49 protein-coding genes are annotated in these 56,684 nt (G+C 62.3%); 30 read left to right on the top strand and 19 right to left on the bottom strand.

All coding sequences use genetic code 11. The features are described 5' to 3' along the window. Window positions 1–438: 438 nt before the first annotated feature. On the bottom strand, window positions 439–1,113 hold the full coding sequence (locus tag IP79_RS05685) for an FkbM family methyltransferase (RefSeq protein WP_197273748.1): 675 nt from the start codon (window positions 1,111–1,113) through the stop codon (window positions 439–441). Between the two features lie 793 nt (window positions 1,114–1,906). Between IP79_RS05685 and IP79_RS05680 the strand changes: the two genes are divergently transcribed. Further along, window positions 1,907–2,692: a transglutaminase-like domain-containing protein gene (locus IP79_RS05680; protein WP_054118317.1), complete on the top strand. Its 786-nt coding sequence runs from the start codon at window positions 1,907–1,909 to the stop codon at window positions 2,690–2,692. Between the two features lie 48 nt (window positions 2,693–2,740). Continuing rightward, window positions 2,741–5,671 carry a DUF2339 domain-containing protein gene (locus tag IP79_RS05675; RefSeq protein ID WP_054118316.1) on the top strand — a complete coding sequence of 977 codons (2,931 nt, stop codon included), beginning with the start codon at window positions 2,741–2,743 and terminating at the stop codon, window positions 5,669–5,671. Between the two features lie 27 nt (window positions 5,672–5,698). On the opposite strand, the gene IP79_RS05670 is transcribed toward IP79_RS05675, so the two are convergent. The 6 genes from IP79_RS05670 to IP79_RS05645 form a co-directional block, all read right to left on the bottom strand. Next, window positions 5,699–6,334, bottom strand: coding sequence for an isochorismatase family protein (locus IP79_RS05670; protein WP_054118315.1), 636 nt, complete (start codon window positions 6,332–6,334; stop codon window positions 5,699–5,701). Further along, window positions 6,334–7,515: a CaiB/BaiF CoA transferase family protein gene (locus tag IP79_RS05665; RefSeq protein WP_054118314.1), complete on the bottom strand. Its 1,182-nt coding sequence runs from the start codon at window positions 7,513–7,515 to the stop codon at window positions 6,334–6,336. The genes IP79_RS05670 and IP79_RS05665 overlap by 1 nt, the downstream gene beginning before the upstream one ends. Beyond that, window positions 7,512–9,401: a hydantoinase B/oxoprolinase family protein gene (locus IP79_RS05660; protein ID WP_054118313.1), complete on the bottom strand. Its 1,890-nt coding sequence runs from the start codon at window positions 9,399–9,401 to the stop codon at window positions 7,512–7,514. Before IP79_RS05660 ends, IP79_RS05665 begins: the two co-directional genes overlap by 4 nt. 4 nt (window positions 9,402–9,405) lie before the next feature. Further along, window positions 9,406–11,463 (bottom strand): hydantoinase/oxoprolinase family protein, encoded by a 2,058-nt coding sequence (locus IP79_RS05655; RefSeq protein WP_054118312.1) that lies wholly within the window; start codon window positions 11,461–11,463, stop codon window positions 9,406–9,408. A 23-nt stretch (window positions 11,464–11,486) separates the two neighbouring features. Further along, entirely contained in the window at window positions 11,487–12,395 is a 909-nt protein-coding gene (locus IP79_RS05650; RefSeq protein ID WP_054118311.1) for a hydroxymethylglutaryl-CoA lyase, read from the bottom strand. Window positions 12,396–12,522: 127 nt separating this feature from the next. Continuing rightward, window positions 12,523–13,194: a GntR family transcriptional regulator gene (locus tag IP79_RS05645; protein WP_054118310.1), complete on the bottom strand. Its 672-nt coding sequence runs from the start codon at window positions 13,192–13,194 to the stop codon at window positions 12,523–12,525. Between the two features lie 387 nt (window positions 13,195–13,581). On the opposite strand from IP79_RS05645, the gene IP79_RS05640 reads away from it, so the two are divergent. Continuing rightward, complete coding sequence (locus IP79_RS05640) at window positions 13,582–16,116, top strand: TonB-dependent receptor (protein WP_054118309.1); 2,535 nt, start codon at window positions 13,582–13,584, stop codon at window positions 16,114–16,116. Window positions 16,117–16,209: 93 nt separating this feature from the next. On the opposite strand, the gene IP79_RS05635 is transcribed toward IP79_RS05640, so the two are convergent. Further along, a complete protein-coding gene (locus IP79_RS05635; protein ID WP_054118308.1) occupies window positions 16,210–17,169 on the bottom strand; it encodes a hypothetical protein in 960 nt (319 codons plus the stop codon). Window positions 17,170–17,336: 167 nt separating this feature from the next. Here IP79_RS05635 and IP79_RS05630 point away from each other — a divergent pair, with 167 nt between their 5' ends. The 12 genes from IP79_RS05630 to IP79_RS05575 all read left to right on the top strand — a co-directional run bounded on the left by IP79_RS05630 (window position 17,337) and on the right by IP79_RS05575 (window position 31,668). Then, window positions 17,337–18,422, top strand: coding sequence for a putative urea ABC transporter substrate-binding protein (locus IP79_RS05630; RefSeq protein ID WP_054118307.1), 1,086 nt, complete (start codon window positions 17,337–17,339; stop codon window positions 18,420–18,422). A 4-nt stretch (window positions 18,423–18,426) separates the two neighbouring features. Then, complete coding sequence (locus IP79_RS05625; RefSeq protein WP_054118306.1) at window positions 18,427–19,242, top strand: ABC transporter permease; 816 nt, start codon at window positions 18,427–18,429, stop codon at window positions 19,240–19,242. A gap of 5 nt (window positions 19,243–19,247) precedes the next feature. Further along, window positions 19,248–20,024 (top strand): ABC transporter ATP-binding protein, encoded by a 777-nt coding sequence (locus IP79_RS05620; protein WP_082337038.1) that lies wholly within the window; start codon window positions 19,248–19,250, stop codon window positions 20,022–20,024. Window positions 20,025–20,027: 3 nt separating this feature from the next. Then, the gene (locus tag IP79_RS05615) at window positions 20,028–20,501 is read left to right on the top strand and encodes a CopG family ribbon-helix-helix protein (RefSeq protein WP_054118304.1); all 474 of its coding nucleotides are present in this window, start codon (window positions 20,028–20,030) and stop codon (window positions 20,499–20,501) included. Next, window positions 20,498–21,316 (top strand): urea amidolyase associated protein UAAP1, encoded by an 819-nt coding sequence (locus tag IP79_RS05610; protein WP_054118303.1) that lies wholly within the window; start codon window positions 20,498–20,500, stop codon window positions 21,314–21,316. The genes IP79_RS05615 and IP79_RS05610 overlap by 4 nt, the downstream gene beginning before the upstream one ends. Before the next feature lie 23 nt (window positions 21,317–21,339). Next, window positions 21,340–21,975 carry an urea amidolyase associated protein UAAP2 gene (locus tag IP79_RS05605; protein WP_054118302.1) on the top strand — a complete coding sequence of 212 codons (636 nt, stop codon included), beginning with the start codon at window positions 21,340–21,342 and terminating at the stop codon, window positions 21,973–21,975. Further along, window positions 21,972–25,553, top strand: coding sequence for an urea carboxylase (gene uca, locus IP79_RS05600; protein WP_054118301.1), 3,582 nt, complete (start codon window positions 21,972–21,974; stop codon window positions 25,551–25,553). The genes IP79_RS05605 and uca overlap by 4 nt, the downstream gene beginning before the upstream one ends. Continuing rightward, window positions 25,553–27,316 (top strand): allophanate hydrolase, encoded by a 1,764-nt coding sequence (gene atzF / locus IP79_RS05595; protein WP_054118300.1) that lies wholly within the window; start codon window positions 25,553–25,555, stop codon window positions 27,314–27,316. Before uca ends, atzF begins: the two co-directional genes overlap by 1 nt. Window positions 27,317–27,356: 40 nt before the next feature. Further along, window positions 27,357–28,862 (top strand): hybrid sensor histidine kinase/response regulator, encoded by a 1,506-nt coding sequence (locus tag IP79_RS05590; RefSeq protein ID WP_054118299.1) that lies wholly within the window; start codon window positions 27,357–27,359, stop codon window positions 28,860–28,862. 16 nt (window positions 28,863–28,878) lie between these two features. Then, on the top strand, window positions 28,879–29,763 hold the full coding sequence (locus tag IP79_RS05585; RefSeq protein ID WP_324608174.1) for a response regulator: 885 nt from the start codon (window positions 28,879–28,881) through the stop codon (window positions 29,761–29,763). A gap of 190 nt (window positions 29,764–29,953) precedes the next feature. Next, window positions 29,954–30,961: a sterol desaturase family protein gene (locus IP79_RS05580; RefSeq protein ID WP_054118321.1), complete on the top strand. Its 1,008-nt coding sequence runs from the start codon at window positions 29,954–29,956 to the stop codon at window positions 30,959–30,961. Window positions 30,962–31,047: 86 nt separating this feature from the next. Then, complete coding sequence (locus IP79_RS05575) at window positions 31,048–31,668, top strand: hypothetical protein (RefSeq protein ID WP_082337037.1); 621 nt, start codon at window positions 31,048–31,050, stop codon at window positions 31,666–31,668. Here the strand turns inward: IP79_RS05575 and IP79_RS05570 are convergent. Both IP79_RS05570 and IP79_RS05565 read right to left on the bottom strand, forming a co-directional pair. After that, complete coding sequence (locus tag IP79_RS05570; protein WP_054118296.1) at window positions 31,665–32,012, bottom strand: ArsR/SmtB family transcription factor; 348 nt, start codon at window positions 32,010–32,012, stop codon at window positions 31,665–31,667. The two genes, IP79_RS05575 and IP79_RS05570, sit on opposite strands and share 4 nt — an antisense overlap. Next, window positions 32,012–32,662 carry a peroxiredoxin gene (locus IP79_RS05565; protein ID WP_054118295.1) on the bottom strand — a complete coding sequence of 217 codons (651 nt, stop codon included), beginning with the start codon at window positions 32,660–32,662 and terminating at the stop codon, window positions 32,012–32,014. The genes IP79_RS05570 and IP79_RS05565 overlap by 1 nt, the downstream gene beginning before the upstream one ends. Window positions 32,663–32,735: 73 nt before the next feature. Between IP79_RS05565 and IP79_RS05560 the strand changes: the two genes are divergently transcribed. The 11 genes from IP79_RS05560 to IP79_RS05515 all read left to right on the top strand — a co-directional run bounded on the left by IP79_RS05560 (window position 32,736) and on the right by IP79_RS05515 (window position 42,258). Further along, window positions 32,736–33,668, top strand: coding sequence for an MBL fold metallo-hydrolase (locus tag IP79_RS05560; RefSeq protein WP_054118294.1), 933 nt, complete (start codon window positions 32,736–32,738; stop codon window positions 33,666–33,668). Continuing rightward, complete coding sequence (locus tag IP79_RS05555) at window positions 33,665–34,114, top strand: YeeE/YedE family protein (RefSeq protein WP_054118293.1); 450 nt, start codon at window positions 33,665–33,667, stop codon at window positions 34,112–34,114. The genes IP79_RS05560 and IP79_RS05555 overlap by 4 nt, the downstream gene beginning before the upstream one ends. Continuing rightward, window positions 34,111–34,530 carry a DUF6691 family protein gene (locus IP79_RS05550; protein WP_054118292.1) on the top strand — a complete coding sequence of 140 codons (420 nt, stop codon included), beginning with the start codon at window positions 34,111–34,113 and terminating at the stop codon, window positions 34,528–34,530. The genes IP79_RS05555 and IP79_RS05550 overlap by 4 nt, the downstream gene beginning before the upstream one ends. Next, complete coding sequence (locus IP79_RS15645; RefSeq protein ID WP_054118291.1) at window positions 34,530–34,949, top strand: TIGR01244 family sulfur transferase; 420 nt, start codon at window positions 34,530–34,532, stop codon at window positions 34,947–34,949. The genes IP79_RS05550 and IP79_RS15645 overlap by 1 nt, the downstream gene beginning before the upstream one ends. 22 nt (window positions 34,950–34,971) lie before the next feature. Then, window positions 34,972–36,198 (top strand): NAD(P)/FAD-dependent oxidoreductase, encoded by a 1,227-nt coding sequence (locus tag IP79_RS05540; RefSeq protein ID WP_054118290.1) that lies wholly within the window; start codon window positions 34,972–34,974, stop codon window positions 36,196–36,198. A 9-nt stretch (window positions 36,199–36,207) separates the two neighbouring features. Continuing rightward, complete coding sequence (locus IP79_RS05535; RefSeq protein WP_054118289.1) at window positions 36,208–37,965, top strand: SulP family inorganic anion transporter; 1,758 nt, start codon at window positions 36,208–36,210, stop codon at window positions 37,963–37,965. Window positions 37,966–38,100: 135 nt separating this feature from the next. Further along, the gene (locus IP79_RS05530) at window positions 38,101–39,555 is read left to right on the top strand and encodes a cytochrome ubiquinol oxidase subunit I (RefSeq protein ID WP_054118288.1); all 1,455 of its coding nucleotides are present in this window, start codon (window positions 38,101–38,103) and stop codon (window positions 39,553–39,555) included. Further along, a complete protein-coding gene (cydB, locus tag IP79_RS05525) occupies window positions 39,555–40,550 on the top strand; it encodes a cytochrome d ubiquinol oxidase subunit II (RefSeq protein ID WP_054118287.1) in 996 nt (331 codons plus the stop codon). Before IP79_RS05530 ends, cydB begins: the two co-directional genes overlap by 1 nt. Further along, a complete protein-coding gene (locus IP79_RS15190) occupies window positions 40,550–40,684 on the top strand; it encodes a DUF2474 family protein (RefSeq protein ID WP_082337035.1) in 135 nt (44 codons plus the stop codon). The genes cydB and IP79_RS15190 overlap by 1 nt, the downstream gene beginning before the upstream one ends. Next, the gene (locus tag IP79_RS05520) at window positions 40,681–41,025 is read left to right on the top strand and encodes a thiol-disulfide oxidoreductase DCC family protein (protein ID WP_082337034.1); all 345 of its coding nucleotides are present in this window, start codon (window positions 40,681–40,683) and stop codon (window positions 41,023–41,025) included. The genes IP79_RS15190 and IP79_RS05520 overlap by 4 nt, the downstream gene beginning before the upstream one ends. Before the next feature lie 66 nt (window positions 41,026–41,091). Continuing rightward, the gene (locus tag IP79_RS05515) at window positions 41,092–42,258 is read left to right on the top strand and encodes an alpha-hydroxy-acid oxidizing protein (protein WP_054118285.1); all 1,167 of its coding nucleotides are present in this window, start codon (window positions 41,092–41,094) and stop codon (window positions 42,256–42,258) included. 275 nt (window positions 42,259–42,533) lie between these two features. On the opposite strand, the gene IP79_RS05510 is transcribed toward IP79_RS05515, so the two are convergent. Continuing rightward, window positions 42,534–43,997 carry an NAD-dependent succinate-semialdehyde dehydrogenase gene (locus tag IP79_RS05510; protein ID WP_054118284.1) on the bottom strand — a complete coding sequence of 488 codons (1,464 nt, stop codon included), beginning with the start codon at window positions 43,995–43,997 and terminating at the stop codon, window positions 42,534–42,536. 96 nt (window positions 43,998–44,093) lie between these two features. Here IP79_RS05510 and ald point away from each other — a divergent pair, with 96 nt between their 5' ends. Beyond that, complete coding sequence (gene ald / locus IP79_RS05505) at window positions 44,094–45,182, top strand: alanine dehydrogenase (protein WP_054118283.1); 1,089 nt, start codon at window positions 44,094–44,096, stop codon at window positions 45,180–45,182. A 231-nt stretch (window positions 45,183–45,413) separates the two neighbouring features. On the opposite strand, the gene IP79_RS05500 is transcribed toward ald, so the two are convergent. The 8 genes from IP79_RS05500 to tsaD all read right to left on the bottom strand — a co-directional run bounded on the left by IP79_RS05500 (window position 45,414) and on the right by tsaD (window position 53,961). Then, entirely contained in the window at window positions 45,414–46,424 is a 1,011-nt protein-coding gene (locus IP79_RS05500; RefSeq protein ID WP_054118282.1) for a fumarylacetoacetate hydrolase family protein, read from the bottom strand. 176 nt (window positions 46,425–46,600) lie between these two features. Further along, the gene (maiA, locus tag IP79_RS05495) at window positions 46,601–47,239 is read right to left on the bottom strand and encodes a maleylacetoacetate isomerase (RefSeq protein WP_054118281.1); all 639 of its coding nucleotides are present in this window, start codon (window positions 47,237–47,239) and stop codon (window positions 46,601–46,603) included. A 59-nt stretch (window positions 47,240–47,298) separates the two neighbouring features. Then, the gene (locus IP79_RS05490) at window positions 47,299–47,655 is read right to left on the bottom strand and encodes a response regulator (protein WP_054118280.1); all 357 of its coding nucleotides are present in this window, start codon (window positions 47,653–47,655) and stop codon (window positions 47,299–47,301) included. Window positions 47,656–47,720: 65 nt separating this feature from the next. Then, window positions 47,721–48,380: a helix-hairpin-helix domain-containing protein gene (locus IP79_RS05485; RefSeq protein WP_054118279.1), complete on the bottom strand. Its 660-nt coding sequence runs from the start codon at window positions 48,378–48,380 to the stop codon at window positions 47,721–47,723. 94 nt (window positions 48,381–48,474) lie between these two features. Further along, complete coding sequence (locus IP79_RS05480; RefSeq protein WP_054118278.1) at window positions 48,475–50,127, bottom strand: vWA domain-containing protein; 1,653 nt, start codon at window positions 50,125–50,127, stop codon at window positions 48,475–48,477. 68 nt (window positions 50,128–50,195) lie between these two features. Continuing rightward, the gene (locus tag IP79_RS05475) at window positions 50,196–51,650 is read right to left on the bottom strand and encodes a lipopolysaccharide biosynthesis protein (RefSeq protein ID WP_197273750.1); all 1,455 of its coding nucleotides are present in this window, start codon (window positions 51,648–51,650) and stop codon (window positions 50,196–50,198) included. 113 nt (window positions 51,651–51,763) lie between these two features. Next, a complete protein-coding gene (locus IP79_RS05470; protein ID WP_054118277.1) occupies window positions 51,764–52,783 on the bottom strand; it encodes an NAD(P)H-dependent glycerol-3-phosphate dehydrogenase in 1,020 nt (339 codons plus the stop codon). Next, a complete protein-coding gene (gene tsaD, locus IP79_RS05465) occupies window positions 52,780–53,961 on the bottom strand; it encodes a tRNA (adenosine(37)-N6)-threonylcarbamoyltransferase complex transferase subunit TsaD (RefSeq protein WP_054118276.1) in 1,182 nt (393 codons plus the stop codon). The genes IP79_RS05470 and tsaD overlap by 4 nt, the downstream gene beginning before the upstream one ends. Before the next feature lie 44 nt (window positions 53,962–54,005). Here tsaD and hemC point away from each other — a divergent pair, with 44 nt between their 5' ends. From hemC to IP79_RS05450, 3 genes are read left to right on the top strand one after another with little or no spacing between them, the layout of a single operon-like run. Further along, the gene (hemC, locus tag IP79_RS05460) at window positions 54,006–54,947 is read left to right on the top strand and encodes a hydroxymethylbilane synthase (protein ID WP_082337032.1); all 942 of its coding nucleotides are present in this window, start codon (window positions 54,006–54,008) and stop codon (window positions 54,945–54,947) included. A gap of 2 nt (window positions 54,948–54,949) precedes the next feature. Continuing rightward, window positions 54,950–55,621, top strand: coding sequence for a uroporphyrinogen-III synthase (locus IP79_RS05455; protein WP_054118275.1), 672 nt, complete (start codon window positions 54,950–54,952; stop codon window positions 55,619–55,621). 33 nt (window positions 55,622–55,654) lie between these two features. Further along, the gene (locus IP79_RS05450) at window positions 55,655–56,572 is read left to right on the top strand and encodes a hypothetical protein (protein WP_054118274.1); all 918 of its coding nucleotides are present in this window, start codon (window positions 55,655–55,657) and stop codon (window positions 56,570–56,572) included. The last annotated feature ends 112 nt before the right edge of the window (window positions 56,573–56,684 follow it).

Below are 56,684 nucleotides of genomic sequence, written 5' to 3'. Positions count from 1 at the left end.
CCTGATAGTCGCGCCACTTCCCCTTGAAGTTCATGTCCTTGAGCACAGCGGTTCGATAGCAGGTGCACTTTCACTCGACCATATGGTTCATTGAAGCTGAGATGGCAGGAATAACAGGTCAGCAAGGCGATCTCAGAACGACGGCTTAGGTGCCGAAAACTGAAGGGCAGGAACTTTATGAAAGGGGGGCAAAGGGACGCCGTCGTCGGTCTTTCCATCGGCGGCGCAGGGGGCGGAATGGCTCTGGGAGCCTCGAAATTGGTGAAAAACCTGAGCCTTTAACCGATCAAATCTCGGGGTAAATTAGAGGGTAAGCTCCGGAATGGTATAATAAAACACATTATAATTCATTGCTCTATAAGATTTATTCGAATCCCACCCTCTCCGCCAATCACCTAATCCTGAAAGCCCTTCCGCCTTCAGCACTGAGAACGGGTGTTACGCCAGTTCGCAAATAACGTCGTTACCTGAGCGAACTACCTTGTAACCCAGGGCTTGAAGCTCCCCAAGTGTCGATTGAGAGATATCTTTCGAGATCTGATAGTCTTCGTACTGCACCACTCGGGGCTTGAAGTTACCGCTGCTGAAGGCGCTCCGAATTATCTCCACATCGTAGCCTTCACAATCGGTAAGCAGGAAATTTGCGTCCGAATACTGCCTTATCACATCTTTGGCAGGCACCGTTTGGACTTGAATCGTGCGAATGTGGCTTTCAATTTTGCTGAACTTGCCTTCGTCGTAGCCAATACCACCCAACGCATTCCTGTCCCGAGAAAAAGAACCGATCCCCTTAGATGATCCGGGCAATCCAAATTTTTCAATGTCAGCATGCGAAACGTAGCTAAACTCGCGCTGGCCAGGTGCAGTAGCGTCATCGACTGCTAAATTGTGACATTTGACATATGGAAATTGGCGCATATTCGCCATCAACAGGTCGAAGTACTCTGGGATTGGTTCGAAAATCTGACCCCACTCGAATTCAAATGTCCGAGCGACATGATGTGGATAAAGTGGGTCCGCGTGTATACCATCATTTCCGCCGATCTGGATGTATCGAATTGGCTCTCTGTTTGGGAAAGCGCGCTTCAGGACGTCGCTTAGAACACTATTCATGGCCATAATTCATCCAATCATACTTTTATCATCAAACCGACAAAATCTTCCTCGACGGGCGATCAGGCTGGGAGTGTCACGATCGGGTCCGTATGTCGTCTGCCTTGCTGGTCTCGCGTTGACAAGCGTGAGCAGCGCTTGAGATCGCAAAAGAATTTGAGATAAACTAACGGTAGGTTTGACGGTTAGTGCCGCGGCTAGAAAGTATCCATCCACCCGCCGATCGTCCATCCGAGTCAACCTTCACGTAGTGAAAAGGCTTGGGTCTTAGTTGAGCTAAAAAAGGAAATACCAATCTATCTATGCGGGCCATCGGCAGTGCTGAATTTGGCACTTTAGAGGCAACTCGGTTTACCGAGGATCCATAAAATAGACGAATAATTATACCGCCAACGTCAGTGGTCGGCGGAAAACCAAATCAATTGCAATTTTTTCATTGATCCGCGCATTGATCCGATACGCTACCGATGCAGAGCATTTTGCAAAATTGAACGGGCCAGATAACAAGCGATGGGCATTTTTGGTGCTGGATGTTTCCGTCGGAGCGCTGGCTGATCTTGGCCGGTATGAGCCTTTCGGGGTCTATGAGCCATAACTTGCCAGTGGGGTGGGGTTAATTGTGAGCAAGCCCCTTTATTCTGAATAAATTTATCAAAAATAACAATCTCATATCCCGTCGGTAGGGCGGAAAACTGATCCTCTATCGACACCACTGATGGCTTGGGGCTACTGTCCGGCAAGGATAGTCGCCCGCATCGCAACATGGGCCACTTGCGTGAATGGAACGGGAATTGTGAACCTTCTTATAAGCACGCAGCTTGATTACTGGTTCGAACAACCTTGCGACGTTCTGCTTCAGGTGGAAGCGGCCGCGATTCCGGGCCAGACCATCGAACATGCCGATATCACGGTCACGCCGTGCGAACATTTCGCCCGCGTCCCGGCGCAAGATGGTGTGGGCGAGCGCATCTGGCTGCGTACGCAGGGCCAGATGCTGGTGAGCTACGAAGCAACCGTCAGCATCAAAAGGGCCGATGGCGATTGCGCCGGGCTGCCAGCAGTCCCGCTCCATCTTTTGCCGGGAGAGGCGGTGCCCTATCTGCTGCCTTCGCGCTATTGCCAATCCAACCAGTTCACCGATTTTGCCGAGGCGGAGTTTGGCGTGCTGGATGGCGGGGCCAAGATCGCGGCAATGCGCGACTGGATTGCCGGGCACCTGTCCTATGTGCCCGGTTCCAGCAATGCGGATACGACGGCGATCGATACGTTCCATGATGGCAAGGGTATCTGCCGCGATTACGCCCATCTGATGATCACCCTGGCCCGCGCTGCCGACATTCCGGCCCGGATCGCCAGTGTTTATGCACCGCGCGTGACTCCGCCTGATTTCCACGCCGTGGCCGAGGTGTTCCTTGGCGGGAATTGGCATATCGTCGATGCAACCGGAATGGCAACGGGCGCAGACACCGCCTTGATCGGCATCGGCCGCGACATTGGCGACGTTGCCTTTCTTACCGCCTTCGGGCCGTTGGAGATGAAAGGCCAAACCGTCAGCGTGAAAACGATGCAGCCCCAATGATTTGGTGATTGCCAAGTGCCTGCCGCTTGGCGATGAAGGTGCGGGGTCATGGACTTTTTCTTCATCCTTTTGTTCGGCGGGTTGATCGCGGCCCTGTGGCTGCGGGCTGACAAGCTTGAGCGCCGCGTCGCCTATCTGGTGCGCCAGCTTGATGCGCTCGCACACTCGCCTTCCGCGCGCCGGGAGGAGCCTGTTGCGCCGGCGGACAGCATCCGAAATGACGCGCATTCGCAGCAGCAGCCCATTGTCGAGCCTCCGATCGAACCTGCACCCGAACCGCTTGCCGACCCAGTCAGCGCCGAGCCGGAGCCAGCATCCGAACCCGCTATTGCCTATGCGACCGCGCCGGAAGAACAGCAGGCCGCCGCACCGAAGCGCGGGTTCTCGTTCGATTTCGAGGATATCTTTGGACGCCGCCTGCCGATTTGGGGCGGCGGGTTTGCACTGGCGATTGCGGGCATCTTCCTCGTGCGTTTCTCGATTGAAGCAGGCTTGCTGACCCCGATGGTGCGGGTGGCGCTGAGTTTTGTGTTCGGCCTCGCACTGCTGGCCGGAGCCGAAACGGCCCACCGCTTTGATGATCGTTTGCGCGATCCGCGCGTGCGGCAGGCACTGGCGGGGGCGGGGCTCGCGACGCTTTATGGCGCGTTCTATCTGGCGGGCACGGCTTACGGATTGATCGGGGCGGGCGCGGCGTTTGTCGGGCTGGCGGCGGTTACCGCAGGGGCCATCGCCTTGTCCTTGCGCTTCGGCCTGCCGAGTGCGGTAATCGGACTGGTCGGCGGGTTTGCCGCGCCGTTACTGGTTGATAGCGACAGCGCCAATGTGCCGCTGCTGTCCTTCTATCTGGCGCTGATCACTGGCGGGCTGGCTTGGAGCGGGCAGGCGCAGGCGCGCCCCTGGCTCGGCTATGCCGCGCTGGCGGCAGGGCTGGGTTGGGGCGTGCTGATGATGGTTGCGGGAGTTTCCAGCAGCTCGGATTTCGCCGCGCTGGGGGTTTACCTGATCGTGCTGGGAACGGTCTTGCCGGCGTTTCTCCATGCGAAGGGCGGGCCAAGCCTGCTGCATCTGATCGCAGGCGGGCTGGCGACGCTGCAGATGGCGGTGCTGGTCACCAATGCCGGGTTCGCGCCGCTGACATGGGGGCTGTATCTGCTGATCGCCGCCGCGCTTTCGGCGCTGGGCTGGCGGTTCGAGGCGTTGCGGCTGGGCACGCTGGTAGCGGCAGGGCTGGGGCTGTGGCTGCTGGTGATCTGGCCCGATCCGGATGCGCAGTTCTTTGCGCTGGTGGCTGCGGCGCAGGTCGTGATCTTTGCCGGGTTGCCGCTCGTCTACCAATGGCTTGCAAGGGCCAAGCTGATCGATCTGGCGCAGCTGGGTGCGGTCAGCCTGATCATGGGGATCATCATCTACACCCGCTTTGGCAGCTGGAGCGCGGATACGAGCGAGCCGTTGCTGGCAGCGGCAATCGCCGGGCTGGCACTGCTGCCGGGCGCGGGTTTTGCGTTGCTGTGGTGGCGCGGGGAAGAGGCCCAGACCCGTGAGGCACTGGTTGTGCTTGCCCCTGCGGCGTTGCTTGGATTTGCCGGACTTTTGCTGGTCACGCCTGCATGGCTTGCCCCGATGATGGCGCTGGCGGCAAGCGCGCCGATCCTGTGGTGTTATGCCCGGCGCGATGCGTTGGCGCTGCACTCTGCGGCATGGGCGGGGGCGGCTGTCACCGCGATTGCATTGATTGTAACGCCCGGCTTTGTGCCGGAAGTGACGCAGCTGGGCGATCTGCCGCAGGCTGCTGACACCGTTCGTGCCGGAATACGCTGGCTGGCGGCGGCGCTGCCGTTTGCCGCCATGGCCTTGATCGCACGTCCGGTTGCAGCGCGAAGCGTGGCAGAGGCTTTCGCCGTGCTGCTGACTTATGGCGTGATCGCGCAATTACTGCCCAGTGCGCCCCTGGCGTGGATTTCTGCGGCGGGCACCATTGCTCTGTTCATATTCCTGCCAGCGAGGCTAGCCGCATGGCTAAGCGCTTTGGCCATCACTGCGGCTTGGGCGATGGCTCCGGTGGCGGGCTGGGCAAGTGCGGGTGCGATGGCGCTGATTGGCGATCCGTTTATGGCGAGCAGCGCGGTTGCGCCTGCCGACCTGGCATTGCGCGTGCTGCCACTGTCGGCTGCACTGGCGGTTCTGCTGTGGAAGGGGCAAGGCCGCGCCATAGATTTCCGCACGGCAGTGCTGACCGGGCTCGGGCTGATCGGCGGGGTGATGCCGCACAGCCTGTTCAAGCAGGCCTTCGCGATCACCTCGCTGTTCCAGTTCGAACATTACGGCATGGGCGAAAGGACCATCTGGCAGGCGCTGCTTGTGCTCGCGGCCTACGGGGCGGGGAAGAAGCTGCCTGCGGGGCTAAGGCGTCCGGTCAGCCTTGGCCTGCTCGCCGCGGCTCTGGCGCATTTCGTATGGTTCACGCTGGCGCTGCACAATCCGCTGCTGGGCGTGCAGCATGTCGGGCCGACACCTGTCGCCAACTGGCTGACGCTGGCGTATTTGACTGCCATTGCCGCCATCTGGCTGGCACGGTTGCAATGGGGCGATGTGCCCGCAGCGGTGCAGCACGTGATCGATGCTGCGGTGATGCTGCTGGTCGCGCTGCTCGCCTATTCGCTGCTGCGGCAGGCGTTTGCCGGATCGGTGCTGCCGTCACGCGCGGTGGGGCAGACCGAAAGCCTGCTGACATCGCTGCTGGGCATCGTGCTGGCGCTGGGCTTCCTGTGGTGGGGATCGTGGCGCGGGCAGCGCAGCTGGCGGATCGGATCGCTGGTGCTGATGCTGATCGCGGTGATCAAGGTGTTCCTTATCGATGCGGCGGGCCTTGAAGGCCTGCTGCGGATCGCGAGCTTCATGGCGCTCGGCTTCAGCCTGATCGGGATCGGCTGGGTTTATTCGCGGCAATTGTCACAGCGCGGAGCGGCGGCCGGGTAGCGGCTGTAAGGCGCGCTGCCCGACTGGTCAGGCAGCCGCTGCCGCGATCACGTCAAGCGCCTCGATTTCGCTAATGACCTCGGCATATTTGGCCTGAAGATCGAACAGGTTGGCTTCGTGCGGGCCTTCGTGGCGGTCCGCGCAGGCATCACGCACCACCAGCGGGATGAAGCCGTATTGCATCGCATCGAGCGCGCTCGCCCGCACGCAGCCGGAGGTCGAATAGCCACCGATCAGCAGCGTATCGATGCCTTGTGTTTTCAGCCCCTCGGCCAGCTCTGTGCCGAAGAAGGCGGAAGGGTATTGCTTGGTGAACACCCGATCACCCGGCATTGGGGCAAGATCATCAGGGAAGGCACCAAGCGGTGATCCTTCGATAAAGGCCTTCAGCACCGGGGCCTTGCGATAGAACACTCCGCCGTTCGAACCATCCGGGCGGTAGCTGACATTGGTGAACACCACCGGCACCCCGGCCGCGCGCGCCGCATCGGCAAGCCGGCGGTTGCTGTCCTTGGCCGCCGCTGCTGTTTCCATATAGAGCGCCGAGCCTTCAGTCAGATAGGCCGCCACCACATCGACAATCAGCAACGCCGGCCGTGTTCCCGGCCGCAGCCGCCCCTCGTACACACCGGCATAATTGTCGGATGCCGAGGGGCCAGCCATCAGATGATCCCGCTTTCGGTGAGCCGTGCCAACTCGCCCGCGTCCATGCCGAGCCTTTCGGCGAAGACCTCGGCATTGTCCTGCCCCGGCGCGGCAGGCGCAGGGCGGCGGATCGTGCTGGGAGTTTTCGACAGCTTGGGGAAGGCGTTCTGCATCTTGATCTTCCCCCGGTTCTGGGTTTCGACCTCGATGATAGCCTCGCGCGCCTGAAAATGCGGATCGGCCATCATGTCGGGCGCGCGATACACACGGCCTGCGGGGATCGAATATTCGGTCATCAGCGCATCGACCTCGTCAACTGTCAGCGTTCCGGTCCATTCGTTGACCAGCGCGTCAAGTTCGTCCTGATGGATTCCGCGCGCGATATGGGTGGCATAACGTTCATCCTGCGCCAATTCGGGCCGGCCCATCGCCTGACACAATCGCGTGAAGATCGCATCGCCGTTGCCGCCGATCATGTAGCTGCCATCCTTGCAGCTATAGACGTTCGACGGCGCGATGCCTTTGAGCACCGAGCCGGAGCGTTCGCGGATCACGCCGTTGCGGTCATATTCGGGGACGAGGCCCTCCATCACCTGCAACACGGATTCGTAAAGAGCAGAATCGACGACCTGCCCTTCGCCGGTCTTCTCGCGGTGATGCAGCGCGGCAAGCACGCCCATGCAGCCATAGGTGGCACACAGCGTATCGCCGATCGAAATGCCCATGCGGGATGGCGGACGATCAGGCTCGCCCACGATATAGCGCCAGCCGCCCATTGCCTCGCCGATCCCGCCAAAGCCAGCGCGGTCGCTATACGGCCCATCCTGCCCATAACCGGACATGCGGGCGATGATCAGACCGGGGTTTATCGCGTGAAGTTCAGCCGGACTTAGGCCCCAGCGTTCCAGCGTGCCGGGCTTGAAGTTTTCGATCAGCACGTCGGCCTGGGCGATCAGGCGCTTGGCCAGCGCCTGACCTTCGGGCACGCGCAGGTTGCAGGTGACCGACCGCTTGTTGCGGGCGATCACTTCCCACTGCACTTTCTCGTCACCCTGACCCCAGTTGCGCATCGGATCGCCCGCGCCCGGCGGCTCGATCTTGACCACGTCTGCGCCCATGTCGCCGAGCAACTGGCCGCAGAAGGGGCCCGCCAGAAGCTGGCCCATTTCCACGACTTTTATGCCTGCAAGCGCGCTCATTCTGCGGCCTCCCTGAGGCTCGTCCAGACAGGCTGGACGGGGGCGGGCAGGCCGGTTTCGGCTTCGCAGTTCGCCCGCAGTGCATCAATGCCGGGGCCGTAATCAAACAATGGCAGTTCGCCGCGGCTGGCAGTCATTTCGCTGCGCAGTGCGGTGGTTGCGGCGGTGACCACCGCGCCTTCGCCATCCGCGATGACACCGTAGGCGCGCGCGCCTTCAGGGGTGACGAGACCTTGCCGGATTTCGAGACTGACCAGTTCAGGATCGCGTGCCAGCGGATCTCCCCAGCCGCCGCCGCCCCAGGTAATGAAGTGCAGCAAGTCGCCCGCCTTCACTGCGACGCTCTCGACCTTGTTGCCGACGATTTCTTGCGTCCCATCGGCGCGTTCGAGCACCTTCTTCGCCCGCGCGCCGGGATGCCCGCCATTCACGCCCCACGGGGGCACGAACCAGCGGTCGTCATGGATCGCAATCTCGCCATCGGCGAGGAAGCGGTAGGTCATGTGGATGCCATTGCCGCCGCGATGCAGCCCCGCGCCGCCGCTATCGGGCGCGGTTGAATAGCGCTCGATGCGAAGGGGGAAGTAGCGTTCGAGGAATTCGTTGGGGACGTTGGTGAAGCCCGGCCACAGCGAATGCCCGTCCGGCCCGTCACCCATCGGGCGGCCCGGAATCCCGCCGAAGCCGATCTGGAACAGCTGGAACCAGTCGCGGGTGCCATCCTCGCGGCTGTCCCAGCCTGAATAGAACAGGTGCGGCGAGGAGGAGAAGCCCGCGGCGTTGAGGAACTCCGGCGTCTTCTGCCCGAGCAATCCGCCGAGAATGTCGAAGATGCGCCCCAGCGCATGGGTGCGGCCCGACAGGGCGGCAGGGAAACGCGGCTTCAGTAGCGATCCTTCGGGGATGCGCACCTCGATCAGATCGTAGAACCCGTCATTGAACAGGATCTGCGGATCGAAGACCATGATCATGTAGATGCCGAAGAACATCTTGAACATGTTTTCATTGAGGAAGAAGTTGATCGAAGCGGCGGATTGCGGATCGGTGCCTTCGAAATCGAGGATCACCTTGTCCCCATCGCGCCACATGGTGCAGCGGATCTTGTAGGGGCCGTATCCCTTGCCGTCGTCGCAGATGTAATCTTCAAAGCTGACGGGCTCCTCGGCCACCGCCATCGCCAGCAGCGACTTCATTGCCCGGTGGTTACGCGCCAGCAGTTCCTGCGTGGCCGAGACATAGACGTCATCGCCAAACCGTTCTGCCATCTCCACCACACGGCGTGCGGCGACGCGGCAGCTGGCAATGAGTGCGTTGAGATCGGCCTGACACCAATCGGGCTTGCGGGTCTGGTGCATCACCAGCTTCATCAGGTCTTCGTTGTATTCGCCTTTTTTCCAGATCTTCACGGGCGGAATGCGCACGCCTTCTTCGAAGATCGACGACGCGCCGATCGGCATGGAGCCGGGCACAGAACCACCGATATCGCTCTGGTGGCCGAACATCGCAGTGAAGGCGATCAAGCGCCCATCCTTGAAAACCGGCAGCATCACCAGCCAGTCATTCGAGTGGCTGATCGCGCCCGCGCAGGAATAGGGATCGCTGAGGAAGATCATGTCTCCATCCTCAAGCGTGCCGTCATAGCTGATCAGGAAGCCGTCGATGAAGCTGCCGAACTGGCCGACGATCATCTTGCCGGCGGGATCGGCGATCAGCGGAAAGGCATCGCCCTGTTCACGGATGCCGGGTGACATGGCGGTGCGCACCAGCGTTGCGTCCATTTCGATGCGCGCGTTGCGCAGCGCGTTTTCGATAATGTCGAGGGTCACCGGGTCGATGGCGACCTTGGCAAAGGGGGTGGTGTTGGGTTCGATGATGCGGGCTGGCATGGTCTTAACCCTTCGCTTTCAGAGTGATGAGGATGTTGCCCACAGCATCCACGGCGGCGCGGCAATCATGTTCGACCAACGTGGTCGAATCCATTTCTGTGATGACCGCCGGGCCTTCGATCACGTCGCCCTGCCGCAGCTTGGCGCGGTCGTAGATCACGGCGGCGCGCTCGGCCCCGTCGATCCATACCGTGTGGTCGCGGATTTTGGCGGCTGACGGGTCGCCGTCGCCCTTGGGCAGCTGCGCGGCGGGCAGGGCGGGGGCCTGCCCCTGTGCCACGGCGCGCAGGTTCACGATTTCGTGGGGGGTATCCATGTTGAAGGTGAACAGCCTGAGGTGTTCTTCATCAAAGCGGGCGAGGATGCCTTCGATCCCGTCCTGCTCCAGCACCGCCTGCGTGATTGTCAGCGGCACTTCAAAGGCTTGGCCAGCATAGCGCACGTCAATTTCGAACAGCGAGGTTATCTGGTCCTCGGGGATGCCATCGGCCAGCAATTCGCTGCGGGTCTGCTGTGCCATGTCATCCAGAACCGCGACCAGATCGGCGATTGCCGTATCCTTGGCGAGGCGCGAGAAGCTGCGCGCCGTTTCCGTCCGCATCCGGGTGGTGGCATCGCCCAGCGCGCACAGCACGCCGGGGGAAACGGGCGAGATTGCGGGCCAGCTGCCCATCAACCGTGCGACGGCATTTACGTGCAGCGGCCCCGCGCCGCCAAAGCCCATCAGCGCAAATTCGCGCGGGTCATAGCCCTGCTGCACCGAGATCATGCGCAGCGCGCCGAACATGTTTTCATTGACGATATCGATGATCCCGCGCGCCGCTTCCATCAGGCTGATGCCAAGCGCATCGGCAATGGTCTGCACCGCCGCCTTCGCGCCTTCACGGTCCAGCTTGAAACTGCCGCCGAGCAGGTCTTCGGGCAGATAGCCCAGCACCACGTTCGCGTCCGTGACGGTAGGCAGCGTGCCGCCCTTGTTATAGGCGACCGGCCCCGGCACCGCGCCCGCGCTTTCCGGGCCGACGCGCAGCGCGCCGGTCAATTGCGGCACGTGGGCAATCGACCCGCCGCCCGCGCCCACGGTCTTCACGTCGAGCGCCGAAGCGCGCACCGACAGGTGCCCCACTTCGGTCGTGCGCTGACGGCGCGGCTCAAGCCCCTGGATCAGCGCCACGTCGGTAGACGTGCCGCCTACGTCCAGCGTCAGGATATTCTCGAAGCCCGCATTCTTCGCCACCCACAGCGCGCCGGTCACCCCGCCTGCGGGGCCGGACATCAGGATGTTGACGGGGTGTTCCTCGGCCTTCTGGCTGCTCATCAAGCCGCCGTCAGACCGCAGCAGCGACAAGCGGCCCTTGAAGCCTTCGGTCGCCAACCGGTCGCGCAGGTTGGAGACGTATTTCGACACCACCGGGCGCACCGCCGCGTTCGCCACAGTCGAGAGAGTGCGTTCATACTCCTGCATTTCGGGCAGGACTTCGTGGGACAGCGAGACGGGTATGCCGGGCAGTTCCTCGGCCGCGATTTCCCCGATCCGCGCTTCATGCGCGCCGTTCAGGTAAGCGTTCATCAGGCTGACGGTCAGCGCCTCGATCCCGTCACCCTTAAGCTTGCGCAGCGCGGCGCGCACCGCGTCTTCATCCAATGGCGCGACCTCGCGCCCTTGGGCGTCCATCCGGCCCGGCACTTCGACCGTGTGTTCCAGCCGCGCCAATGGCTGCGGCTTGGGCCATACGATCCACGCCGCAAGTCCGCCGGGTACGAAGCTGCGCGCGATCTGCATGATGTCGCGGTAACCCTGCGTGGTGACAAGGCCGACCTTCGCGCCTTTGCCCTCCAGCACGGCATTGGTCGCCACGGTGGTGCCGTGCAGAAAATAGGTGATGTCTTCGGCGGTGATCCCGGCCTGCGCCATGATCGCCTTTACGCCCGTCAGGATGCCTTCGGAGGAATCATGCGGGGTCGAAGGCGTCTTGTGCCGCCAGAATCCGCCGCTCGCCTCGTCAAACAGCAGCAGGTCGGTGAAAGTCCCGCCTACATCTACACCCAACCTGTACGTCATGCCGTGTCCTTGCTGTTGTGCTGTTATGCTGCGCGGGCGACCGCCGAAGGCAATTCGCGCCCCAGATGTCCCGCAAACCATTTGTTCGCGGCGATGGCCGCGTCCAGATCAATGCCCGTTGCCACACCAGACCGCACCATCATGTAGACGAGGTCTTCAGTGGCGATATTGCCCGTTGCACGCGGGGCAAAAGGGCACCCGCCCAGCCCGCCGAGCGAGGCGTCGAATACCCTGACACCCGCCTGATAGGCCGCCCATGCATTGGCGATGCCGGTGCCGCGGGTGTTGTGGAAATGGGCGCGCATCGGGATCGCAGGCCCAAGCAATGCGCCGAGCCTGCCGAACAATTCGCCCGCTTCGAAAGGCGTGCCGACCCCGATGGTATCGGCGAGCGCAATTTCCTCCGGCGCTTCGGCAGCAATTTCCGCGGCGATGGAGAGCACGGTTTCGTGCTTCACCTCGCCTTCGAATGGGCAACCGAAGGCTGCGCTGATGGTGACCTGCGCACGCATCCCTTCGGCCTTGGCAAAGCGCAGCATGGCGCGGGTTTCGGCGATGCCTTCCGCGATGGTCTGGCCTTGGTTCTTCTGGCCGAAGGTGTCGCTGGCCACCACCACGCATCCGACCTGATCGACCCCGCGCGCTCCTCCATCACGGGTGGCGAGCGCGCGCATCACGCCGCGCTTGTTCAGCACCAGGCCGATATAGGTGCAGTCTGCGCGGTCGGGCAGGCCAGCGATCACAGCTTCGGCATCGGCCATCTGCGGCACGCGGGCGGGGTGGACGAAGCTCGCCACCTCCAGCCGCCGTGCGCCATATCCGATCATGCGGTCGATCATGGCCAGTTTCACATCGGTGGCGATGATATCAGGCTCGTTCTGCAGCCCGTCACGCGGACCGACCTCGACCAGTTCGATGCTCTCGAAACCCATGGTGACTCGCCTGCTCCCGATTTGGAACCCAAGGGTGAATTACCCAATTTGTATACAATTGCAATCGGCCTGCGACAACCCGATCGCGGCCCGATCGCGGCAGAGCCGGTATCGGCCTGCAATGCCGCTATGGCTCCCCGATGCTATCGGCCGTGTTGGCGGCGCCAACGGTTTTGACGAAGGTGTGGAAGGCGCGGCGCAGGTGGCTGCCCATGACTGCACGCGCCCAATCGGCATCGCGGGCAGCAAAGGCGGCGACCAGTTCGTCATGATCGCGGGCTGACTGGCGCAGGTCTTCCGGCGAATAGGTGCGTGCCGTACGCAGCACCACGGGCGCCTCCACCAGTTTTGCCAGCATCTGCGCGAGACGCGGCGACTGGGCGGCATCGATGATCACTTCATGGAATGCGCGATTGGCTTCCAGAAAGCGCGCGACATCGGGAACGGGCTGCTCGATCGCCGCTTTCAACGCCAGATTGACAGCTTCCAGCTTGTCCATCTGCGCGCCGGAAAGGCGGCGTGCGGCGCGTTCTGCTGCATGGCATTCAAGCATCTGGCGCAGCGCGAACATTTCCTCGATATCGTCACGGCTCCAATCGGCCACGAACATTCGTTTGGTATCGCTGCGCACCAGCAGCAGTTCATCCTCCAGCCGCCGCACTGCCTCGCGCACGGGGGTGCGACTGACGCCGGTGATCTGGGTCAACTGGTCTTCTGTCAGCTGTTCGCCCGCCTTGGCCTCGCCGCTCAACAAGAAGGCGCGGATTGCGGAGTAGGCCTGTTCCGAAGCGCGGCTCATACCGATGCCATCTGGGTAAGGTGTGAAAACCGGGGGATGATCATACCCTTCCGTGATTGCGGCATGACAACCCGTGTCACAACCCCTGCGGCGACAAAAACACACATCCCGCACCGCAATCGTCACATTTGTGCAAAATGCTTGACGGGAGTTATTTGTATACAATAGTCACTACCCAACAGGCAACAGGGGTGTGCCGTGCAGCGTATCAAGGGCTTCATACCGATCGCGATGGATCAGGCAGCGGTGGCAAGCTGCGCGCCCTGTTCTGCGTCCGGCCAGCCGGGCCTCCAACCATTCCACGTTTCGACAGATCACGTTTCGATAGGCGGGGCCAATCGCCGCGTCTGATCCCTCCCTAACATTCCTTTACAGGAGAGCCGTCCCATGAATGTCCGTTTGGTTCTTGCCTCTGGCGCGGCTCTTGGTGCCATTGCCTTCACCGCGCCCGCGATTGCGCAGGATTCGGTCGCCACCGGCCAGGTTGCGGAGGAAGATAACGCAATCATCGTCACCGCCCGTCGCCAGTCGGAAAGCCTCGCAGATGTGCCTGCCGCCGTCACGGTGTTCAGCGCTGAAACCCTCGCCAAAACGGGCGTGCAGCGCGCTGACGATTTCATCCAGCTGACGCCGGGCGTCACCATTGTCACCGGCACGGCAGAGGCGGGCGATACCCAGATCAACATCCGCGGGATCAATGGCGCACGCGACGCGGAAAGCTCGGTCGCGCTGGTAGTTGACGGGATCCTGAAAACCAACACCGCGCAGCTGAACCAGAACCAGGGCACGCTGCGGCAGGTGGAAATCCTCAAAGGCCCGCAGGGCGCGCTCTATGGCCGCAACGCTGCGGCAGGCGCGATCGTGCTGCAAACGCTGAAGCCGGGCGATGTGCTGGAAGGCGGGGTGCTGGTGCGCGCCGCGCAGGACAATACCTATCTCGCCAACGCCTATATCGCGACCCCGATCGGCGATTCTGCCGGGCTGGTGCTGTCGGGCAATTATTCCACCACCGACGGGTTTTTTCGCAACACCTTCCTCGGCAATTCCAAGACAGTCGATGATCAGGAAGTCTGGGGGATCGACGGGCGCTTCGTCGCCGAACTCGGGCCGAACACCGAACTGGATGTAAAGGCGCGCTATGCCGATCTCAGCGGGGCTTCGATCAACTTCAACGCCAGCTTCCACCTGCCCAATTTCGCCGCAGTCGATCCGGCTTTCTTCGAGGATGTGAACACCCGGCAGTTCGGTTATTATTCGAACATCCGCCCCACCAATGACCAGACCACTTTCGAAGCATCAGCCAAGGTCGAACATGATTTCGAAGGCGCAACGCTGACAGCGTGGGTGCTTTATACCGATGTCGACCAGTCGCTGACCGCTGACGGCACCTCGGCCGATTTTGCGCGCTTCACCTTCCCCGGTGCGACCCCGGCTTCGGTCGCGGCATCCAATGCGTGCTTCGGAACCACGGCCGCATTGACCGGCTTCCCGCTCAACGCCCCCACCTTCATCGGCAACAACCCAATCCCATTCATTTTCGATCCGGTGAACGGTTCGACCTTCGGCGCCTATAGCCCGACGACCTGCGACGGCACCCAGCTTCAGGTGCGCCAGCAGGAAGACATCAGCGGCGAAATCCGGCTTGCCTCCAACGGCGATGATGCGGTGAACTGGCAGCTTGGCGCCTATTACCTGCATATCGAACGCGAAGTCGGGATCAGCCTTGGCGCCGATCTTGGCCAGGGTGTCAGCCGCCAGCTTTACAATGCGCCGGGATCAAGCAACCCGACGACCCAGCTTTACCATGATGCCTTCACCACCGATGTCTATGCGCTGTTCGCATCGGTTGATGCCGATCTGTCAGACCGCTTCAACGTCAGCGTGGCAGGCCGGTACGATATCGAGGATCGTCAGGTCGAAAGCCTGGTGCCGGCCGTGTTCGATCCGATCACCGGCGGCCCGATCAACCCCGGCCAGCAGGTGGTGGCGGGCGCAGTGCAGCCGATCGCGCCGCAATCGCAAACCTTCAAGCAGTTCCAGCCCAAGATTTCGCTGCGGTATGAACTGACCGACGATATAAACCTTTACGGCAACTGGGGCATCGGCTTCAAATCGGGCGGCTTCAACAATCAGGGATCGGCCGCGATTGTCGAAACCGGGCTGAACCAGTTCATCGGCAGCACCGTGCTGATCGATGACCAGTACCGTAAGGAAGTGTCCAGCGCCTTCGAAGCGGGGATCAAGGGCACATTGCTGGATGGCGCAGTGACGTTCGATCTGGCGGGATATTACACCAAGATCGACGATATGCAGTTCTTCGAATTCTTCGTCGGCGGGTTCGGCCTGCTGCGCGTGGTTTCGAACATCGACGAGGTCGAGGTTTACGGCGCGGAGCTCAACCTGACTGCCGAGTTGATGCAGGGCTGGACGGTGTTCGGTTCGGCCAACGTCACCGAAAGCGAGATCCTCGCCAACGCCTCGCGCCCGGTGACGGTGGGCAACAAATCGCCCTATACCGCCGATTACACGCTGAACTTCGGCACCCAGCTTGATCTGCCGGTGTCGAACAGCATCGATTTCGTCACCCGCGCCGATTACCGCATCACCGGGCCGACATGGTTCCACTCCTTGCAGGACGATCCCAATCCCACGCTGTTCAGCGGCCTGCTGCCCGGTTCGGCGCTGGCGCTTCCGGCCTTTGTGGGCGATGCCGATTATACCGTGGCGCAGCGCGATGCCTTTGGCGTGATGGATCTGCGCATCGGGTTTGAAGGCGAACAGTGGTCGATCACGGCCTATGCCGAAAACCTGTTCAACGAAAAGTACCTCAACGAAGTGATTACCGCGGTCGAATTCGGCGGATCATTCATCTCGCCCGGCGCACGCCAGCGCTTCGGGGTGGAACTGGGGTACAAGTTCTAAAACCATAAGAGCCCTTCGGGGGACGCCAACGAAAACAAGTTGAAGCGCGCGGGGTTTTGCGACCCGCCCCGCGCGCTTCTTTTTTTGCGGCGGTCAGGGGGCAGGGGCGCTCCACCACGATAATGTCTGGTTGTCATGGGCTGAAGTCCACACGCCTTTGGGCGTCCAGCGCAAAGCGCCGCTGCCGACAGCATCACCCATCCGCGCCCTGATTTCGAGGCTGGCGGGATCGATCACCACCAGCGCCTGATCATCGGTGGTGCGCAGCCACACCATGCCGCCGCCGGTATCGATATCGCCCCATTTCAGATTGTCGCCCACCTTGGTGCGGCCCGCGACTGTCAGCGCCGCCGGATCAACCTTGGCCACGGTGCCATCGCCCTGTTCCTGCACCCACACCGCGCCTTCGCCTGCCGCAAGGAAGCCCGGCGTATCGCCCAGCGGAGTGGTGCCAACCACGGTGTTGGTGGCGGGATCGATCTTCTGCAGCACCTTGCCTTCGCTGCTGACCGCCCAGATCGCGTCAAACCCGAAGGCAAGATACCATGTTTCCGGCGCAACCGGGATGGTGGCGATCACAGTGTTGGTGGCAGGATCGATCCGCGCGACCTTGCCCGCCGGATCGCTTGCCACCCAGACCGATCCGGCACCCGCGACCACGTTGGTTTCGCCCTTGGGGTTGGCAAGGCCGGTGGCGATCTTGGCTTCAAGCGCGGCAGTTTTCAGGTTCACGCGCCACACCTCGCCGCCCTTGCAATTGGCGACCCACAGCGCGCCTTCGGCAATCGCCATGGTGCCGCAGGGGCGCGGCACGGCGAGGCTGGCGAGCTTTTCACTGGTGCTCCACTGTTCCACGCGCCCATCATTGGTGACCCACGCGGTATCGCCATCAATCGCGATGAAATCGGCAAAGCCTGGGACTTTCAGCGCCTTTTCGGTGAGGTCCGGCGCTTCACCAGTTGCAGGCGGCGGAGGCGCATCGGGCGCGCAGGAGGCGAGCAGTGCGCCCGCCATGATCAGCGAGAGGGGGCGGTTAGCAGGATGAGATGTCATCGCAGTCCTTCCATCAGGTCGCGGGCGCGAGGCGGCGCAAAAGCGCGCCGCTTCCCCCAGAATTGCAGCAGGATTAGATATATTACATTTCTTCGCAATCGTAATAATTCCCCATAGACAAACGCTGATGATGGGAGGATGCTGCGACTGCGAAAGGATCCCGAATCATGCTCCAACAGCTTCGCCGCGCAGCCCGTTTTCTCGTTATCGCCTGCGCGCTCGCGGTGGCGGCCTGTTCGGGGGGCGAGGAAGAAGCCGCCCAGCCGCGCAGCGAATTCGCCATCGGCTGGTCGATCTATGCCGGCTGGATGCCATGGCCCTACGCGCAGCAGGCCGGGATCGTGAAGAAATGGGGCGACAAGTACGGGATCGAAATCCGCTTCGTGCAGGTCAATGATTATATCGAAAGTGTGAACCAGTACACCGCGGGCAAGCTGGACGGGGTAACAGTCGCCAATATGGACGCGCTGACCATCCCTGCGGCGGGCGGCAAGGATACCAGCGCGATCATCCTTGGCGATTATTCCAACGGCAATGATGCGGTGCTGCTGAAGGGCGCGGATGGCGTGACGGGGATGAAGGGGCGGCAGGTCTATCTGGCCGAACTGTCGGTCTCGCATTACCTGTTGGCGCGTGCGCTGGAAGAAAACGGGATGAAGCTGACCGCTGTGAAAACGGTCAACACATCGGATGCCGATATTGCCGCCGCCTTTGCCTCGCCCGATGTCACCGCAGCGGTGGCGTGGAACCCGCAGGTGACGACCATGAAGGGCGTGGCGGGCACCAAGGCGGTGTTTTCCTCGGCCGATATTCCGGGCGAGATCCTCGATCTGATGGTGGTCGATACCAAGGTGCTGGCGGCCAACCCCAACCTTGGCAAGGCGTTGGCGGGGATCTGGTATGAAACCATGACGCTGATGATGCGGCAGGATGCCGAGGGCGCCGCCGCACGCGCCGCGATGGCCCAGCTGGCGGGAACGACACCAGACGTGTTCGAAGGCCAGCTTGCCACCACCTTCCTCTATGCCGATCCCGAGGCAGCGGTCGCGGCGATGTCGGCCGATAGCTTGGTAAACACCATGACCCGCGTGCGCGATTTCAGCTTTGCGCAAGGCCTGTTCGGTCAGGGCGCCCGTTCTGCCGATGCGGTGGGGATGGCATTCCCGGCGGGCAAGACGCTGGGCGACACGGCCAATATCAGACTGCGGTTCGATCCCACCTTCATGCAAATGGCAGCGGACGGGGCACTATAGGCCAATGCGCTGGGTCAACCGCACTCCGGGGCGCGGCGCGGCCTTCCTGTTGGGCGCGCTGCCGCTGGCGGTTCTCGCGCTAACCTACATCATCGCCGCGGCAGCGCGGCATGCTGCCAACCCCGCTGACAAAATCCTGCCCCTGCCGGGTGCGATGGCAGAGGCGATGGCGCTGCTGGCGTTTCAGGCCGATCCGCTGTCCGGCGAATACCTGTTCTGGGCCGATACGATCGCGAGTGTCTGGCGGCTTGGTGTAGGATTGGGGATTGCGACCATCTCGACCTTGTTGGTCGGGCTGGTTCTGGGCAGCTTGCCCCCGGTTAGAGCCACGCTAGGCCCCCTCTTGACCGCGATTGCTGTCGTTCCTCCCATCGCTTTGCTGCCAATCCTGTTTATCGTGTTTGGATTGGGGGAGACGGCCAAAGTGGCGCTGATCGTGGTCGGTGTGACCCCGTTCATGATCCGCGATGTGGCAGGGCACGTTGGGGCTCTGCCGCGCGAACAGGTGATCAAGGCGCTGACTTTAGGGGCAAATTCGTGGGGCGTGATGCTGCGCGTTGCCTTGCCCCAGGCGATGCCGCGGCTGATACAGGCGTTGCGATTGTCGCTTGGGCCGGCGTGGGTGTTCCTGATTTCGGCCGAGGCGATCGCGGCTGATGTAGGGCTGGGATATCGCATCTTTCTGGTGCGCCGCTATCTCGCGATGGATGTGATCCTGCCTTACGTGGCATGGATCGCGGTGCTGGCGGTAATCATTGATTTTACACTCGTATTTCTGAGCCGTCGGCTGTTCGGCTGGGCCCACGCGGCGGCGCATTGATGGCGATGCTGAGCCTCAGGAACCTGTGGGTCGAATATGGCGACAAGGTCGTGCTGGAGCGGATTTCGCTCGATATCACAGAGGGTTCCTTCGTCTCGATTGTTGGCCCGTCGGGGGCAGGGAAGAGCAGCCTGCTGCGCGTGATCCTGGGGCAGGAGCAGCCGACGCGTGGCTCGATCACCCTCGATGGCACGCCCTTGCCCGCCGAATGCGGGCCGGATCGGGGGGTGGTGTTTCAGCGCTATTCGGTGTTCCCGCATTTAACTGTGCTGGGCAACACATTGCTGGGACTGGAGTTTTCCGCCTCGCCATTCACCGCCCGGCTGTTCGGCAGCCAGCGCCGCGCCGCAGTTGGGGAAGCCGAGGCGATGCTTGACTCAGTCGGGTTGGCTGACAGCCGCAACCTCTATCCCACGCAAATGTCAGGCGGAATGCAGCAACGCCTTGCGATTGCGCAGGCCCTGATCAAGCGTCCGAGGATATTGCTGCTGGACGAGCCTTTCGGTGCGCTGGATCCCGGTATCCGCGCCGATATGCACACGCTGATCACCCGGCTGTGGCGCGAGCACGGGCTCACGATCATCATGGTAACCCATGATATAAAAGAGGCTTTTTCGCTCGGCACCCGTGTTCTGACGCTGGACAACCACCGCCATGATCCGCACGCGCCGCACCGCTATGGTGCGGGTGTGGTCTACGATCTGGCGCTGCGCAAATCAGCGGCCGGCGTGGACGATGGCAGTATTACGATTGACGCGAATCATAATAACGGACACGATTGACCCATGACTTCCGAACCCTCCCGTCTCGCTCGCTTGAGCATGAGCCTTCCGGCGGAATTGTTCCGCCAGCTCGACATGATGGTGGAGGAACGCGGCCTACCCTCGCGTTCGCAGCTGATTGCCGAACTGATCCGCCACGCTCTGGCCGAGCACGAGGCGCTGACGCGGCCGGAAGATACGCTCGCGGGGACCATCACCATTGTCTATGCCGGTGGCGGCGGACGGGTGCGCCAGCAGCTTGCCGAAACGCAGGTCGATTACCTCAAGGAAGTGATCTCATCACAGCACGTATTCCTTGAACAAGACCAGTCGCTTGAAGTGTTGCTGGTGCAGGGCCCGGCCGTGCGACTGAAGCAGCTATGCGACGCCCTTCGGGCGATCCGCGGTGTGCAGCAATTGCAGTTGGTCACCACCACTGCGCTGCTGCCGCCGCTGCATGAACAGGATGCGCCGCCAGCAAAGGAGGCTGCCGAATGAGCCTCGCCGATCCCAAAGCCGCCCGCGATCACGCACGTGCGCAGGGCGGCACCCGGGTCGAAACCATGCCGATTCTTCCCCCGATAGCTGAGGATCGGCCCGATGGGGTAGCGGCCGAAGACTTGCTTTGGGAGGAAACGATCGCAGCGGGCGGATATGCTGCTCGCAGGCTGCCGCGCGGCGCGTGGCTTCGGTTGATCGACAAGGAAGGGGACGCCTGCGCCAGCCTAAACATCTTCAACGCCGAAATGCCGACTGAGCGGCTCAATGTTGCCGATACAGTCAAGGTACAATGGAACGCCTACCTCGGCGCCGGCAAGCTGCTGCTCAGCGACATGGGCCGCGTGCTCGCCAGCATCATGGAAGACCATGCGGGCACACATGACACCTTCTGCGGTGTATCAAATGCGATCTTTAACACACGAAAATATGGCGATGGACGCAACTCGGGCGCCTTCCCCAACGGGCGTGACCGCCTGATTCTGGGGGCGGCCAAGCACGGGCTGGCCCGCCGCGATGTCCACCCCTGCATAAACCTGTTCAAGGGTACCCGGATCGAGGCGGACGGGGCGATCACCCCCATCATCGGCCCATTCGAACCGGGCCGCGCCATTTTCCTGCGCGCAGAGATGGAAGTGATCATCCTCATCGCCAATTGTCCCCATGTGCTCGACCCGCGGCCCGATTGGAACTCCACTCCGCTGCGGGCCACCGCGTGGCGCGGCCTTACCACCCCCGAACACGATCTTGTGCGCAATGCCACGCCAGAAGGGCTGCGCGCTTTCCTCAATACCGAGGATTACTACCGCCGCTAACCCTCTTGCCCCGAAGGCATAACATGACCAGCGATCCGGCCTTCTCCGGTCTTTCCGGCTCCATCATCCACGACGAGATCGTTCCCGCTCGCGCCCCATGGCTGCACCACGTGGCCATGGGGCAGACGCTCAGGATCGTCGATGTGGAGGGCAATCAGGCTGTCGATTTCCTGATCTATTCCGCCGCCGACGATGCCGAGCGATACAGCGCGCAGGACACGGTTGCCGCACAAGGCAACCTGTTCCTGCGCACCGGCAGCGTGCTCTTGTCAAACGAGGGCAATCCGCTGATGACCATCACAGGCAGCGCGGTCGATTACCATGACACAATCGGCGGGGCGTGTTCATGCGAATCCAATACCCTGCGTTATGGTCATCACACCAAATCCCAGCACGCCTGCGTCGACAACTTCCTTGAGGCAAACCTGACGCAAGCTCGCGGCAAGCGCGATATCGTCTCCAACATTAATTTCTTTATGAATGTACCCGTTGAAGAAGACGGCACGCTCGGCATCGTCGACGGTATCTCTGCGCCGGGCCTGACGGTCGATCTGCGTGCCGAGACCGATGTGATCGTGGTCGTGTCCAACTGCCCGCAGATCAACAACCCCTGTAACGGCTTCAACCCGACGCCGGTTCGCATGATCGTGGCCGCGTGAGTTTCGATGTTGTCCTGATTGCCAATCGCGGCGCGATTGCCACGCGGATTATCCGCACGTGCCGGCAGATGGGTCTGAAATCGGTGGCGGTCTATTCCGAAGCCGACGCAGGATCGCTGCATGTCAGTGCGGCGGACATGGCGGTGTGCATCGGGCCGGGGCCGGCGGCGCAATCCTATCTGAATGTCGAGGCTATACTCGCGACGGCAAAAACAACAGGGGCAGGCGCGATCCACCCGGGATATGGCTTTCTTGCAGAAAACGCCGACTTTGCTGAGGCTTGCTCGGCGGCAGGCATTGCTTTTGTGGGGCCGACACCGGAAAATATCCGCATCTTCGGGCTTAAACATTCCGCCCGCGCGCTGGCTGAGGCGCATGGTCTGCCATTGGCACCCGGCACCGGCTTGCTGACCGGCGAGGACGATGCGGCAGAGGCGGCGGCTCGGGTCGGTTATCCGGTGATGCTCAAGGCTACCGCCGGTGGCGGCGGTATCGGGATGCGCGTCTGCGAAACCGAAGCGGCGCTTCGCGAAGGGTTTGCCGCTGTCATGCGGCAGGGTGAGGCAAGTTTCGGCGATGCGGGCGTTTTCCTCGAACGCTTCATTGCCCACGCTCGCCACCTTGAAGTGCAGATTTTCGGCGACGGAAAGGGCCGTGTCATGGCGCTGGGAGAGCGGGATTGCTCGCTCCAGCGACGCAACCAGAAGGTGGTGGAGGAGGCCCCCGCGCCCTGCCTGTCCGAACCGAAGCGCGCACAGTTGATTGAAACGGCAGTGCGGCTGGGCGAGGCGGCGGGGTATCTTTCAGCAGGCACCGTCGAATTTTTGTATGATGCGCAGCGCGAGGATTTCTTCTTCCTTGAAATGAACACGCGCCTTCAGGTTGAACACGGCGTCACCGAAGAGGTGACGGGCGTTGATCTGGTCGAATGGATGATCCGCGGTGCGGCAGGCGATTTCGCGATGCTTGATGCGCCTGCGCCCACTGTGCGCGGGCACAGCGTCCAAGTGCGGCTTTATGCCGAAGACCCGGCAATGGATTACCGCCCGACCACCGGCACGCTGGTGAATGTCGCCTTCCCTGAAAGTGTGCGCGCCGAAACATGGGTCATGGCGGGCAGCGAAGTCAGCGCCTTTTACGATCCGATGTTGGCCAAGCTGATCACCCGGGCCGACACCCGCGACGGTGCGATTGCCGCGATGCAGATGGCGCTTGATGCATCGCGGATCGACGGGATCGAAACTAACTTGCGCTGGCTGCGCGATGTGGTGCGGGCGCCGGGCTTTGTAAGCGGACAGGTTTCGACAAGTCTTCTCGAAGGCGTCGCACATGCGCCGCTTTCGGTGCGGGTTATCGCTGGAGGAACTGCGACGTCGGTGCAGGACTGGCCGGGCAGACTGGGGCTGTGGGATGTGGGCGTTCCACCAAGCGGGCCGGTGGATGATCTGAGCTTCCGTCTCGGCAACCTGATCCTTGGCAATCCTGAAGGCACGGCGGGGCTGGAAGTGACAGCGAGCGGTCCGACGCTGATGTTCGAGGCGCCTGCGCAGGTTTGCCTGATGGGGGCGGATTTTGGCGCGACGCTGGACGGCGTGGCGGTGGAGCGCGGGGTTTTGCTTGAAATCGCCGTCGGGCAGACGCTGGTGATGGGGCGGGTGCGCGGCGGGGGGATGCGCGGGGCTATCCTGTTTGCGGGCGGGTTGGATGTAGTGCCCTACTTGGGTTCGGCGGCTACTTTCACGCTCGGCAGATTTGGTGGCCATGCGGCGCGGGTGCTGGTGGCCGGTGATGTGCTCCATCTGGGCAATGGCACGGTGGGCGACGGGATTGTGGCAGCGCTCCCTGCGCTGGGGCAGACGTGGGAGCTGCGGGTGCTCTATGGCCCGCACGGTGCGCCCGATTTCTTCACTGACGACGACATTGCGCGGTTCCTCGACGCCGAATGGCAAGTGCATTACAATTCGAACCGCACCGGGGTGCGGCTGGTCGGACCCAAGCCCGAATGGGCACGGCGCGATGGCGGGGAGGCGGGGCTTCATCCGTCGAATATCCACGACAATCCCTATGCCGTTGGCGCGGTGGACTTCACCGGCGACATGCCGATCATTCTGGGGCCTGACGGGCCATCGCTTGGCGGGTTCGTTTGCCCTTTTACGGTTATCGCCGCAGATCGCTGGAAGATCGGCCAGCTTGCGCCCGATGATCGGGTGCGGTTTCTGCCCGTCAGCATTGCCGATGCGAAGGCGGCCATCGCTGCGCCGCTGACCACAAGGCCAGCCTCGATGCCCTCCAGCGCTATTACCGAACTGTCTCCAATCCTCGCCGAGATTCCCGCGCAAGGCAAACGCCCGCGCACGATCTATCGCCAGCAAGGAGACTGCAATATTCTTGTCGAGTATGGCGATATCGTGCTCGATATCGAGCTGCGTATCAGGGTGCACGCGCTGATGCAGGCGCTGGCGCAGACCAAGATACCGGGTGTGATCGATATCACACCCGGTATCCGTTCTTTACAACTGCATTTCGATGGCATCACGCTGGATCAGTCGCGCGCGCTCACCGCGTTGATCGCTGCCGAGCAGGCAATGGGCGATCTCAGCGACTTCGCCATCCCTTCCCGTATCGTCCACCTGCCGCTGAGCTGGCGCGATCCGGCAATCGAGGAAACAGTCCAGAAGTATATCGGCACAGTCCGCGATGATGCACCGTGGTGCCCCGACAACATCGAGTTCATCCGGCGCATCAACGGACTTCCCGACCAGCAAGCAGTGGAAGATCTGATTTTCGATGCCAGCTATCTCGTGCTAGGCCTTGGCGACGTCTATCTTGGCGCGCCGGTGGCCACCCCGGTCGATCCGCGCCACCGGCTTGTAACCACCAAATACAATCCCGCCCGCACCTGGACGCCCCCCAATGTTGTGGGGATCGGCGGAGCATACATGTGCATCTACGGGATGGAGGGGCCCGGCGGGTATCAACTGTTCGGGCGCACCATCCAGGTCTGGAATACCCATCGGCAGACAGATGCTTTCGTGGATGGCAAGCCGTGGCTGCTGCGGTTTTTCGACCAGATCCGCTTTTTCCCCGTCTCCGCCGACGAACTGAGCGAATGGCGGCGCGATTTTCCCCATGGGCGGCGCGCAATCCGCGTTGAGGAAAGCACCTTCCGCCTCGCCGATTATCGCGCTTTCCTGTCTGAAAACGCTTCGAGTATTGCCGCGTTCGAAGCCAGCCGCATGGCCGCCTTCGATGCCGAACGTGCCGCTTGGCAGGCCTCGGGCGAATTCGACCGGGTGAGCGACCTGCTTGCCGCACACGCGGGCGAGAGTGACGCGGGCGCTGTGGAAGTTCCCGAAGGCGCCGATCTGATCGAAGCGCCTTTCGGCGGAAGCGTGTGGAAACTGCTGGTGGCACCGGGCGACGTGGTGGCCGAAGGTGATGTGATCGCAGTGATCGAGGCAATGAAGATGGAATGCCCGTTCGAAGCGCCTTCCAGCGGTACGGTAGAGGCACTTTACATCACCGAACATCAGGCGATCCACCCCGGCGCGCCGATGCTGGCCTTGCGGAGGCATTAATGGTGTTTGACCGACTCAGCGCGACCGTCATCGCTGCCGCAGTGGGCGGCGGTCAGACTTCGGCACTGGCCGTTATCGAGGAGACGCTGGCACGTCTTGCCGCTTATGATGTCCACCAGCCACAGGTGTGGATCAGCCGTGCTGATCCAGATGGCCTGCGCGCAGCTGCCCGTGCGATCGATGCCCGCGTCGCTGCGGGTGAGCACCTGCCGCTGGCAGGCGTGCCCTTTGCGGCCAAGGACAATATCGATGTGGCGGGCATGGAGACGACAGCTGCCTGTCCCGCTTTCGCCTATCAGCCGGATCGCTCGGCCACCGTCATCGAAAAGTTGGAGGCGGCAGGCGCGATCTGTGTCGGGAAGACCAACCTCGATCAGTTCGCGACCGGATTGGTCGGCACGCGCAGCCCCTATGGCATCCCGCGCAATGCCTATAACCGCGATTATGTCAGCGGGGGATCAAGCTCCGGCTCGGCGATTGCGGTCGCGGCAGGGCTGGTGGCCTTTGCCCTCGGCACGGATACGGCGGGATCGGGGCGGGTGCCGGCCGCATTCAATCATCTCATCGGTTTGAAGCCTACCAAAGGCCGATGGAGTACACGGGGGCTGGTGCCGGCCTGTCGCACGCTCGACTGCATTACGGTGTTCACAGACCAGTTGCACGATGCCGCAGCGGTGGACGCGGTGATCGCCGGGTTCGATGAGGGGGATCCATTCTCTCGCCCCGGTACCGATGTTGCTTTAGCTGGTCGCCGGATCGGGGTGCCGCGCCGCGACCAGCGAGTGTTCTTCGGTGACGTGGCGGCCGAATATTTTTACGACCGGGCGCTGGCGGTGCTGGCGCAGGATAGCGAACTGATCGAAATCGACATCGCCCCGCTGCTCGAAGCTGCACGGCTGCTTTATGGCGGGCCGTGGGTGGCCGAACGCACTGCGGCCATCGCCCCGTTGCTGGCAAGCAATCCGCTCGCCATCGATCCCGTGGTGCGTGAGGTTATCGCACCCGGCAGCACCATGCTGGCCACCGATCTGTGGAACGGCATCTACCGACTCGCCGAATTGCAGCGCCATGCGCAAGCTATGTGGGCCGAGGTCGATGTGCTGGCCTTCCCCACCACCGGCACCACTTACCGCGTGGCCGAACTGCTCGAAGCCCCGGTTGCGCTCAACAGCAATCTCGGGCTCTACACCAACTTCGTGAACCTGTTGGACATGGCGGCGGTGGCAGTCCCCGCCGGAAAGCGCGACAACGGCACGGGCTTCGGGATCACGCTGATCGGACCTGCACACAGCGACCGCGCATTGATCGCGCTCGCGCAATCCTATCTGGCGTCTGCCGATCTTCCGCCGCCCCCGCCACTTGATCTTGGAGAGCATATGGACACTGTCAAACTCGCTGTCGTCGGCGCACACCTCGAAGGGATGCCGCTGCACTGGCAACTCACCAGTCGCGGTGCGACCTTTGTCGGCGCCTTCACCACCGCAGCCAATTACAGGCTCTATGCTTTGGCTGATATCGTGCCGCCCAAACCGGCGCTGGTCCATAGTTCCGAAGGCGCGGCCATCGCGCTGGAGGTGTACGAGCTTGATCCGGCCAGCTTCGGCAGCTTCGTTGCCGAAGTCCCCCCGCCGCTGGCTATCGGCACGGTAACGCTGGCTGATGGCAGCAGCGTCAAAGGCTTTGTGGCTGAACCGCGTGCGCTGAACGGTGCGCAGGACATCACCCACCTGGGTGGCTGGCGCGCATATATCGCGAGCCTTTGATCGTGATGCTGCGCCGTGCGTTGATTGTCAGGATCCCCGGATGAGTTCCACGGCGCTCGACCGCTTGCTTGCGCTGGTGCAGGCCACGGGCGACCCCGCCGACGTGGAAGTCGTGGCCGAATTGCAAACCGCATTTGTAGCGCTGCAATCCGCTCGCGATGCAGCCGAAGCGGCGAATGAGGCGAAGACCCGGTTTCTTGCCAGCGTCAGCCACGAAATCCGCTCGCCGCTCAACGCGATCTATGGCTATGCCCAATTGCTCGAGCGCAACGAAGGGCAGGGCGCGGTGCGCGCCGCACAGGTCATTCGCCGTAGCAGCGAGCATTTGTCGCATCTGATCGAGGGCCTGCTCGACATATCGCAGGTCGAAAGCGGCGCGTTGAAACTCAGCCGCGACACGATCCGGTTTCGATCTTTTCTGGAACAGTTGATCGATATGCTGGAATTGCAGGCTCGAGCGAAGGGTATTGCGCTCGCGCTGGACTGTCCCCCTGGTCTCCCCGAGTTCGTTCGTGGCGATCAGAAGCGGTTGCGGCAGGTCTTGATCAACCTTGTTTCCAACGCGATCAAGTTCACAGACACAGGTTCGGTGACGCTCAAGGTGCATTACCGCAATGAATTGGCGACATTTGCCGTGATCGATACCGGCATTGGCATTGCGCCGGAGGACATTGTCCGAATATTCACCCCCTTCGAACGTGTGGCGGGCGGGGCCGAGGGGCGGCCCGGCATCGGGTTGGGTCTCGCGATCACACAGGCGCTGGTGCGGATCATGGGCGGGGATATTCAGGTAGAAAGCACTTCGGGGCAGGGATCGCATTTTTCAGTGCGGTTGATGCTTTCGCAGCCGCTGGAACCGCCTGTCGACGCTGGCACCGGCGCGGGCGGGGTTCAGGGATATGTCGGGCGCACCCGCAGCTTGCTGCTGGTTGATGATGATCCGGCCCACTTGGCGATGCTTACTGGCTTGCTGGAACCGCTCGGCTTTGCGGTTGCCACGGCGAGCGATGGCGAAGCGGCCCTTGCACTGGCGGCACGGGTGCAGCCCGATCTGGCGCTGCTTGACGTTTCGCTCCCCGGAATGGGGGGATGGGAAATTGCCGAGCAACTGCGACAGCGGTATGGACCGGCTGTGCGGATCGTGATGCTTTCAGGGGAGCATGAACCTCATCCCGCAAATGGTGTGGAGCGCTCCGCCAACGATATGTTCGTGATGAAGCCCTTTGCTTTCGATGTCCTGCTTGACGTCCTTGGTGAACAGCTTGGGATCGAATGGCTACACGCAGGTGGCACGGGCATGAGCGCCGTACGCCCTCTTTCAGCGCAGCTTCCGCCAAACCTGGCAGGGCCAGCCCGCCCCCATTTTGCGGCAATCGAACGGTTTGTGCGCATTGGCCATGTTCGCGCGATCGAGAGCGAGATTGATGCCATTGCCGCGCTGGGCGAGGAAGCGGCGCCGCTGGCAGACAGAATGCGCGGTTGGCTGGATTCCTTCGACCTTGGTGCCTTGTCGGCCTGCGCAAAAGCGGCACAGCGGGATGACTAAAAGGGATTGTATTTTGGTGGTCGACGACAACCCGGAATCTCTCCGGTTTCTTGTCGACACACTTGAATCGGAGGGCATGACGGTGCTGATCGCACGCAGCGGAGAGGCAACTCTGGAATTACTGGATGAGGTTGCGCCCGATCTGATCCTGATGGACGCAATCATGCCTGGCATCAGCGGGCTGGATGCGACCCGCGCAATCAAATCCGATCCTGCAACTGAACATATTCCGGTAATCTTCATGACCGGCCTGAACGAGCCGGAACACGTCGTTGCGGCACTTGGAACAGGCGGGGTCGATTATGTGCGAAAGCCGATCGTGATCGACGAGTTGCTGGCGCGCATCCGTGTGCACCTTGCCAATGCGCGCGTATCCTTCCGCTCGCGATTGGCGCTGGGGCTGGCGGGGCGCAGTCTTGCAGCGCTTGACCGGGATGGTGCGATCATCTGGTGCACGCCGCAAGCCGAGACATTGCTCGTGTCAATCGACCCCGAATGGACTGCCAGTCGCGGCGGCTTGCCTCCGGCCTTGCTCGGGGCTGTCCGGCAATTGCTGTCAGATGCGTCGCAACCCTTGCCGGTAATCCGCGCTGATGTGAGGGGCATGGCAATCGAACTTGCTCTGGTTGCTACCGACCGCCCCGACGAAACATTGCTCCGCATCACCGAAGTGCGCGAGGACAGCAAAATCGAAGCCCTGCAAAAACAAAGCGGGCTGACCCGGCGCGAAGCCGAAGTGTTGTTGTGGGTCAGCTACGGCAAAACCAATCGGACGATCAGCGAGATTCTTGGTATTAGCCCCCGCACGGTCAACAAGCATCTGGAACAGGTTTTCAGGAAACTCGGAGTGGAAACACGCGCTGCTGCCACCGCGATTGCGGTGCGTCATCTTGCCGATTGATACGCACTTCGCCTGAATAGAACAAACTTCTCAAGGGTTCGCGCAAAACTACGTCATTTGGCCACTTCCTCGCAAGGGTGAGGTTGCCAAGGGTGCGAAAGCGAACTGGACGGCACGGGTGATCCCACTCTTCGCGTCAGGTGAGCCACATTGCGGGGCGCGCAGCCAAACAGCTTGAGTGGAGTTCGTGATGGCCGGAGTAAAGGTTGGCAAGCGGATCATCGGGGCAGATGCACCTGTCATTGTCGGCTGGGAAAACATCGGCCGGGTTCAGGGCGGGCCATTCAAGCAGTTATTTTTCACTTATTTTCAGCCCGTGATGCTCATTGCTGCAATCCTGTTCTGGTATTACGCGCCGAATTGGCTTGCCGTTGCTTCCACCGCGATCGCTATCCGGCTTGGCTGGACAGTCCTGTTGCTGGGTCTCGAATGGGTCAATCCGCGCTATGAAAGCTGGCAACTGACATGGAAGGAATTCGCCACTGACGTATTCTACGTCGGGTTGGGCGTTACCTTCCTCGGCATGGTTGATAGCTACATTGGTGATGGCGAAATCATCAAGGCAGTCCAGGGCGCTTTCGATTGGGACAAGTTCAGCTGGTTCACCAGCATGCCGCTGCTGGTGCAGGCACTTCTGATTTCGATGATCTTCGACTTCGGGCAATACTGGATGCATCGCGGAATGCACAACTGGTATCCGCTATGGCTGACCCATGCGCCGCACCATTACATTACCCAGCTCAACGTCAACAAAGGCGCGGTCGGCAACCCGATAGAGCTGTTCCTGATCGGCCTTGGCATTGGCGGATTGTTCGATTTTCTCCCGCGCGCCTTCCTGCTGGCGGGTGCAATCGGGATGACGGTGGCGGTCTATCAGCATATCAATGTGCGCTTCAACACACCGCGCTGGTGGCGTTTTGTGTTCAACACGGTGGAGCACCACAGCGTCCACCATTCGCAAGATTACGAAGCAACCCGCAGCAACTATTCCGGGACATGGATCATCTGGGACAGGATATTCGGCACTTGCGTGGATGGCGAGGCTGAAGTGCTTGGCATGGAAGGCGGACGCCGGATGGATATCCGCGAGACAATGATCTACCCCTTCACCGAAGGGTACAAAACCGCCAGATCAGCCATCGATCGCCGCTTTGGCCGTGAGGCTGCACCTGCACCGCACCTGGAACCGGCAGAGTGAGAGAACTGGCCGAGGGCATCGCCAATCATGCGCACGAACCTTGGAATCAGGCCGGCTTGCCCTCTGCACAAAACGACAAGCGAGGTTTGCGGCTACCCCTGATCGACAACATCTGGCGCGTGCGCGGAGAGCTTCCGCTGGATCCGGCACTGTCGCCCAATGAAGCCTTTGCGCGGATTGACCCGCTGCTACGCACACCGGGAACCGAGATACTGGCAGCGAACGAGACGCTCAGCTATTCCAAGCACAACCCCGCCGCACAGGACAGGCTGGCGACCTTCACGCGTGGAAGCTTCAGGATCGAACGTTCCTCAGCCGGATCGGTGTTGCGGTTTGATTTGTTCAGTCATGCGTTGTTGTTGTGCTTCCTTGCACCGCTGCTGTTCATCGGCTTTGCGCAACTCGCAGTGGCGATAAACACATGGGAAAAGGCGGGGACCGAGGCTGCCGCAAAGCCAAAGGAAGATGACAAGCCGAAGCCGGTCAAAACGCTCAATCCTGTCGATCAATTTCTGGGTGCGCCTGCGCCCGAAGACCCGAACACGAAGAAAGATGAAAAAGAGGACGAGGGCCGCCATTCGCCTAATGGCGGTTACTTCATGGCGGGGCTGTTTGCGCTCATCTATCTCGTTGGCCGCTGGCTTGAACCGTGGCTCGTTCGGAGGCGTCTGCGGGCAGCATTGGAATCACCGCGAGACTCTGCCTAGGACATACGTGCAAAATTGGCGACACCGGGCGCGGATATGCGCGCGGTGTCATTTGCTGCGGGCAAGGGCGGATCATGCGGCGCAAGTGCCGACAGGGCGGCGGTGACCATCTGCACCTGATCATCAGCGATCGAGTAAAAAACCAGCTTGGCATCCTTGCGAGTGCTTACCAGCCCGGCCTTGCGCAGCACGCCAAGCTGCTGCGAGAGGCCGGGCTGTGTGATGCCTGACGCTGATTCAATCTCGCCGACATTGCGTTCCCCCGCCGCCAGCGTCGCCAGAATGTGCCAGCGCAGCGGATGGGCCAGAGCTTTGAGCGCCTCGATCAGATCATCATCTGCCATCACCCGGGCTCCCCGACATGGCGCAAAAACCAGTTGGTCGCATCCTCTGCCGCGAACACCTCGTCAAGATCATGCGTCGGCGCTTTTAGCAACGGTTCGCCCGGCTGCCAGTTTGCCGGTGCCAGCGCGTCGCCCGCGTCGATTGCCTGAAGTCCGTCGATAATGCGCAGCATCTCCGGCACCGAGCGGCCAAGGTTGGCCGGATAACAGGTCATCGCCCGTATCACGCCCTTGGGATCGATGAAGAAGGTGGTGCGCACCGTCGCGCTGTCGTTGTCCTGCGCCGACACCATGCCGAAGGCGCGACCAACCACCAGCGTCGGATCTTCGACGATTGGAAAGCGCACTTCGATCTCAAAGCGATCTCGGATCATCCTGAGCCATGCGAAATGCGAGAACAGGCTATCCACCGACAGCGCCATCAGCGCGCAGTCCCGCGCCTCGAATGCAGCCGTTTCGCGCGCGAGAGCAACGAATTCGGTCGTGCACACAGGTGTGAAATCCGCCGGGTGCGAGAACAGTACAAGCCATCGCCCGCGATAGGACGAAAGCCGTACGGGGCCGATTGTGCTGCGCGCCTCGAAATCCGGCGCGAGATCGCCGATCCGCAACCCCGCGCAAGGGGGGAGGCTGGTGTGTGTCTGATCCATGCCATGCTTCTAGCACTTGACAGAGGGATTGCAATACATATACACAATTTATGAAATCAATTGGAGAATTGTCATGAGCGCGAACGACACGGTTCTTGAAGCTGCGACCGAACAGGTGCTGCACGCCGCCGCAGATGCTGCACTCCGTCCGGAAATCGCCAGCTTTTTTGATCCTGCCACCTTCACCGTCACCTATGTTGTATCCGATCCCGCCACGCGGGAGGCTGCGATTATCGATTCAGTGCTGGACTTCGATCCCAATTCGGGGCGCACGGCCACAGAGTCCGCTGACAAGGTCATCGACCATATCACTTCGCATAATCTGAAAGTGAAATGGCTGCTCGAGACCCATGCCCACGCCGATCACCTGTCGGCGGCGCCCTATCTTCAAGAGAAGATTGGCGGGGAAATCGCCATCGGGGCGGAAATTGCAACCGTCCAGAATGTGTTTGGCAAGCTGTTCAATGCCGGCACCGAGTTTGAGCGCGACGGTTCGCAGTTCGATGCGCTGTTCAAGGATGGCGATACTTTCACCATTGGTAACGTGCCGGTGACTGTCATGCACGTCCCTGGTCACACACCGGCGGACATTGCCTATGTTGTGGGTGACGCAGTGTTCACCGGCGACACCATGTTCATGCCCGATTACGGCACGGCACGCGCCGACTTTCCTGGCGGCGATGCGCGCACGCTGTTCCGGTCGCTGCGCCGCATCCTGTCGTTGCCTCCTGAAACGCGGTTGTTCATGTGCCACGACTATTTGCCCAAGGGACGCACGACATACGTTTGGGAAACCACCGTAGCGGCCGAGCGCGAAGGGAACATCCACGCGCATGACGGCATCACCGAGGACGAATTCGTCCAGATGCGCGAAGCGCGCGATGCAACGCTCGATATGCCTCGGCTGATACTGCCTGCGGTGCAGGTCAATATGCGCGCAGGCCATTTGCCGCCTGCGGATGAGAATGGTGTCACCTATCTCAAGATTCCGGTGAACGCGGTATGACCTTGCCCGGATTTCCCGATGCAGCCCCGCTTGCGGGGCTGGCCGGTGGAGTGCTGATCGGGCTGGCTGCGGCGCTGATGCTGCTGGGTGCAGGGCGCATTGCCGGAGTGTCCGGCATAGCGGCCCGCGCCTTCGGGATCGCAAGCAGTTCCATGCCCCGCGCTGGCGCCTGGGCATTTGTCATCGGTCTGCCGCTGGGTGCGCTGATCGTGGCGAGTTTTTCTGGCGGGGCCGCACCGGCCTTCGCGGGGCCGGTGACGCTGGCCATCGCAGGGCTGATCGTGGGTTTCGGCACTCGGTTGGGTAGCGGCTGCACCAGCGGGCACGGCGTATGCGGCATGAGCCGCCTTTCGCAACGGTCGTTAGTGGCAACAGCAACCTTCATGATCACCGGCTTTGCCACGGTGGCAGCAATGAATGCTCTGGGGTTGGAGGTGTTGCCATGATCCGCGAAACGCTGGTTCCGCTCGGGTCAGGTGTCATTTTCGGGGCCGGATTGACGCTGGGCGGAATGACCGACCCGGCGCGGGTGCGCGGGTTTCTTGACCTGTTCGGCGCATGGGATCCGACGCTTGCCTTCGTGATGGGCGGCGCGGTGCTGGTGATGGCAATGGCCTGGCTGCTCCAGCGAAGGATGCTGCGTCCATTCTTTGCCGATGGTTTCTCCTTGCCCGACCGCAATGACCTGACCCCGCGTCTGATCGGCGGATCGGCGCTGTTCGGGATTGGTTGGGGGATCGCCGGTTTGTGCCCCGGGCCCGGTATTGCCGCGCTGGCAATCGAGCCGCTATCCGCAGCAATTTTTTTGATCGCAATGCTGGTTGGCATGTTCGCGGTTCGCCTTCTGGAAGGAAATGCGTGATGGAACTTCACCAGGTTGACGCCGATTTCGCAGTAGCGCCGCAAATGCAGCCCGAGGAACTGGCCGGCCTTGCTGCGGCAGGGTTCGTCGCGGTCATCTGTACCCGGCCTGATGCCGAAGAACCGGGCCAACCGCCACTTGATGTGATGCGCAACGCCGCGCAGGCAGCAGGGATCGCCTTCCACCACATTCCCGTTGCGGGCGGCATTTTCCCGGCAGCATCTGTAGCGGCCTTTGGCGCGATCCGGCGCGGAACACATGGCAAGGTGCTGGGCTATTGCCGCTCCGGCACACGCGCTGTCACGATGGATGCGCTCGCCAATATCGGAGGTCTGAGCACGGCAGACCGCATCGCTAACGCCAAGGCGGCGGGATACGACCTTTCGGCCTTGGCCGATCGGCTTGACGCTGGCGAATAGGCTGACTGGGCAAGGGATCGACATGAACACAGCATCACACACAATCGTCGTCATCGGTGGCGGCGCGGCAGGGATCGCCGCAGCATCATCGATGCTCAAACGCCGCCCCGACCTCGACATCGCGATTGTCGAACCCGCCGATACCCACGCCTATCAGCCCGGATGGACAATGGTGGGTGGCGGTGTGTTCGACGTTGCCACCACCATCCGGCCGATGGAAAGTGTGATGCCCAAACACGCGACATGGATCAGGCAAGCTGCAGCCAGTTTCCAGCCGGAGGACAATCAGGTCACGCTGCAGGATGGCAGTACGCTGAGATACGAGGTGCTGATCGTCGCTCCCGGCATCCGTCTTGCGTGGGAGAAAATCGCGGGGCTAGAGACTACGCTCGGCCACAATGGGGTCACATCGAACTACCGCGGCGATCTGGCACCTTACACCTGGGAACTGGTGCAGCAGCTTGAATCCGGCCGTGCAATCTTTTCGCAGCCACCAATGCCGATCAAATGCGCGGGCGCACCGCAGAAATCGATGTATCTTGCCTGTGACCATTGGCGCCGGGCAGGGGTGCTGGGCAATATTGATGTCCAGTTCCGCAATGCTGGCGGCGTATTGTTCGGGGTGGCGGATTATGTTCCGGCACTGATGGAATATGTTGAAAAATATGGCATCGGCCTCGAACTCGGCAGCAATCTGATTGCTGTGGATGGCCCGGGCCAGCAGGCTACATTTGCGACGGGTGAGGGTGAGGTAACGGTAGACTTCGACATGCTCCACGTCGTGCCGCCACAGGTCGCGCCGCAGTTTCTGGCAGACAGTCCCCTTGCTGCGGCAAGCGGGTTTACCGATGTCGATCACCATACGCTCCAGCATGTGCGCTACCCCAATGTCTTCGGGCTGGGTGATGCAGGCGCGATGCCCAATGCGAAAACCGCTGCCGCTGCGCGCAAGCAGGCTCCGGTGGTTGCGGTCAACGCGCTGCGACAACTGGATGGCAAGGGGCCGACGGCGGGCTATGACGGCTATGGCTCCTGCCCCCTGACGGTGGAGCGGGGCAAGATCGTGCTGGCCGAATTCGCTTATGGCGGAAAACTCGCGCCCAGCTTTCCGACCTGGTTGGTCGATGGCACAAAGGCCAGCCGCCTGTCGTGGATGTTAAAGGCGGACATGCTGCCTTGGCTGTACTGGAACGGGATGCTGAAGGGGCGTGAATGGCTGGCCGGTCCCGGCGGCCTGATCGCGCAATAGGGCACCGTCATGCTCGCACGTTATTTCCCGATCCTCGAATGGGGGCGCAGCTATGATCGCCCCGCGCTGACCAGCGATCTGATGGCGGCGGTAATCGTCACCATCATGCTGATCCCGCAAAGTCTCGCTTACGCAATGCTGGCCGGATTGCCGCCGGTCGTCGGCCTTTATGCGTCGATCCTGCCGCTCTTCGCTTATGCCCTGTTCGGCACCAGCCGCACGTTGGCGGTGGGGCCGGTTGCGGTGGTTTCGCTGATGACGGCAAGTGCTGTGGGCGCAGTGGCTTCACCGGGAACGGCAGAGTACTGGGAGGCCGCAGTGACGCTCGCCGCCTTGTCGGGCGTGATGCTGGTGGTGCTGGGGTTGCTGCGGCTGGGTTTCCTGGCGAACCTGTTGTCGCACCCGGTCATCAGCGGTTTCATCTCGGCATCCGGCGTACTGATTGCGACCAGCCAGCTGAAGCACATCATCGGGGTAAGTGCGGGCGGGGAGACCTGGCCTGAAATGCTGGCCGGGCTGGCAGGGGCGCTGGGAGATGCAAACCCTGCGACACTAGCCATAGGAATCCCCGCGACCCTGTTCTTGTTCTGGGTGCGCAAGGGATTGAAGCCCGCGCTACAGCACCTCGGCCTTTCACCCCGCGCTGCCGATATGAGCGCCAAGGCCGGGCCGGTTGTGGCAGTGGCGGTAACGATCCTTGCGGTGGTGGGCTTCGGGCTGGAAGCACAGGGCGTATCCGTGGTTGGCGCGATCCCGCAAGGCCTGCCGCCCTTTGCCCTGCCATCCACCGACCTTGCGCTGATCGAGGCACTTTGGGTGCCTGCGCTGCTGATATCGGTGATCGGATTCGTTGAAAGCGTGTCGGTCGCGCAGACGCTGGCCGCCAAGCGACGGCAGCGGATTGTGCCGGATCAGGAATTGATCGGGCTGGGCGCATCGAACATCGCATCGGCTTTTTCGGGCGGCTATCCGGTAACAGGCGGGTTCGCGCGGTCGGTCGTGAACTTCGATGCCGGCGCGCAAACCCCGGCAGCGGGTGCATTCACAGCGATCGGCATTGCGCTTGCCAGCCTGTTTCTCACCCCGCTGCTATTCTACCTGCCCAATGCCACCCTGGCGGCGACCATCATTGTCGCTGTCCTGAGCCTTGTGGATTTCAAGACGCCGCGGCAACTTTGGGTTTATTCCAAGGCCGATTTTGCTGCACACGCAGCGACCATTGCCATAACTCTGGTCGCCGGAGTGGAGTTGGGTGTAATTGCAGGGGTTGCGGTAGGCCTGCTGCTTTACCTGTGGCGTGCCAGCCGGCCTCATGCCGCAATCGTCGGCCGGGTGCCGGGGACCGAGCATTTCCGCAATGTCGAACGTCATACCGTACTAACCCTGCCGTACCTGCTTTCGATCCGGATCGATGAAAGCCTGACCTATCTGAATGCCCGTTGGCTGGAGGAATATGTGCTTGAACAGGTGGCCGAACGACCGTTGCTTCGGCACGTCGTATTGATGTGCAGCGCGGTGAACGCGATTGATGCTTCGGGCCTTGAAAGCCTTGAGGCGATCAACCACCGCCTCGCTGACGGGGGCGTGAAGCTCCACCTTTCCGAAGTAAAGGGCCCGGTCATGGACCGGCTGAAGCGCACCCAATTCCTTGAAGAACTGTCCGGCGCGGTGTTCCTTTCGCAGGACGCAGCCTTTGCCGAACTGGCGCTGGATACCGGCGAGGAAACACCATCGCCGATCCCTGACGAAGCACGGGGAATGATTTGAGTTTCCGCTTAGTCAACCCTGTGCACCGCCGGGCTCCCCCAAATTGCTCGGCGGTGCAACCCTTTGGGCTCGAAACCGTATATCTTGTGCAGTGAATGCAATTGATCGCTGCCGGCAAGGGACTAGCTGCTGACCATGCTTGAGAATCTCGACGCTCTGCTACTCGCGCGGATCCAGTTCGCCTTTACGGTGAGCTTCCATTTCTTCTTCCCGGCATTTTCGATTGGCCTCGCCAGTTATCTGGCAGTGCTGGAAGGGTTGTGGCTGAAGACCGGCAAGAGCGTGTATCTCGACCTGTTCAAATACTGGCTGAAGATTTTCGCGATCGCCTTTGCCATGGGTGTCGTGTCCGGGATCGTCATGTCCTACCAGTTCGGCACCAACTGGTCGGTGTTCTCTGACAAAGCGGGGCCGGTGATCGGGCCGCTGATGGCTTACGAGGTGCTGACCGCTTTCTTCCTCGAAGCGGGCTTCCTCGGCGTAATGCTGTTCGGGATGAACAAGGTCGGCAAGAAATTGCACTTCGCTGCGACGCTGATGGTGGCGCTCGGCACGTTTGTTTCGGCATTCTGGATCCTCAGCGTCAACAGCTGGATGCAGACGCCGACGGGGTACTTCATCGGTGAAAATGGCCAGTTCATGCCGGGCGACAGCTGGTGGGACATCGTTTTCAATCCCAGCTTCCCCTATCGCCTCGTCCACACCGTGATGGCCGCTTACCTGACGACCGCCTTCGTGGTCGGCGCGGTGGGCGCGTGGCATCTGCTGAAAGACAAGGCCAACCCGCACGCGCGCACAATGTTCTCAATGGCGATGTGGATGGCGGCGATTGTCACGCCCTTGCAGATTTTCGCAGGCGACATGCATGGGCTCAATACGCTCGAACATCAGCCCGCCAAGGTGATGGCGATGGAGGGGCATTACCAAAGCCACCCCGAAGGCGCGCCGCTGATCCTGTTCGGTATCCCCGACAGCGAGGCCAAGACGGTGCGCTATGCCATCGAAATTCCCAAGGCATCATCTTTGATCCTCAAGCATGATCTGAATGCGCCGATGGCGGGGCTCGACACGATTCCGGACGACGAAGAGCCGCCGGTGGGCGTAGTGTTCTGGAGCTTCCGCGTCATGGTCGGCATCGGCTTTGCGATGCTCGGCATCGGACTGTGGAGCCTGTGGGGCCGGGTGCGGGGCAGGCTTTATGACATGCCGTGGCTTCACCGTGCCGCGCTGCTGATGGGGCCGAGCGGATTTGCCGCCGTGCTGGCCGGATGGATCACCACCGAAGTCGGCCGCCAACCCTATGTCATCTATGGCGTGCTGCGAACCGCTGACGCCGCAAGCCCGCTCGATGCGCCAGCCGTTGCGGCATCCTTGCTTGCTTTCGTGCTGGTCTATTTCACCGTTTTCGGCATCGGCGTGTGGTACATCCTCAAGCTGATGGGCAAAGCCCCGCATGCTGGCGAATACGGCGTGAAGCGCGGCGATGTCGGCCCGATCCGCACAGCGGGCATAACGCCTGGGCCCACGCAGAATCCGGGCGGGGACGAGACCCTGCCCACCGAAGCGCCGCCGGAAAAGGAGCCGGTGTGATGGATCTCACTGTCATCTGGGCGTTCATCATCGCCTTTGCAGTGTTCGCCTATGTGGTGATGGACGGGTTTGATCTGGGCATCGGCATTCTGTTTCCGACCTTCAACGTCGGGCGCGAGCGTGACCGTGCGATGAATTCGATCGCGCCGGTGTGGGACGGGAACGAGACTTGGCTGGTGCTGGGCGGGGGTGGGCTTTTTGCCGCTTTCCCGCTTGCCTATGCGGTAATCCTGCCTGCAACATATCCATTGATCATCGCGATGCTGCTGGGGCTGGTGTTCCGGGGAGTCGCTTTCGAATACCGCTGGCGTGATCCGGCGCACCAGAGGTTCTGGGACATGGCCTTCACCGGCGGTTCTTTTGTCGCCGCGCTGGCGCAAGGCATGACCCTCGGCGCGCTGCTGCAGGGCATCGAAGTCGAAGGCCGGGCCTATGCCGGCAGTTGGTGGGACTGGCTCACGCCTTACACACTTCTCACAGGTCTTGGGACGGTGGCGGGTTACGCCCTGCTGGGCAGCACGTGGCTGATCTGGAAGCTGGATGGTGACGAACAGGTTCATGCCCGCAAGCTGGCGGTGCGCGCCGCAATTGCCACCATCGTCCTGATGGGCGCGGTGAGCCTCTACAACATCACCCTCAATCCCGAATATGCCGCGCACTGGTTAAGCGCGCCGGAGATTTACTGGGTCGCCCCCGTGCCGGTGATAACGGCGATCATCGCATTCTCGATGCTGCGGGCGATTACGCGCGATCGCAATTCGAAGCCGTTCTGGCTGGCAATCGCCCTGTTCTTCCTCGGGATGAGCGGCCTTGGCGTGACAATCTGGCCCTATGTCGTGCCGCCCGGCCTGACAATCTGGGATGCCGCCGCGCCCGAACGCAGCCAGATTTTCATGCTGGTGGGCGTGGCGATCACGATGCCGCTGATCATCGCCTATACCGTCTGGGCCTACTGGGTGTTCCGCGGCAAGGTCGCTGATGAAGGCTACCACTGATGCTTGCGCCGCCGGAACGTGAGCCTGAACCACCCCTGTGGCAGCGTCTGCTTTGGATGGCAGCCATCTGGGCGGCGAGTGTCGCGGTGCTGGGCGCGGTCGCTTATATTATTCGCCTGTGGATCGCGCCGTGAGCGTCAAGGTCTGGTTTGACGGTGCCTGCCCGCTGTGCACCCGAGAGATTTCGCTGATGCGGCGGCTCGACCGGCGCGGGGCGATCACCTTCGTCGATGTGGCGACGGGCGACGATCCCTTCTGCCCTATAGACCGTGCGTCGCTGCTCGCCCGATTCCATGCCGAAGAGGACGGCGTCGTTCATGACGGTGCGGCAGCTTTTGCCGCCATGTGGCGCGCCATTCCTTTGCTGCGTCCGCTGGGGCTGGCAGCGCGCAATGGAACCGTGCTGCGCGTGCTCGAAGCAGCCTATCTCCGCTTCCTCAAGGTCCGGCCACGTCTGCAACGCTTCTTTGCCTAGAAACCGCTTGCCCTGCGCTACCTGATCGTCTGATCTGTTCCGAAAGAAACGGGAGAGACAATCGCCATGAGCAATTTCGGCGCGATGCAGAATGCCATCTACAACGCCGGCCTTCAGGGCAACCTGCCGACTTGGCCTGTCGATTTCGCCACCTTGGAAAAGCGCGCGCACGAGGCCTTGGGGCCGAGCCTGACGAACTATGTCGCAGGCGGCTGCGGAGATGAACACACGCAGGACCAGAACGCCGCTGCCTTTCACCACTGGGGCATGGTGCCGCGCATGATGGTCGATTGCGCGTCCCGCGACCTTTCCATCGAACTGTTCGGCCACACCTATTCCACCCCGCTGTTCATGACCCCGATCGGGCTCAACGGAGAAGCCTCGCAAGATCGTCACGGCGATATGGCTGCGGCACGGGCTTCGGCAATGACGGGAGTACCCTTCTGCGCATCGACCCTCGCCAATGATCCGCTTGAAGATGTGAAGGCCGCTTGCGGTGATACGCCTGCTTGGTTCCAGCTCTACACGCCCAAGAACCGGGAACTCGCCACCAGTCTGATCCGCCGGGCCGAGGAGGCAGGATACAGCGCCCTTGTGGTGACTCTGGACACTTGGGTGACGGGCTGGCGTCCGCGCGATCTCAATGCCTCGAACTTCCCGCAGCTGCGCGGGAAGGTGCTGCAGAACTACTTCACCGATCCGGTGTTCCGTTCGCTGCTGGCCAAGCCGCCAGAGGACGATCCGGCAGCGGCAATCTTCACCTGGGCGGCCACGTTTGGGCAAGTGCTGACGTGGGATGACATGGCGTGGTTCAAATCGGTGACGAAACTGCCGATTGTGCTCAAAGGTATCTGCCATTCCGATGATGCGCGCCGCGCTGTCGATCATGGGGCGGATGCGATCTATTGCTCGAACCATGGCGGGCGGCAGGCGAACGGCGGGATTGCCACCATTGACCTGCTGGCAGATGTGGTCGCGGCCGCAGGTAATACCCCGGTTCTGTTTGACAGCGGCGTCCGGTCAGGCACCGATGCCGTCAAGGCTTTGGCGATGGGCGCCCGTGCTGTCGGAGTGGGGCGGCCCTATACCTATGGACTGGCGCTGGGCGGGGCCGAAGGCGCGGCGTGGGTCTTAAGGTGCATCCTTGCGGAAGCCGACCTTCTGATGGCCGTTAACGGTTACCCGACCTTGGCTGATGTGCGTTCTGCGGGGGTGCAGCGCACGGATCGGTAGGCTGGGACACAGGCAAGCCCGTTAACCATGTTTGATCTGTGTTTTCCACAGATTTGCTGTTAGTTTTAGGCATAACAAATAGCGAATCGGGAAGCGTTCAATGGCAAGACCTACTATCTGGTCCAGCGGCCCAGATCCCATGCGCCGGACTGTCTGCATTCAGGACGAACGTTCGCGCCGCGCGCGTTATGGCCGTATCCAGCCGATGGAAGCGGGTCGTTCTTCCTTGCTGGGCCGGATTGCCAGCCTGATCGGCTAGAATAGTCCGGCGAGGGTTACCCGCCGGATCGCGCCAGCATGACCAGTTTTGTATCGGTAAAGGCAAGATAGCCTTCCTCGCCCCCTTCCGATCCGAAGCCGCTGTCCCCAATCCCGCCGAACGGGGTATCGGGTGACGCCACGATCAGCTGGTTGATTCCCACCATGCCTGCCCGCAATGCCTTGCCGAGGTAGTGGGCCTCATCAAGGTTGCCGGAAAAGGCATAGGCGGCAAGGCCGTAGCGCAGGCTATTTGCGATCCGCACTGCATCTTCGATCGCTTCGAACGGGACGATCCCGGCAATCGGGCCGAAGGGTTCTTCGGTCATGAAGCGGCTGTCATGTGCAGGATTGGCAATCACGGTCGGCTCGAAAAAGAATCCGCTTCCGGCGATAGTCTTGCCGCCGGAGATAACCTCGCCCCGATTTCCGCCTGCATCCGCGACCACCGCTTCCATCGCCGCGATCCGGCGGCCGTGGGCAAGCGGACCCATGTCGACGCTTTCATCCGCGCCCGGATCGCCGACCCTGATCTTGCCTGCCACTGCCGCGAACTCGGCGACGAAGCGGTCATAGATTTCCCGCGCCACCAGAAACCGGGTGGGGGAAACACACACCTGTCCGGCATTGCGGAACTTGGTGGCCGCACACATGGCCACTGCGCGATCCAGATCGGCGTGCTTGCTGACAATCACCGGCGCATGGCCGCCCAGTTCGGGGGTGAAACGCTTCATATGGCTCGCCGCCAGCGCGCCCAGTTGCTTACCCACTGCGGTTGATCCGGTGAAGCTGACCTTGCGGGTCACCGGGGCGGCGATCAAGTGTTCGGACACCGCAGCCGGATCGCCGTAGACAAGGTTCAGCACGCCTGCTGGCAGGCCCGCATCCATGAAGCATTCGACCAGCATTTGCGCCGAGGCGGGGGTGTTTTCCGCTGGCTTCAGGATTGCGCTGCACCCTGCGGCAAGTGCACCTGCGATCTTCTTGGCGGGCAGATTGACGGGGAAGTTCCACGGGGTCAGCAGCACCGCAGGCCCGATGGGTTCGTGTGTTACCATCTGCGCGATCAGGCTGGCGCTGCGGGTGGGGATCAGGCGTCCGCCGCGCCGCTTTGCCTCTTCACCCAAGAAGTCGATCGTGTCGCATGACGAAGTGATTTCGCCGATCGCCTGCGCGCGCGGCTTGCCCATTTCGGCGGTCACGATACTGGCGATTTCCGGCGCACGCTGGCGCAGCAGTTCGGCAGCGCGGCGCAGCACGGCATGGCGTTCAGCCCCCGGCGTGCGGCTCCAGCGGGCAAAGCCATCCTCTGCCGCTGCCAGAGCGGCATCGAGCTGCGCTGGCGAAGCTTTCGGACACTGTCCGATCACCTGCCCGGTGGCGGGGTTGATCACATCCATCGACCCGGCCTCTCCGGCAGCGATCCATGTGCCGTTGATCAACATCTTTACGGCGGGATATTCGGGGCGGTTGGCGGTCATGGCAGAGGCTCCTTGGTTTGATTCGACCTTGCGCGAACTTGTAATTTTATTACGCCTCCTTTAGCGATGTTTCCGCGTCATCGCGAGGAGAGAATCATGCTGGTCGGCGTCCCCAAGGAAATCAAGCCGAGCGAATTTCGCGTCGGCCTTACCCCCGAAGCCGTGCGGGAATACGTGTCCGCCGGGCACCGTGTCGTCGTGGAAACCGGGGCGGGTCTCGGCATCGACAAGGATGATGACACCTACCGCAAAGCAGGTGCCGAGGTAGCGGATTCCGCTGCCGAAGTCTTCGCGCGGGCCGATATGATCGTGAAGGTCAAGGAGCCGCAGCCCGGTGAATGGGTGCAGCTTCGCGAAGGCCAGATCCTGTTCACTTACCTCCACCTCGCCCCTGATCCCGATCAGGCCCGCGGGCTGATGGCATCGGGCGTTTCGGCGGTTGCTTACGAAACCGTGACCGCTGCGGGCGGTGCACTGCCCTTGCTTGCACCGATGAGCGAAGTTGCCGGACGACTCGCGATCGAGGCGGGGGCGCTGGCGCTGCGGGCCAATACTGGCGGGCGCGGCACCCTGATGGGCGGCGTGCCGGGCGTTTTGCCTGCGCGGGTCGTGATCCTTGGCGGCGGCGTGGTCGGCACGCAGGCGGCGCGGATGGCGGTTGGCCTTGGCGCGACGGTGGAGATTTTCGACCGCTCGCTCCCCCGCCTGCGCCAATTGGACGAGATGTTCCAAGGCCGCGCCATCACACGCTTTTCCACCGCCGGCACGATCGAACAGGCCGTGTCCCAGGCCGATGTCGTGATCGGCGCGGTGCTGATCCCCGGGGCAAGCGCGCCGCATCTGGTGACCCGCGCCATGCTATCCGACATGAAGCGCCGTGCGGTGCTGGTCGATGTCGCGATCGATCAGGGCGGGTGCTTTGAAACCTCGCATGCCACCACCCATGAAAACCCCACTTACGAGGTCGATGGCATCATCCACTACTGCGTCGCCAATATGCCGGGCGCGGTGCCGTTGACGAGTTCCTATGCCCTCAACAACGCAACGCTGCCGTTCGGCCTTGCGCTGGCGAACAAGGGGCTGAAGGCGTGCGAGGATGATCCGCATCTGGCCCTGGGCCTCAACGTGCATCAGGGCAAGATCGTGAACGCTGCCGTGGCCGAGAGCCTGGGGTTTGCCGCCTGAATGTTTCACGTGAAACACAGGCGATGGCGGGCCTAAACGGGGTCTAGGCGAGCCTAAGGGGGGTCTAGCAGGGGTCTAAACCGCCTTGAAACCCCGCAAGATCGGCCTCGCTTGTCCAACTCCGTTCGTCCTGAGCTTGTCGAAGGACTGCACTTCCTTACTCGTCACCGCGCTTGATCAGAAGAACAACCCTTCGACAAGCTCAGGGTGAACGGTGAAGGATTGGAAAATTTAGACCGCCACCACCTGCTGTTCGATCGCGCCGAAGATCGAATGGTTGTGTTCGTCGCGCATTTCGATCCGCACCGTGTCGCCTGTCTGCATGAACGGGGTTGCCGCAGCGCCGCTGGCGATGGTTTCGATCATGCGGATTTCGGCAATGCAGGAATAGCCCGCGCCGCCTTCGGACACCGGCTTGCCCGCGCCGCCATCGGGGCCCTTGTTCGATACCGTGCCGCTGCCGATCACCGTGCCTGCACCCAGATTGCGGGTCTTGGCGGCGTGCGCCACCAGCTGCGCCAGGTTGAAGGTCGCATCCTGCCCAGCATTGGCGCGGCCGAACGGCTGGCCGTTGTAATCCACCATCAGCGGCAGATGGATCAGACTATCGGCCCAGGCATCGCCCAGTTCATCGGGCGTGACAGCGACGGGCGAGAACGCGCTGGCAGGCTTGGACTGGAAGAAGCCGAAGCCCTTTTCCAGTTCCGCCGGGATCAAGCCGCGCAAGGAGACATCATTCACCAGCATCAGCAGCTTGATATGGCCCGCCGCATCTGCGGCTGAAACGCCCATCGGCACATCATCGGTGATGCAGGCAATTTCGCCCTCCATGTCGCAGCCCCACGCGGGATCGCCCAAGGGTATGTCGCCGCGCGGCGGTAGGAAAGCATCCGATCCGCCCTGATACATCAGCGGATCGCTGTAGAAGCTGGCCGGAACCTCGCTGCCGCGGGCCTTTCGCACCAGTTCGACATGGTTGATATAGGCGCTGCCATCGGCCCACTGGTAGGCGCGCGGCAGGGGCGACAAGGCCAGCCGTTCGTGGAATCGCTCGCACGGCACGGTTTCATGTTCGACATCGCGGGCCAGAAGTTCAAGTTCTGGCGCGACCCGTTCCCAATTGTCGATCGCGGCCTGCATGGTCGGCGCGATGTAACCGGCGGCGCAGCAGCGGGTCAGGTCTTTCGAGACCACCACCAGCATTCCGTCACGCGTGCCATTGCCAAGGGTTGCAAGTTTCATTCCTGTGTCCTCCCGAGACGAATTTCTTTTGATGAGCAGCCTAGTTTCATTTGTTCGTCATTGCGAGCCGCAGGCGAAGCAATCCATGAGCAGACGCTGGCACCCTGCGCGATTGCAGTCCATGGATTGCCACGTCGCCTCTGCGAGGCTCCTCGCAATGACGAAGGCAAGGCGTGTCACTTCGGTGCATCCACCTGCTTATCAGGGTGTGCCGCGGCAAAGGCGGGCAGGGCAAGGCACGCGGCCTCGATCCGGGTCATGTGCGGGGACGCTGACAGATCGTAGGCAAACCGCCGCGCATTGGCGAGTTGCGGGATCAGCACCACTTCGAACAGGCCGGGCGCGTCGCCGTGCAGGAAATCGCCGGTGCCAAGCTGCGCCAGCCGCGCCTCCACCGGGTTCAGTGTGCGCGCCAGCCAGGTGCGATACCACGTATCGATTTCGTCCTGCGTATGGCCGAGCGGGTCTTTAAGATATTTCAGCACGGGCAGATTGTTGACCGCGTGAATCTCGGTCGCGATGGCATAGGCCAGTTCGCGCACCGTATAGCGCGCCTCGATATCGGCGGGCAGAAACGGCGACTGCGGATAGGCTTCGTCCAGCCATTCCAGCAGCGCCATGGATTGCGCCCGGTCACGCCCGTCGGCTTCCAGCATCGGCAGCGATCCGAACGGGTTGCGGCTGGTGAAATCGGACGATTTGTTCTCTGCCGTCACCAGATTGACGGGGATATTCTCGAACGCCAGCCCTTTGAGGTTGAGCGCGATGCGCAGGCGGTAAGAGGTCGAACTGCGGAAATAGCCAAACAGCTTCATGTTACTCATGCCCCAGCCATCGCAGGCTTCATCCGGTGGGGCAAGGGGGCGGTGGCCTGTCAGGCAGGCGCCAGCACACGGCTGACCGCATTCAGCAGATCGGCAGGCGGGCAGGGTTTGGCAACAGTGATTGCGCGCGGGAAACGGGCGGCGACTTCGCGGGCGAAGACATGATCGGAATGCAGGATCACCGGCACGTTATCGTCAATCAGCTTCTGCGCCAGTTCATAGGCCAGCCCGTCTTCCAGCTCGATATCGAGCAGCGCGAGATCGGGCTTTTCCTTCTGGCAGGCCAGCATCGCGGACGAAATCCCGGCGTGCGGGCCTTCCACCTCATATCCCGCTTCTTCGAATGTATCGCAGAGGTCGAAGGCGGTGATGTATTCGTCTTCGGCAACAAGAATCCGCAAGCTCATCCATTATCTCCCCGCCCCACCGACTCGGTAGTGTAACACGGATTGGACGTCAGACTTGCGGATTATTAGCCATTCCGGCCGAATTTGTCGGTGAATGCTGCTTCGTCGCCCGCACACAGCAGTTTGGCCTGTTCCACCCACTGGTCGCGCCTGATGCGACCCGAAAAGCGCCCCAGCTGCGCGTCGATCCGTTCGATATCGTCCGCTTCCCATGCGGCGATCTGGACATAGGTGGTGATGCCGAGTTCGCCCAGCAAAGCCACTAATTTGGGGCCAATGCCCTTGATGCGGGCAAGATCATCTGGGGCTGCGGCGGCAGGAGAATCCGCCAATTCGGGTGCGATTTCGGCGCCCATTTCGGCTGCTGGCGTTTCTGCGGGTTCGGTTGCGGGCGCGGGGGTTGGCGCGGGCGCTGCTACGGTCGGCTTGATCACCGGCCCGGCTTCGGCATCGGTGCCCAGCGGCGCTGCGGCCACGGCCTGGGTGTTAGCGGCGGCGGAGACCGTGTCGGCCTTCGCCACGGCAGCAGGGGCCGAATCGATCAGCGCCTGATTGCGTTGCGCCCGCTCAGCGCCTTCGTCCAGCACATCGCGGGCCAGCGGCGGGGCGCCATCTTCGATCACTTTTGCCTTGCGCAGAGACCGTGAGATTACCCAGATCCCCACGACCAGCAGGAAAAGGCCCAGCAGGATCAGCGGTAAGGCGTTCGACAGTTCGGCGGACATAGCAGGGTTTCTCCCTTGGGAATCACAGGTTGCGAGCGCGCTTTAGCAGCGCTCGACCTGTTTTCCCAAGCGCCTTGGCACGGACGTGCTGGCTTCAGCCGCCCTTCATGCTGCCGGCGAGCGCGTTCAGCCGCAAGAATTCCTGCCGCCAGAAATTGTCCCGCCCCTGCCTGCTGTGATCACTGGCCAGCGCGCCGATATCTTCGAAGCCGAAGCCCATCATCATTTCGTCCCCGCGCAGCACCTGGCCGAAGGCGGCAACGGCGGCGGCGAAGGCAAAATCCCCCTTGGGCGCGGCGGCGGTGCGCAGCGTGCTGGATGCCACCACCTGCTCGATCAGTTTCGAGGTATCGCCATCCGGCAGCTTGTAACGCAGCTTGATGGTGGCGGCTTCGGCCAGCCGGGCCTGCGCGGCGGCGGCGGGCGCGTCTTCATACTTGCGCGGGGCGATCCAGCCCTTGCCGCCGGTTGGCACGACTTCGTAGATCGCGGTGATCTGATGGCCCGCGCCGATATCGCCTGCATCGACCAGATCATTATCGAAATCTTCTTCGCGCAGGGCACGGTTTTCATATCCGACAAGGCGGTACTGGCTGATCACTGCGGGGTTGAATTCGACTTGGATTTTCACGTCTTTGGCGATGGTGAACAGGGTGCTGGCCATTTCCTCGCCCAGCACTTTCTTCGCTTCCAGCGCATTGTCGATATAGGCGTAGTTGCCGTTCCCCTTATTGGCGACCTGCTCCATCAGCGCTTCGTTGTAATTGCCTTGGCCAAAGCCCAGCGTGGTCAGAGTGATGCCGCTATCGCGCTTCTTCTCGATCAGTTCGATCAGCGCCTTGGTGTCCGACAGCCCGACATTGAAATCGCCATCTGTGGCAAGGATCACGCGGTTGACCCCGCCCTTGATGAAGTTGTCTTCGGCGATGCGGTACGCCAGTTCGATCCCGGCACCGCCTGCGGTCGATCCGCCTGCGCTGAGGCTTGAAAGCGCGCGGCGGATCTTGGCGGTGTCATTGGTGGGTTCCAGCACCATTCCCGCCGCGCCGGCATAGACCACGATCGAAACTGTGTCCTTGGGGCTGAGTTCGCCAGCAAGGCCCGAAAGCGCGGTCTTGACCAGCGGCAGCTTGTCCGGCGCGTTCATCGATCCCGATACGTCCATCAGGAACACGATGTTCGCCGGGGGCCGTTCGGCCGTGTCGATATCGTAACCGCGCAGGCCGATGCGCATCAGATAGGTGCCGGGGTTCCAGGGGCTTTTCGCCACATCGGTGGTTACCGTGAAAGGTTGGCTGCGATCCTTGGGCGCGGCGTAATCATAGCGGAAATAGTTGATCATCTCCTCGGTTCGCACGGCGGCTTGCGGCGGCATCTGCCCTTGCGTGAGGAAACGGCGGGTGTTGGCATAGGCACCGGTATCGACATCGACGCTGAAGGTGGAGACCGGCTCGGCCTGCGTCAGTTTGACGGGCGAAACTTCCTTGCCATCATACTGTTCGCGCCCCGGATCGGTGGCGATCATCACAGGCGGCGCATAAGTATAGCCAGGAGCGCCTGCAATGCGCGATCCGGTCATCGAAATCGCATCGGCCGTAGCATAGCGCGGGGCAGGCGGCGGGGGCGGCGCCGTAGGCATCCCGACCGGCGAGGGCGGCGCCTTTGCCAATTGTTCGGGCGCTTCCTTCGCGCAAGCCCCAACCACCGCACATAATGCCGCCGCAGCGACCAGCTTCATCCCTCGCATCACCAATTCTCCCCGTGACTTGACGGGCCGAAAAATCGGTTTGCACCGGTGAATAGCGACTGAACGCCCTATACGGACGGCGAAACGTCGGTGGCGGGGGCGACATTCTTGCGGAACAACACCTTGTCATCATCGCCAAAACCGCGCTTCCAGATGATCCACGCATAGGTGCCCAGCACCGCCGGGATGCCCAGCAACAGCTCCGCCCATTCCGGCAGCAGGGTGCCGGCATAGCCGACCACCACTGCTGCCGCCGCTGCGGGTACCAGCGCCCAGCGCCAGTTGCTGACAGGCGCTTTCAGCAGACGTTTGAGCAGCAACGCCTTGATCAGGCTCGACATCGTCAGCGCGATCAACAGCGCGCCGGCTGCGCCTGCCGCCTGATATCCGGGGCCAAGGCCATATTCCTGCGCTGCTTCGATCAGCAGCACAGTCATCACCGCCTGCAAAGCGATGATACCGACCGAAATCGCCAGATTGCGCTTGCGGGCGATGTAGACCAGCACGCTTTCCGATACGACCGCCATCGATGCGGCCACCTCTGCTGCCAGCAGCAGCACCAGCGCGGCGGTGCCTGCGACATAATCCGGCCCCCACACCCCCATCACCGCTTCGCCCGGCACGCCCAGAGACAGCGCGATGCCAAGCTGCACGCCGATGATCCAGAACCCCACCTGCCGCACCTGCGCGGCAATCGCGCCCATATTGCCGATCCGCAGGTTGCGGGTGATCACCGGCGACAGGATCGGTTCGAAACTGGTTTTCAGCTTTTGCGGCAAGGATGCGATCTGCTGCGCGGCGTAATAGATGCCCACCACCTGCGGCGGGGCAAATATCCCGAGGATGAACACATCCAGCAGCCTTGTGCCGCGTTCGATCGCGTCCGCGCCGATGATCGGAAAGGCGCGGGACGACATTGCCAGTATCGCACGGCCTTGCGGCTTCCAGTTCTTTGGCAGGCCATAAGTGCGCAGGAACGACCACAGCGCAGTCAGCAACCCGGCATAGATCGACGTGATGAAGGCCAGTGCCAGCCCCGAATCGCGGGTGGCCGGGATGAAGAAGAACACCCCTGCCGCGATCGAGATCGTCCACGGTTCCACCACCGCCCGCGCGCGCACCATGGTGGCGATGTCATAGCGGTAAGCCTGCGCTGCCAGCAGAATTTCGGTCACGGCAAAGGCCGGAATGGCGGCGACCAGCCAGATATCCTTCGGGCCGTTCATCCCGTTGGGAAACATCGGTTCGGGGAAGGCCAGCAGCAGCAGCGCAGCCAGCGCGGAATAGCCCAGCGCCAGCAGGATGCCATCATAGACAAGGTTGGTTTCCGCACCGCGATCGTCGCCCGCGCCTTCGGAAAGCCGCTGCGCCAGCCCGCGCTTTTCACCCAGCGAACAGATCAGCGCGATAATTTCGATCAGCACCAGCGCGGATGCAAAGCGTCCCAGCGCTTCGGCCCCGTAAAGGCGGGTGGCGATGATCAGGAAAGGGATGCGCGCGATCATCCGCACGGCAAAGCCCATGGTGTTGGTGCGCCCGCCTTTCGCCAGCGCGGCAAGGTCTTCGGCATTACCGGGTTTTCCGGGTGTGCCGGGGGCGCCGGGAGTTCCGGGGCCAGTTCCGGGGGCAATCGGGGTCACGCGGCGGCTTCCCGTTCGGCCTTCAGCGGGCGGGCGAGCAGATCTGCCACCGCCTTGCGCGCATCTTCGCCCTTCAGGATCGCGTCCACCGCGGCAACAATCGGCATGGCGATCCCGCGCTGCGTGGCCAGATCGGCCAGCACCGGCGCGGTATAGGCGCCTTCGGCCACAGTGCGCCGGTCAGCCATCAGATCGGCAGCCGAAGCGCCTTCGCCAAGTGCTTTGCCCAATGAGAAATTGCGGCTGGCGGTGCTGGAGCAGGTCAGCACCAGATCGCCAAGGCCGCATAATCCCGCGAGTGTTTCGGCCCGCGCGCCCAAAGCCTCGCCAAACCGCAGCATTTCGGCATAGCCGCGCGCGATCAGTGCGGCGCGGGCGTTCTGGCCCAGCGCAAGGCCGTCCACCACGCCGCAGGCGATGGCGAGCACATTCTTGACCGCTCCGCCAATCTCCGCGCCGGTGACATCATCGGAATAATAGGGGCGGAAGGCAGGCCGCGCGATGGCAGGGGCAAGGCGTTCCCACTGTTCAGTGCCGCCGCCGCAAGCCAGCGTGACGGCGGTGGGCAGACCGGCGGCGACTTCATGCGCGAAAGTCGGGCCTGACAGAACCGCGATTTCGCTATCGGGCGATGCTTCGCGGGCGACGTGGTTCATCAGCCGCCCGGTGCCAGCCTCGATCCCCTTGGAACACAGCACCAGATCGCGCGGGGGAACGGGCAGGGCGGCCAGCACCTTGCCCAGCACCTGCGCAGGCGTGACGACCAGCGCGGTATCAAGCCCGGCGAAATCCGCCAGATCGCCGGTGGCGCGGATGGTGGAGGAAAGCGCGGCCGATGGCAGGTAGAGCGGATTGCGCTGCCCGGCATTGATCGCATCGACCACTTCCGGTTCGAACGCCCAGATCAACACATCGCGCCCGTCTGTGGCAAGCATCTGCGCAAGGGCGGTGCCCCATGCGCCTGCGCCGATCACGCCGACCATCGCCCGCCCGTCCTGAGCCTGCCGAAGGGTCATGCCTTCACTCCTGCACCGCGCACCGTGTCCGCCTGCGCATCAAGCGGCCAGCGCGGGCGCGCCTGAAAATCCAGCGGGTCACCTGTGAAGCTATTGCCCGCAATTGCCAGCCGCTCGCAACCCGCCCAGGCGATCATCGCGGCATTATCGGTGCATAGCGCCAGCGGCGGCGCGGTAAAGCGCATGGCGTGCCGGCTGGCAAAACCTTCCAGCGCGGCGCGCACTGTCTGGTTGGCGGCAACCCCGCCTGCCACCACCAGCGCGGGGAACGATCCGGCGCGGGTGAGCGCGTGGTCGAGCCGGTCAATCAGGCAATCGACTGCGGCCTGCTGGAAACTGGCGGCAATATCGGCATCGGAATATCCTGATTCCGTTCGTGCTGAGCCTGTCGAAGCACTGTCCTTCTTGGACGAAGGCGCAGCATCCGAAGAAAAGTGCAGCCCTTCGACAAGCTCAGGGCGAACGGATTTACCCTGGTTCTGCTTGGCCCGCAGCACCGCGCTTTTTAGCCCGGCGAAGGAAAAATGCGGCTCGCTCGATCCCTTTAACGGGCGGGGCAGGGGCACGGCCTTGGGATCGCCCTGCAATGCCAGCCGTTCCACCGCAGGCCCGCCGGGGTAACCGAGGCCGAGCAGCTTGGCGGTCTTGTCAAATGCCTCGCCCAGCGCATCGTCTATGGTGGTGGCAAGGCGGCGGTATTGGCCCACGCCTTCCACGGCGAGGATCTGGCAATGCCCGCCCGATACCAACAGCAACAGATAGGGAAAGCCAAGGCTCGCGTCTGCCAGCCGGGGGGACAGCGCATGGCCTTCCAGGTGGTTGATCGCCAGCAGCGGCTTTTCTGCCGCCATCGCCAGCGCCTTTGCGCTGACCAAGCCGACCATCACGCCGCCGATCAGCCCCGGCCCGGCGGTGGCGGCGATGGCATCGACATCGTCCAGCGTCAGTCCGGCTTCGGCCATCACGGCTGCGACCATGGGCGCGACGCGTTCGGCATGGGCGCGGGCGGCGATTTCGGGAACGACCCCGCCATAGGGTGCGTGCTCGGCTTCCTGACTGGCAATCGCTTGCGCAATAATCGTCCGGTCGCCGCGCACCAGTGCCACGGCGGTTTCATCGCAGCTCGATTCGATACCGAGCACGATGTAGGTATCAGAGGTGTGTGTTGCCGATCCCATCCGGCTTCCATCTAGTCTTTGTGGAGGCTAGAGCAAGCACAGCTATGAACGAAGCATCGACAACGGCCCCGCGTTTGCGTCTGGGCACCCGCAATTCCCCCCTCGCGATGGCGCAGGCGGTGGAAACCCGCGCCCGCCTGTGCGCCGCCCATGGCTGGGCGGAGGACGCGATCGAACTCGTCCCCGTGCTGGCCAGCGGCGACAAGGTGCTTGACCGCCCGCTGTCCGAAATCGGCGGCAAGGCGCTGTGGACCAAGGAACTGGATCAATGGCTGGGCGAAGGGCGGATCGACCTTTCGGTGCACTCGGCCAAGGATGTCGAGACGATCCGGCCTGATGCCTTCCATTTCGCAGCTTTCCTGCCGCGTGCCGACCGGCGCGATTGTCTGGTCGGGGCGGCCAGCATCGCCGCGATCCCGCAGGGCGCAGTGGTAGGCACCAGCGCCCCGCGTCGCGCTTCGCAATTGTTGAACCTGCGGCCCGATTGCAAGGTCGTGACCTTCCGCGGGAACGTCGCCACCCGGCTGAAGAAGCTGGCTGAAGGGGAGGCGGATGTGACCTTCCTTGCCGCCGCCGGGCTTGAACGGCTGGGGCAGAGCGAGGTGGGCGCGGCGCTTGACAGCGGCGAGTGGATCCCTGCCGCAGCCCAGGGCGTGATCGCGATAGAATGCCGCGCCGATGATGCGGAAACCACCGCACTGCTCGCCGCGATTGACGATGCACCGACGCGCGCCGAGCTTGAGGCGGAACGCGCGCTGCTCGCTGAACTGGGCGGCACCTGCCATTCGCCGGTCGCGGTATTGTGCGAAACGGCTGGCGATCAGCTTTCCATGCGGGCCGCGCTGTTCAGCCCCGACGGGGCCGAAAGGATCGAAGGCACGGCGACCTTGGCCGCCGGTGATCACACGCCGGTAAAGGCACTCGCCGCAGACCTGCTGGCCCGCGCCACACCGGGGATCGCGCCGCATTTCAGGGGCATGCAATAGGCATGCAATGCCTCGCGCTGCGCCCCGAACCGGGGCTGTCCGCGACGCTGGAGAAAGCCCGCGCCATCGGCCTTGCCATCACCGGCCATGCCTTGTCGGAAATTCGCTCGGTTGACTGGGATTGCCCTGATCCCGCATTGTTTGACGGCCTGCTGATCGGCAGCGCCAATGCCTTCCTGCACGGCGGCGCGAACCTTGCGCTGCTGGCGGACAAGCCCGTCTATGCCGTGGGCGGGGCAACCGCCGATGCCGCGAAGGCGGCAGGGTTTGCCGTTGCGATGGTCGGCAGCGGCGGGTTGCAGGGCGTGCTCGATGCGATTGCGCCGCCCGCCCACCTGCTGCGGATTGCGGGAGAGGAGCATATCCCGCTCACCGCGCCCGATGGCGTGACCTTTACCGAAGTGATTGCCTATCGCAGCGTCTCTCTGCCGCTTGATGCAGCCGCGCCTGTGCTGGCGGGGGGAGATGCGCTGGTGTTGCTCCATTCGGCGGCCACGGCGCGCCATTTCGCAGAGGAATGCGCCCGGCTCGCCCTTGGCCGTTCGGGCATAAGCCTCGCCGCGCTCGGCCCGCGGATCGCGGCGGCGGCAGGAGACGGCTGGGCCGCTGTCCACACCGCTGCCCGCCCTGATGAAGCCGCCTTGTTGGCAATGTCGCGCGAACTGTGCAAATAGGCGGGCAAGCAGGGTCGCAAGAAGCGGATCATAATGGCATCACAACCTGTCACATCACAATATGGAAGCCGCCGGAAGCCTTCGTCCGGGCGCGGCACTATGCTTGCCGTGCTGCTCGCCTTCGTCCTTGGAGGGGCGCTGGTCGGCTATGTCATGTGGTACAATTTTCAGCCGAAACCCGCCGATGTGCCTGATCCGGCACCGCCGATCATGGCCGATCCCTCGCCCACCGCTTTGCCAAGCGATGAAGTCCCGGGCAGTCCAACCGCGCTGGAGGATGCGACCAAGGCCGAACAGGCGGTGGAGCGCGTGGCCGAACAGCAGGGTGGGCTGGACAGCCGCCTTGCCGCTGCCGAACAGCGCCTGACCCAGCTGGATCTGCAAGCCCAGGCTGCCGCAGGCAACGCGGCGCGGGCGGAAAGCCTGCTGATCGCCTTTGCCACCCGCCGCGCGGTCGAACGCGGGGCAGAACTTGGCTATCTTTCCGATCAGCTGCGGCTGCGGTTTGGCGATCAATGGCCCAATGCGGTCAGCACGATCGTGGAGTTTTCCCGCAACCCGATCAGGCTGGACGGGCTGGTTGCCCGGCTGGAAGGGTTGGGCCCGCAGCTCAATGAAAGCAGCGAAGGCCCGTCATGGGCCGCATTCCAGCGCGAGATCGGCCAACTATTCGTGGTGCGGCGGGAAAGCACGCCTTCGCCGCAGCCCCGGCGCCGGTTGGAGCGGGCACGCTGGGCGTTGGAACAAGGACGGTTCCAGTCCGCCATCGACGAGGTCAAGGGCATGCCGGGCGCTGCCAAGGCCGAGGCGTGGATCGCCGATGCCGAACGCTACAAAAAGGCGATGGAGGCGCTGGAAGTGATCGAAACCGCCGCCGTGCTCGATCAGCGCGGATTGCGTGACGGGGCGGGCAATCTGGTGCGGCAATCCAGCCCGCTGGTGCGGCCTTAGTTTTGCGATCGCGCTGACCCGAGATCCAGGCTGGTGCCCACCCCGCTACGACTAACCTCGCCTTCGGCTCGCGAAGTCTCGCTCCCCTCCCGCTTGCGGGAGGGGTTGGGGG

The organism is Porphyrobacter sp. AAP60, assembly GCF_001296025.1.
In the GTDB taxonomy this organism is placed as follows: domain Bacteria; phylum Pseudomonadota; class Alphaproteobacteria; order Sphingomonadales; family Sphingomonadaceae; genus Erythrobacter.
The sequence above is the reverse complement of the archived record's forward strand: the minus strand, read 5'-3'. Positions and strand labels throughout refer to the sequence as shown.

What these genes read in the sequence shown, in the direction of transcription:
- IP79_RS05530 (WP_054118288.1), top strand. Translation starts at nt 38,101, where the DNA reads ATGCTTGAGAATCTCGACGCTCTGCTACTCGCGCGGATCCAGTTCGCC.
- maiA (WP_054118281.1), bottom strand. Translation starts at nt 47,239, where the DNA reads ATGAAGCTGTTTGGCTATTTCCGCAGTTCGACCTCTTACCGCCTGCGC.
- IP79_RS05640 (WP_054118309.1), top strand. Translation starts at nt 13,582, where the DNA reads ATGAATGTCCGTTTGGTTCTTGCCTCTGGCGCGGCTCTTGGTGCCATT.
- IP79_RS05490 (WP_054118280.1), bottom strand. Translation starts at nt 47,655, where the DNA reads ATGAGCTTGCGGATTCTTGTTGCCGAAGACGAATACATCACCGCCTTC.
- IP79_RS05550 (WP_054118292.1), top strand. Translation starts at nt 34,111, where the DNA reads ATGATCCGCGAAACGCTGGTTCCGCTCGGGTCAGGTGTCATTTTCGGG.
- IP79_RS05670 (WP_054118315.1), bottom strand. Translation starts at nt 6,334, where the DNA reads ATGGCTGGCCCCTCGGCATCCGACAATTATGCCGGTGTGTACGAGGGG.
- IP79_RS05630 (WP_054118307.1), top strand. Translation starts at nt 17,337, where the DNA reads ATGCTCCAACAGCTTCGCCGCGCAGCCCGTTTTCTCGTTATCGCCTGC.
- IP79_RS05635 (WP_054118308.1), bottom strand. Translation starts at nt 17,169, where the DNA reads ATGACATCTCATCCTGCTAACCGCCCCCTCTCGCTGATCATGGCGGGC.
- IP79_RS05560 (WP_054118294.1), top strand. Translation starts at nt 32,736, where the DNA reads ATGAGCGCGAACGACACGGTTCTTGAAGCTGCGACCGAACAGGTGCTG.
- ald (WP_054118283.1), top strand. Translation starts at nt 44,094, where the DNA reads ATGCTGGTCGGCGTCCCCAAGGAAATCAAGCCGAGCGAATTTCGCGTC.
- IP79_RS05455 (WP_054118275.1), top strand. Translation starts at nt 54,950, where the DNA reads ATGCAATGCCTCGCGCTGCGCCCCGAACCGGGGCTGTCCGCGACGCTG.
- IP79_RS05535 (WP_054118289.1), top strand. Translation starts at nt 36,208, where the DNA reads ATGCTCGCACGTTATTTCCCGATCCTCGAATGGGGGCGCAGCTATGAT.
- IP79_RS05605 (WP_054118302.1), top strand. Translation starts at nt 21,340, where the DNA reads ATGACCAGCGATCCGGCCTTCTCCGGTCTTTCCGGCTCCATCATCCAC.
- IP79_RS05555 (WP_054118293.1), top strand. Translation starts at nt 33,665, where the DNA reads ATGACCTTGCCCGGATTTCCCGATGCAGCCCCGCTTGCGGGGCTGGCC.
- IP79_RS05510 (WP_054118284.1), bottom strand. Translation starts at nt 43,997, where the DNA reads ATGACCGCCAACCGCCCCGAATATCCCGCCGTAAAGATGTTGATCAAC.
- IP79_RS05540 (WP_054118290.1), top strand. Translation starts at nt 34,972, where the DNA reads ATGAACACAGCATCACACACAATCGTCGTCATCGGTGGCGGCGCGGCA.
- IP79_RS05660 (WP_054118313.1), bottom strand. Translation starts at nt 9,401, where the DNA reads ATGCCAGCCCGCATCATCGAACCCAACACCACCCCCTTTGCCAAGGTC.
- IP79_RS05480 (WP_054118278.1), bottom strand. Translation starts at nt 50,127, where the DNA reads ATGCGAGGGATGAAGCTGGTCGCTGCGGCGGCATTATGTGCGGTGGTT.
- tsaD (WP_054118276.1), bottom strand. Translation starts at nt 53,961, where the DNA reads ATGGGATCGGCAACACACACCTCTGATACCTACATCGTGCTCGGTATC.
- IP79_RS05625 (WP_054118306.1), top strand. Translation starts at nt 18,427, where the DNA reads ATGCGCTGGGTCAACCGCACTCCGGGGCGCGGCGCGGCCTTCCTGTTG.
- IP79_RS05475 (WP_197273750.1), bottom strand. Translation starts at nt 51,650, where the DNA reads ATGGGCTTTGCCGTGCGGATGATCGCGCGCATCCCTTTCCTGATCATC.
- atzF (WP_054118300.1), top strand. Translation starts at nt 25,553, where the DNA reads ATGGTGTTTGACCGACTCAGCGCGACCGTCATCGCTGCCGCAGTGGGC.
- IP79_RS05570 (WP_054118296.1), bottom strand. Translation starts at nt 32,012, where the DNA reads ATGGCAGATGATGATCTGATCGAGGCGCTCAAAGCTCTGGCCCATCCG.
- IP79_RS05620 (WP_082337038.1), top strand. Translation starts at nt 19,248, where the DNA reads ATGCTGAGCCTCAGGAACCTGTGGGTCGAATATGGCGACAAGGTCGTG.
- IP79_RS05610 (WP_054118303.1), top strand. Translation starts at nt 20,498, where the DNA reads ATGAGCCTCGCCGATCCCAAAGCCGCCCGCGATCACGCACGTGCGCAG.
- IP79_RS05645 (WP_054118310.1), bottom strand. Translation starts at nt 13,194, where the DNA reads ATGAGCCGCGCTTCGGAACAGGCCTACTCCGCAATCCGCGCCTTCTTG.
- hemC (WP_082337032.1), top strand. Translation starts at nt 54,006, where the DNA reads ATGAACGAAGCATCGACAACGGCCCCGCGTTTGCGTCTGGGCACCCGC.
- IP79_RS05655 (WP_054118312.1), bottom strand. Translation starts at nt 11,463, where the DNA reads ATGACGTACAGGTTGGGTGTAGATGTAGGCGGGACTTTCACCGACCTG.
- IP79_RS15190 (WP_082337035.1), top strand. Translation starts at nt 40,550, where the DNA reads ATGCTTGCGCCGCCGGAACGTGAGCCTGAACCACCCCTGTGGCAGCGT.
- IP79_RS05485 (WP_054118279.1), bottom strand. Translation starts at nt 48,380, where the DNA reads ATGTCCGCCGAACTGTCGAACGCCTTACCGCTGATCCTGCTGGGCCTT.
- IP79_RS05515 (WP_054118285.1), top strand. Translation starts at nt 41,092, where the DNA reads ATGAGCAATTTCGGCGCGATGCAGAATGCCATCTACAACGCCGGCCTT.
- cydB (WP_054118287.1), top strand. Translation starts at nt 39,555, where the DNA reads ATGGATCTCACTGTCATCTGGGCGTTCATCATCGCCTTTGCAGTGTTC.
- IP79_RS05565 (WP_054118295.1), bottom strand. Translation starts at nt 32,662, where the DNA reads ATGGATCAGACACACACCAGCCTCCCCCCTTGCGCGGGGTTGCGGATC.
- IP79_RS15645 (WP_054118291.1), top strand. Translation starts at nt 34,530, where the DNA reads ATGGAACTTCACCAGGTTGACGCCGATTTCGCAGTAGCGCCGCAAATG.
- IP79_RS05580 (WP_054118321.1), top strand. Translation starts at nt 29,954, where the DNA reads ATGGCCGGAGTAAAGGTTGGCAAGCGGATCATCGGGGCAGATGCACCT.
- IP79_RS05675 (WP_054118316.1), top strand. Translation starts at nt 2,741, where the DNA reads ATGGACTTTTTCTTCATCCTTTTGTTCGGCGGGTTGATCGCGGCCCTG.
- IP79_RS05590 (WP_054118299.1), top strand. Translation starts at nt 27,357, where the DNA reads ATGAGTTCCACGGCGCTCGACCGCTTGCTTGCGCTGGTGCAGGCCACG.
- IP79_RS05470 (WP_054118277.1), bottom strand. Translation starts at nt 52,783, where the DNA reads ATGACCCTTCGGCAGGCTCAGGACGGGCGGGCGATGGTCGGCGTGATC.
- IP79_RS05615 (WP_054118304.1), top strand. Translation starts at nt 20,028, where the DNA reads ATGACTTCCGAACCCTCCCGTCTCGCTCGCTTGAGCATGAGCCTTCCG.
- IP79_RS05685 (WP_197273748.1), bottom strand. Translation starts at nt 1,113, where the DNA reads ATGAATAGTGTTCTAAGCGACGTCCTGAAGCGCGCTTTCCCAAACAGA.
- IP79_RS05665 (WP_054118314.1), bottom strand. Translation starts at nt 7,515, where the DNA reads ATGAGCGCGCTTGCAGGCATAAAAGTCGTGGAAATGGGCCAGCTTCTG.
- IP79_RS05650 (WP_054118311.1), bottom strand. Translation starts at nt 12,395, where the DNA reads ATGGGTTTCGAGAGCATCGAACTGGTCGAGGTCGGTCCGCGTGACGGG.
- IP79_RS05450 (WP_054118274.1), top strand. Translation starts at nt 55,655, where the DNA reads ATGGCATCACAACCTGTCACATCACAATATGGAAGCCGCCGGAAGCCT.
- IP79_RS05500 (WP_054118282.1), bottom strand. Translation starts at nt 46,424, where the DNA reads ATGAAACTTGCAACCCTTGGCAATGGCACGCGTGACGGAATGCTGGTG.